59 protein-coding genes, 1 tRNA gene and 2 pseudogenes (1 of these 62 only partly in view) are annotated in these 56,763 nt (G+C 51.7%); 50 read left to right on the forward strand and 12 right to left on the reverse strand.

The window, feature by feature from the left end; translation table 11 throughout:
* Positions 1-473: 473 nt before the first annotated feature.
* Entirely contained in the window at positions 474-686 is a 213-nt protein-coding gene (locus NSB03_RS06055; RefSeq protein ID WP_024987785.1) for a hypothetical protein, read from the forward strand.
* A gap of 428 nt (positions 687-1,114) precedes the next feature.
* Here NSB03_RS06055 and NSB03_RS06060 read toward each other — a convergent pair whose 3' ends face one another.
* Together NSB03_RS06060 and NSB03_RS06065 are read right to left on the reverse strand one after the other, a co-directional pair.
* A complete protein-coding gene (locus NSB03_RS06060; protein WP_024987786.1) occupies positions 1,115-1,654 on the reverse strand; it encodes a hypothetical protein in 540 nt (179 codons plus the stop codon).
* A 39-nt stretch (positions 1,655-1,693) separates the two neighbouring features.
* A complete protein-coding gene (locus NSB03_RS06065) occupies positions 1,694-2,116 on the reverse strand; it encodes a hypothetical protein (RefSeq protein WP_024987787.1) in 423 nt (140 codons plus the stop codon).
* A gap of 114 nt (positions 2,117-2,230) precedes the next feature.
* Between NSB03_RS06065 and NSB03_RS06070 the strand changes: the two genes are divergently transcribed.
* From NSB03_RS06070 to NSB03_RS06155, 18 genes are all read left to right on the forward strand, one after another.
* Positions 2,231-2,437: a hypothetical protein gene (locus NSB03_RS06070; protein ID WP_024987788.1), complete on the forward strand. Its 207-nt coding sequence runs from the start codon at positions 2,231-2,233 to the stop codon at positions 2,435-2,437.
* A gap of 7 nt (positions 2,438-2,444) precedes the next feature.
* Positions 2,445-2,527: transfer RNA gene (locus NSB03_RS06075), tRNA-OTHER, on the forward strand.
* A gap of 28 nt (positions 2,528-2,555) precedes the next feature.
* Positions 2,556-2,756, forward strand: coding sequence for a hypothetical protein (locus NSB03_RS06080; protein ID WP_024987789.1), 201 nt, complete (start codon positions 2,556-2,558; stop codon positions 2,754-2,756).
* Positions 2,746-2,967 (forward strand): hypothetical protein, encoded by a 222-nt coding sequence (locus NSB03_RS06085; RefSeq protein WP_024987790.1) that lies wholly within the window; start codon positions 2,746-2,748, stop codon positions 2,965-2,967. The genes NSB03_RS06080 and NSB03_RS06085 overlap by 11 nt, the downstream gene beginning before the upstream one ends.
* Before the next feature lie 14 nt (positions 2,968-2,981).
* Positions 2,982-5,021: a transposase family protein gene (locus NSB03_RS06090; RefSeq protein ID WP_257466281.1), complete on the forward strand. Its 2,040-nt coding sequence runs from the start codon at positions 2,982-2,984 to the stop codon at positions 5,019-5,021.
* A gap of 36 nt (positions 5,022-5,057) precedes the next feature.
* A complete protein-coding gene (locus NSB03_RS06095; RefSeq protein ID WP_257466282.1) occupies positions 5,058-5,927 on the forward strand; it encodes an AAA family ATPase in 870 nt (289 codons plus the stop codon).
* Positions 5,924-6,322 carry a hypothetical protein gene (locus NSB03_RS06100; protein WP_257466283.1) on the forward strand — a complete coding sequence of 133 codons (399 nt, stop codon included), beginning with the start codon at positions 5,924-5,926 and terminating at the stop codon, positions 6,320-6,322. Before NSB03_RS06095 ends, NSB03_RS06100 begins: the two co-directional genes overlap by 4 nt.
* 2 nt (positions 6,323-6,324) lie before the next feature.
* Positions 6,325-7,002 carry a hypothetical protein gene (locus tag NSB03_RS06105; protein ID WP_004325648.1) on the forward strand — a complete coding sequence of 226 codons (678 nt, stop codon included), beginning with the start codon at positions 6,325-6,327 and terminating at the stop codon, positions 7,000-7,002.
* Positions 6,999-7,235, forward strand: a complete 237-nt coding sequence (locus tag NSB03_RS06110) for a hypothetical protein (protein ID WP_024987791.1) — start codon at positions 6,999-7,001, stop codon at positions 7,233-7,235. The genes NSB03_RS06105 and NSB03_RS06110 overlap by 4 nt, the downstream gene beginning before the upstream one ends.
* Before the next feature lie 5 nt (positions 7,236-7,240).
* Entirely contained in the window at positions 7,241-7,519 is a 279-nt protein-coding gene (locus tag NSB03_RS06115) for a hypothetical protein (protein ID WP_024987792.1), read from the forward strand.
* A 30-nt stretch (positions 7,520-7,549) separates the two neighbouring features.
* Positions 7,550-7,843, forward strand: coding sequence for a hypothetical protein (locus NSB03_RS06120; protein ID WP_024987793.1), 294 nt, complete (start codon positions 7,550-7,552; stop codon positions 7,841-7,843).
* A gap of 261 nt (positions 7,844-8,104) precedes the next feature.
* Complete coding sequence (locus tag NSB03_RS06125) at positions 8,105-8,314, forward strand: hypothetical protein (protein ID WP_225695912.1); 210 nt, start codon at positions 8,105-8,107, stop codon at positions 8,312-8,314.
* Positions 8,315-8,366: 52 nt separating this feature from the next.
* On the forward strand, positions 8,367-8,534 hold the full coding sequence (locus NSB03_RS06130; protein WP_159102144.1) for a hypothetical protein: 168 nt from the start codon (positions 8,367-8,369) through the stop codon (positions 8,532-8,534).
* Positions 8,500-8,697, forward strand: a complete 198-nt coding sequence (locus NSB03_RS06135) for a hypothetical protein (RefSeq protein WP_249932084.1) — start codon at positions 8,500-8,502, stop codon at positions 8,695-8,697. The genes NSB03_RS06130 and NSB03_RS06135 overlap by 35 nt, the downstream gene beginning before the upstream one ends.
* 144 nt (positions 8,698-8,841) lie before the next feature.
* Entirely contained in the window at positions 8,842-9,285 is a 444-nt protein-coding gene (locus NSB03_RS06140) for a hypothetical protein (protein WP_024987795.1), read from the forward strand.
* A 21-nt stretch (positions 9,286-9,306) separates the two neighbouring features.
* Positions 9,307-9,957, forward strand: coding sequence for a DUF3164 family protein (locus NSB03_RS06145; RefSeq protein ID WP_024987796.1), 651 nt, complete (start codon positions 9,307-9,309; stop codon positions 9,955-9,957).
* Positions 9,958-9,959: 2 nt separating this feature from the next.
* Positions 9,960-10,175 (forward strand): hypothetical protein, encoded by a 216-nt coding sequence (locus tag NSB03_RS06150; protein ID WP_008652655.1) that lies wholly within the window; start codon positions 9,960-9,962, stop codon positions 10,173-10,175.
* Between the two features lie 107 nt (positions 10,176-10,282).
* The gene (locus NSB03_RS06155) at positions 10,283-10,552 is read left to right on the forward strand and encodes a hypothetical protein (RefSeq protein ID WP_007750722.1); all 270 of its coding nucleotides are present in this window, start codon (positions 10,283-10,285) and stop codon (positions 10,550-10,552) included.
* Here NSB03_RS06155 and NSB03_RS06160 read toward each other — a convergent pair.
* Positions 10,539-11,012, reverse strand: a complete 474-nt coding sequence (locus NSB03_RS06160) for a hypothetical protein (protein WP_024987797.1) — start codon at positions 11,010-11,012, stop codon at positions 10,539-10,541. The two genes, NSB03_RS06155 and NSB03_RS06160, sit on opposite strands and share 14 nt — an antisense overlap.
* 4 nt (positions 11,013-11,016) lie before the next feature.
* Positions 11,017-11,649: a hypothetical protein gene (locus tag NSB03_RS06165; protein WP_257466284.1), complete on the reverse strand. Its 633-nt coding sequence runs from the start codon at positions 11,647-11,649 to the stop codon at positions 11,017-11,019.
* Positions 11,650-11,716: 67 nt separating this feature from the next.
* Between NSB03_RS06165 and NSB03_RS06170 the strand changes: the two genes are divergently transcribed.
* Positions 11,717-11,950 carry a hypothetical protein gene (locus NSB03_RS06170; protein WP_008762172.1) on the forward strand — a complete coding sequence of 78 codons (234 nt, stop codon included), beginning with the start codon at positions 11,717-11,719 and terminating at the stop codon, positions 11,948-11,950.
* Here the strand turns inward: NSB03_RS06170 and NSB03_RS06175 are convergent.
* The 5 genes from NSB03_RS06175 to NSB03_RS06195 are packed head-to-tail and all read right to left on the reverse strand — an operon-like array spanning position 11,933 to position 17,206.
* The gene (locus NSB03_RS06175) at positions 11,933-13,366 is read right to left on the reverse strand and encodes a phage minor head protein (RefSeq protein WP_128824388.1); all 1,434 of its coding nucleotides are present in this window, start codon (positions 13,364-13,366) and stop codon (positions 11,933-11,935) included. The genes NSB03_RS06170 and NSB03_RS06175 overlap by 18 nt on opposite strands.
* Positions 13,366-14,742, reverse strand: a complete 1,377-nt coding sequence (locus tag NSB03_RS06180; RefSeq protein ID WP_257466285.1) for a phage portal protein family protein — start codon at positions 14,740-14,742, stop codon at positions 13,366-13,368. The genes NSB03_RS06175 and NSB03_RS06180 overlap by 1 nt, the downstream gene beginning before the upstream one ends.
* A gap of 1 nt (position 14,743) precedes the next feature.
* Positions 14,744-15,169 carry a phage protein Gp36 family protein gene (locus tag NSB03_RS06185; RefSeq protein WP_024987799.1) on the reverse strand — a complete coding sequence of 142 codons (426 nt, stop codon included), beginning with the start codon at positions 15,167-15,169 and terminating at the stop codon, positions 14,744-14,746.
* A 19-nt stretch (positions 15,170-15,188) separates the two neighbouring features.
* Positions 15,189-16,757 carry a hypothetical protein gene (locus tag NSB03_RS06190; protein WP_195382225.1) on the reverse strand — a complete coding sequence of 523 codons (1,569 nt, stop codon included), beginning with the start codon at positions 16,755-16,757 and terminating at the stop codon, positions 15,189-15,191.
* Positions 16,758-16,759: 2 nt separating this feature from the next.
* On the reverse strand, positions 16,760-17,206 hold the full coding sequence (locus NSB03_RS06195) for a helix-turn-helix domain-containing protein (protein WP_008762178.1): 447 nt from the start codon (positions 17,204-17,206) through the stop codon (positions 16,760-16,762).
* Between the two features lie 198 nt (positions 17,207-17,404).
* Between NSB03_RS06195 and NSB03_RS06200 the strand changes: the two genes are divergently transcribed.
* The 18 genes from NSB03_RS06200 to NSB03_RS06280 all read left to right on the forward strand — a co-directional run bounded on the left by NSB03_RS06200 (position 17,405) and on the right by NSB03_RS06280 (position 41,968).
* Positions 17,405-18,439: a head maturation protease, ClpP-related gene (locus NSB03_RS06200; protein ID WP_024987800.1), complete on the forward strand. Its 1,035-nt coding sequence runs from the start codon at positions 17,405-17,407 to the stop codon at positions 18,437-18,439.
* Positions 18,440-18,453: 14 nt separating this feature from the next.
* Positions 18,454-19,677: a BACON domain-containing protein gene (locus NSB03_RS06205; protein ID WP_024987801.1), complete on the forward strand. Its 1,224-nt coding sequence runs from the start codon at positions 18,454-18,456 to the stop codon at positions 19,675-19,677.
* Entirely contained in the window at positions 19,677-20,144 is a 468-nt protein-coding gene (locus NSB03_RS06210; RefSeq protein ID WP_024987802.1) for an N-acetylmuramoyl-L-alanine amidase, read from the forward strand. Before NSB03_RS06205 ends, NSB03_RS06210 begins: the two co-directional genes overlap by 1 nt.
* A 10-nt stretch (positions 20,145-20,154) precedes the next feature.
* A complete protein-coding gene (locus tag NSB03_RS06215) occupies positions 20,155-20,601 on the forward strand; it encodes a hypothetical protein (protein WP_024987803.1) in 447 nt (148 codons plus the stop codon).
* Positions 20,573-20,908 carry a hypothetical protein gene (locus NSB03_RS06220; RefSeq protein ID WP_257466286.1) on the forward strand — a complete coding sequence of 112 codons (336 nt, stop codon included), beginning with the start codon at positions 20,573-20,575 and terminating at the stop codon, positions 20,906-20,908. Before NSB03_RS06215 ends, NSB03_RS06220 begins: the two co-directional genes overlap by 29 nt.
* Positions 20,898-21,395: a hypothetical protein gene (locus NSB03_RS06225; RefSeq protein WP_024987805.1), complete on the forward strand. Its 498-nt coding sequence runs from the start codon at positions 20,898-20,900 to the stop codon at positions 21,393-21,395. The genes NSB03_RS06220 and NSB03_RS06225 overlap by 11 nt, the downstream gene beginning before the upstream one ends.
* Positions 21,396-21,398: 3 nt before the next feature.
* A complete protein-coding gene (locus tag NSB03_RS06230; protein WP_024987806.1) occupies positions 21,399-21,890 on the forward strand; it encodes a hypothetical protein in 492 nt (163 codons plus the stop codon).
* Positions 21,891-21,928: 38 nt separating this feature from the next.
* On the forward strand, positions 21,929-22,153 hold the full coding sequence (locus NSB03_RS20745; protein WP_024987807.1) for a hypothetical protein: 225 nt from the start codon (positions 21,929-21,931) through the stop codon (positions 22,151-22,153).
* Positions 22,154-22,156: 3 nt separating this feature from the next.
* Positions 22,157-26,284, forward strand: a complete 4,128-nt coding sequence (locus NSB03_RS06235; RefSeq protein ID WP_257466287.1) for a coiled-coil domain-containing protein — start codon at positions 22,157-22,159, stop codon at positions 26,282-26,284.
* Positions 26,285-26,286: 2 nt separating this feature from the next.
* Positions 26,287-26,751 (forward strand): hypothetical protein, encoded by a 465-nt coding sequence (locus NSB03_RS06240; protein ID WP_024987808.1) that lies wholly within the window; start codon positions 26,287-26,289, stop codon positions 26,749-26,751.
* 13 nt (positions 26,752-26,764) lie between these two features.
* Positions 26,765-30,502, forward strand: a complete 3,738-nt coding sequence (locus NSB03_RS06245; RefSeq protein WP_257466288.1) for a hypothetical protein — start codon at positions 26,765-26,767, stop codon at positions 30,500-30,502.
* 12 nt (positions 30,503-30,514) lie between these two features.
* Positions 30,515-30,820, forward strand: coding sequence for a hypothetical protein (locus tag NSB03_RS06250; RefSeq protein WP_024987809.1), 306 nt, complete (start codon positions 30,515-30,517; stop codon positions 30,818-30,820).
* Positions 30,821-30,833: 13 nt separating this feature from the next.
* The gene (locus NSB03_RS06255; RefSeq protein WP_257466289.1) at positions 30,834-37,580 is read left to right on the forward strand and encodes a LamG-like jellyroll fold domain-containing protein; all 6,747 of its coding nucleotides are present in this window, start codon (positions 30,834-30,836) and stop codon (positions 37,578-37,580) included.
* A 516-nt stretch (positions 37,581-38,096) separates the two neighbouring features.
* Positions 38,097-39,401 (forward strand): DUF8468 domain-containing protein, encoded by a 1,305-nt coding sequence (locus tag NSB03_RS06260; RefSeq protein WP_024988610.1) that lies wholly within the window; start codon positions 38,097-38,099, stop codon positions 39,399-39,401.
* Positions 39,398-39,880 carry a hypothetical protein gene (locus NSB03_RS06265; protein WP_024988609.1) on the forward strand — a complete coding sequence of 161 codons (483 nt, stop codon included), beginning with the start codon at positions 39,398-39,400 and terminating at the stop codon, positions 39,878-39,880. Before NSB03_RS06260 ends, NSB03_RS06265 begins: the two co-directional genes overlap by 4 nt.
* Positions 39,881-40,058: 178 nt before the next feature.
* On the forward strand, positions 40,059-40,301 hold the full coding sequence (locus NSB03_RS06270) for a hypothetical protein (protein WP_007219546.1): 243 nt from the start codon (positions 40,059-40,061) through the stop codon (positions 40,299-40,301).
* A 72-nt stretch (positions 40,302-40,373) separates the two neighbouring features.
* Positions 40,374-41,018, forward strand: coding sequence for a thymidylate synthase (locus NSB03_RS06275; RefSeq protein ID WP_024988608.1), 645 nt, complete (start codon positions 40,374-40,376; stop codon positions 41,016-41,018).
* Positions 41,019-41,113: 95 nt separating this feature from the next.
* Entirely contained in the window at positions 41,114-41,968 is an 855-nt protein-coding gene (locus tag NSB03_RS06280; protein ID WP_024988607.1) for a DNA adenine methylase, read from the forward strand.
* A 212-nt stretch (positions 41,969-42,180) separates the two neighbouring features.
* On the opposite strand, the pseudogene NSB03_RS06285 reads toward NSB03_RS06280, so the two are convergent.
* Positions 42,181-42,819: pseudogene (locus NSB03_RS06285) on the reverse strand (tyrosine-type recombinase/integrase); the annotation flags it as partial.
* A 157-nt stretch (positions 42,820-42,976) separates the two neighbouring features.
* Between NSB03_RS06285 and NSB03_RS06290 the strand changes: the two are divergent.
* From NSB03_RS06290 to NSB03_RS06300, 3 genes and pseudogenes are all read left to right on the forward strand, one after another.
* Positions 42,977-44,926: pseudogene (locus NSB03_RS06290) on the forward strand (helicase-like domain-containing protein); the annotation flags it as partial.
* Positions 44,927-45,818: 892 nt separating this feature from the next.
* A complete protein-coding gene (locus NSB03_RS06295) occupies positions 45,819-46,226 on the forward strand; it encodes a hypothetical protein (RefSeq protein ID WP_135038525.1) in 408 nt (135 codons plus the stop codon).
* A 37-nt stretch (positions 46,227-46,263) separates the two neighbouring features.
* A complete protein-coding gene (locus tag NSB03_RS06300; RefSeq protein WP_128824351.1) occupies positions 46,264-46,770 on the forward strand; it encodes an SLOG family protein in 507 nt (168 codons plus the stop codon).
* Between the two features lie 95 nt (positions 46,771-46,865).
* Here the strand turns inward: NSB03_RS06300 and NSB03_RS06305 are convergent, their stop codons facing one another.
* Positions 46,866-47,147, reverse strand: coding sequence for a hypothetical protein (locus NSB03_RS06305; RefSeq protein ID WP_128824352.1), 282 nt, complete (start codon positions 47,145-47,147; stop codon positions 46,866-46,868).
* Between the two features lie 56 nt (positions 47,148-47,203).
* Between NSB03_RS06305 and NSB03_RS06310 the strand changes: the two genes are divergently transcribed.
* The 9 genes from NSB03_RS06310 (at position 47,204) to NSB03_RS06350 (ending at position 55,132) form a co-directional block, all read left to right on the forward strand.
* The gene (locus tag NSB03_RS06310; protein WP_024987464.1) at positions 47,204-47,617 is read left to right on the forward strand and encodes a single-stranded DNA-binding protein; all 414 of its coding nucleotides are present in this window, start codon (positions 47,204-47,206) and stop codon (positions 47,615-47,617) included.
* A gap of 110 nt (positions 47,618-47,727) precedes the next feature.
* Complete coding sequence (locus NSB03_RS06315; protein ID WP_024987465.1) at positions 47,728-48,186, forward strand: hypothetical protein; 459 nt, start codon at positions 47,728-47,730, stop codon at positions 48,184-48,186.
* 459 nt (positions 48,187-48,645) lie between these two features.
* A complete protein-coding gene (locus NSB03_RS06320) occupies positions 48,646-48,897 on the forward strand; it encodes a hypothetical protein (RefSeq protein WP_024987466.1) in 252 nt (83 codons plus the stop codon).
* A gap of 41 nt (positions 48,898-48,938) precedes the next feature.
* Positions 48,939-50,699, forward strand: a complete 1,761-nt coding sequence (locus NSB03_RS06325; RefSeq protein ID WP_024987467.1) for a ParB/RepB/Spo0J family partition protein — start codon at positions 48,939-48,941, stop codon at positions 50,697-50,699.
* A 486-nt stretch (positions 50,700-51,185) separates the two neighbouring features.
* The gene (locus NSB03_RS06330; RefSeq protein ID WP_024987468.1) at positions 51,186-51,698 is read left to right on the forward strand and encodes a DUF4313 domain-containing protein; all 513 of its coding nucleotides are present in this window, start codon (positions 51,186-51,188) and stop codon (positions 51,696-51,698) included.
* Between the two features lie 594 nt (positions 51,699-52,292).
* On the forward strand, positions 52,293-52,571 hold the full coding sequence (locus tag NSB03_RS06335) for a hypothetical protein (RefSeq protein WP_024987469.1): 279 nt from the start codon (positions 52,293-52,295) through the stop codon (positions 52,569-52,571).
* An 8-nt stretch (positions 52,572-52,579) separates the two neighbouring features.
* Positions 52,580-52,852 (forward strand): hypothetical protein, encoded by a 273-nt coding sequence (locus NSB03_RS06340; RefSeq protein WP_024987470.1) that lies wholly within the window; start codon positions 52,580-52,582, stop codon positions 52,850-52,852.
* 39 nt (positions 52,853-52,891) lie between these two features.
* Positions 52,892-53,266, forward strand: coding sequence for a hypothetical protein (locus NSB03_RS06345; protein WP_024987471.1), 375 nt, complete (start codon positions 52,892-52,894; stop codon positions 53,264-53,266).
* A gap of 213 nt (positions 53,267-53,479) precedes the next feature.
* On the forward strand, positions 53,480-55,132 hold the full coding sequence (locus NSB03_RS06350) for an RNA/DNA-binding domain-containing protein (protein WP_024987472.1): 1,653 nt from the start codon (positions 53,480-53,482) through the stop codon (positions 55,130-55,132).
* A gap of 192 nt (positions 55,133-55,324) precedes the next feature.
* Here NSB03_RS06350 and NSB03_RS06355 read toward each other — a convergent pair whose 3' ends face one another.
* Positions 55,325-56,763 carry the 3' portion of a type IV secretory system conjugative DNA transfer family protein gene (locus NSB03_RS06355; RefSeq protein ID WP_135038523.1) on the reverse strand. 748 nt of this gene lie beyond the right edge of the window, so the window shows 1,439 of its 2,187 coding nt (coding positions 749-2,187); its start codon lies beyond the right edge, outside the window; it ends in the stop codon at positions 55,325-55,327.

Genomic DNA, 56,763 nt, shown 5'->3' on the forward strand with positions numbered 1-56,763 from the left:
TGGCCAAGGTTATGATGGCTTTGTCCTGTAGAGATATTGTGCTATCGTGTTCTAAAGTATGCCTGATAGCAGTCAGTAAGGGGGGAAAAACGAAGCGTGTCAATATGTGATCGGCTTGAAAATGCTTGATTGTTTTGGTTGTCAAGGTTTTATGGCAGAGTAGGGGAGAGTAAACAGGAAAAACGAAGCGTTTACATCGTTTTACATTAGGCTTACATTTGAACCCCGTTTGAACGCCGTTCAAATGAAATGCTTTACATTGAAGGTGGGATAGGGGAGATTTCGGGAGTGTTATCACCGATTGTTCTTCATGGTTCGCTTCTGGTCAGCTCTCATGTTCAAAGATAGTCAAACGAACTGGTTTGTGCAAGTGGAGTAGGGGAGTGCATGACATATTTCCCCTTTTATTTTATCTAAATTATTCTATATACGATATATTTAGTATATTTGCAATAAAATAAATGCTATATATTATGACTAAAGTTATTCATGTGCATCTGATTTATGAGAAGCAGAACCTCTATTTCGGTAGTATTTCTGCCATATTTGATACTTTGACCGAGAGCCAGGTCGGCATCACCAAAAGCAGCCTGTTACATGCCGGTTTGACCGATGGAGCCGTAAAATACACGAAACGTGCGATGATTATCCAGTCACACCTGATAAAGACTACCAGAAAGGGCTGAGACAGCCTTAAAACGTCTATAAAGCCGCTTTTTGCGGCTTTATTTGTTGTATTCGTGTCGATCCACATTCAAATAGTATACCATAAGAAGTTACTTTTTATTTGAACGGTTGGAACGGTTGGAAAAATGGAGAGGTTATTCACTTGCTTATTCATTAGGTTATTCATTTTAGCCATTACAAAAACGAAACGTTTCGATAGCTTATTCGTTTGCTTATTCATTTTTTGCTGTTTTTTTTGTGAATGGTATGTATAAACGCTATTTTTATACCGTGTTTTTTGCTTGTTTCAGATTATTGAGGGGAGTGAATGTAATTTTGATAATATATATTTACTCCCCTATATTTTGATTTATTGCTTTAAAAATCAGTATTTTACTACTTTTTACTCCCTTTGCCCCACAAAACACATCTTAGCTGGTATCTGAGGCTATAATTCAAAAAGCGTATCATCTATTTCATATTTCTGGGGAACCTCTTTTTTTATGTTATAGAGATTAAGATTTTGGGGATGTTGACTATACTCTTCAAAAAAAGATTTATATTCATCTATATTTTCTAAAAGACGTAAATCCCCAATGAACATATCATGTTTAGCATATTGGGTAATATCTAAATAAAATGGAGAATTCAAGTATTGCATAACTTTTTTGTGGTTATTTTTTAGTAATGGCATATTCCTTTTTATATTATAAGGATATGGTTCTTTTAAGAGGTTGATGTAACTAACTACAACCATCCTCAATGCTGACGCTACATCTTCAATTATCTCTTGGCGTTCTTCAAGATGTTTCATTAGGTAGCTTGATTCCCTTACTTCTGTGCTCTCAAAATTTGTATCACAAAATGTTTTATTATATTCTGTATCGAAGTACTCTTTTTCTTTTTGGGACAATGTATGGAATTTTTTTTCAAAGATAGATTTAAGAGTATTTTTGAGGAATTGATTGTCAAAATGAAAGTTTGCCATATTATTGAATGATTTATTTAAGTAAAGTCTTTATATATTTTATCCTACATTTGCAATACCAGAAACTGGTACATCCGATGCACTTTTTCCTTTTTCTTTTTCAAACTGTTTAATTCGTTCACGTAACATTCCTATTTCTTCTGCTTGCTCTTGAATTGTACAAAGAAGTTTTTCGATAATATCAGTATGGGGTGTGGCTATGTTTGCTTCTTTATTATCTGTATTATTACATATATTTCCTTTTCCTGTTATGAGCCATTTAATATTTATCTGTGCAGAAATTTCTGCATTTGCTACTTTATTGAAAAAGTCATAACTTGGAGCAGACTTTCCGCTTATTATATCGTAAAGAGTCTGTGCCCTCTTGTATCCCAATGATTTTGCAAAAGAATTGGGAGTTTCTTGTAGAAATTCTATCATTTCCGTTACTCTTGCAGAAATTTCTGTATTTTTTTTCTCCATAATTATTTTTATTGCAGAATATTCTGTATATTTGCCACGTGTTCAAAGTGTGAACACCGCCCCAAAGCTACAAAAAAGGCTTGAGGTGACAATGAGAAATATAAAAAGAAGAAAATGAAAGCATTGAAAGTAACCGTTGACTGGGCAGAAATGGATTTGTTTGCTGCCACCCTTAAAGAATTGAATGATGACGAAAATATTTTCGCCTACCAGATTGATGCGTTGACCGGCATCGTGGTCTGTGAGAACGAATGTGGCCTGGCTTACTGCCGTTCTTGTTTTGATTACCGGGTTACTCCGACAATAGAAGAACTCCGATAGATTTCCGGGGCAGTTAGTTCAGTTGGTAGAACACGCTAAGCTCCCGCAAGGGAGAGGCCATGGTCCGTGGTTCGAGTCCGCGACTGCCCGCTACAATAATTTAACTTATCAGCGAATTATGAAAGAGAGAATAGTGGTAGAATACAGTGAGGTGGGTAAAATAGCCGGTTTGCTGGGTTGTTCCCGGGAAATGGTCTCCCACTCCCTTGCATTCCGCAAGAACAGCAAGTTGGCCCGTTCCATTCGCAAGCTCGCCATCGAGCGCGGTGGAACCAAGGTAGGTGGTAACCCTCAAAATAAGGAAAGCGATGAAAAATGAGTTGATGGCATTGTTCGGTGACCAGCTACGCTGGTTTATGCGCCTGAACTGTAAGCAGCGCCTTTGCGTGCTTTACTTCTGTCTGAGTTTCGGGATCCTGCTTTCCCTGGTCTTTGACCACCCGCTGCTGGAGCTTCTCGTGGTGCTGAACTTCGGGGCTTCGGCACAGCTGATGAAGAGGCAAGTCCCTTTGACTGATTTGGAGGACTAATAACAGAACGGGAGATGGAATACTTTGATAATATATTGTGTGTAACTTACACGGAGTTACTGGATATAATGCCCAAAGGTACTTTGAACAGCCAGTTGTCCCGGGATAAACTTGACGTCGTTTCCCGTGGCGGTGGTGAAGGTGGCCACGCCTTGTATGCCTATTCCTCCCTTCCCGAGAAATACAAGAAACGTTGGGTTGAGCGTCATGGTGAACCCGAGAAACAAATGAGACAGGAAATGATCCGTAACATAGTGAAGAAAGACGAGAAGGCCGAGAACTTTTTCGAGGATTACCGTTACGACAAGAACGGTGAGATGGTCGCTCTTCCCTTGGATGTGAAGAAAGAATACACCTGGAATGCCTCGGTGCTGAACGCGCTGATGGAAGAGTTCAAACGCTTGAGTTCATCCAATAACAAGCTGACCGGTTTCCGCCGTAACCTTTGGGAGCTTCTGCTTGTCACGAGTGAGGAATGGCGTCCGGTGTACGGGCACAGCCTTCCGGGCAGTGTGGGGCGTTTGAAAGCCCTGATAAACAAGTTCCGTCCCGACAACTACGGTGTGCTTGTGAGCGGTAAATACGGCAACAGCAACACGCTGAAGATCGAGGAGGACGGCGGGCGTTACCTTGTTGCATTGAAACGCAGCCGCGTTCCGGTTTATACTGACATGGAGATCTTCGAGGAGTACAACCGTGTCGCTCCGGAATGTGGCTGGAAGCCCCTGAAGAGTCCCCGCAGCCTCCGCGAATGGTTCAACAGCCCGCGTGTCGAACCTCTGTGGTACGATGCCGTTTATGGGGAAATGAAGGCACACCAGCGTTATGACCGCAAGCACCGGACCATCCTTCCGAGCCGTCGTGACAGCCTCTGGTATGGCGACGGCACGAAGCTGAACCTCTACTATCGTGACGAGAACGGAAACAAGTGCACTACAAGCGTGTACGAGGTGGTGGATGCCTATAGTGAAGTCCTGCTCGGTTATTACATCAGCGACAACGAAGACTATATCGCCCAGTACCATGCTTTCCGCATGGCTATCCAAACGAGCGGGCACAAACCCTACGAGATCGTGTGCGACAACCAGGGCGGTCATAAGAAGAACGCGGCGCTGGGCCTTTTCTCGAAGATTAGCCGTATCCACCGTCCGACAGCTCCGTATAATGGCGAATCTAAGACGATTGAGAACATTTTCTACCGCTTCCAGAGCCAGGTATTGAAGAAACGTTTCGGTTTCACCGGGCAGAATATTACGGCAAAGAGAGATACAAGCCGTCCGAATTTGGAATTCATCAACGCGAACATCGACTCCCTTCCTACATTGGAGGAACTGAAGGAACAGTATGCCGCCTCCCGTGAGCAGTGGAACTCAATGAAGCACCCGGCCACCGGCATCCCCCGTATTGAGATGTACAATACCAGCGTAAACGAGGCCACCGATCCGGTCAGCGTTCCTGATATGGTGGAGATGTTCTGGTACACGACCGATAAACCGTCGCTGTTCACCGCCAGCGGTATCGAGATCACAGTACAGGGAAAGAAATACCCTTACGAGGTTTTCTCCGCTCCCGGTGAGCCTGACCTGGAATGGCGCCGGCGTAATACCTACAAGAAGTTCTATGTCCAGTACGATCCCTATGACATGAGCAGCGTACGGTTGCTTTACAAGGACAAGGGCGGTGCGATGCGTTTCGAGTGTGTGGCCTCGTTCCCGCTGATGATCCACCGTGCCCAGCAGGAGCAGACGGAAGCCGAAAAACGTTTCATCCGCACCCAGCAGGAGGCCGTCGTCAATGAACGTATAAACCGTCAGGTCGTCGCCAAAGATATCGAGTATGAGCATGGTGTCGCACCGGAACAGAACGGTCTGCGCACCCCTGACCTGAAAGGTCTCGGAAAGGAGGCGCAACGCCAGATTGACCGTCGCACGAGAAAATACAGCCAGCCGGCCCGTCCTTCCATAGGCCGTGACATGAAAGTCATCAGCAACGTGACATGGGACAGTTTTGAGAAGAAGGAAGTGAGCATCCGCAAGGTGGTCGGGAAATTATAAGGGACAGATTTATAATAAGATAAAAAAATATTGATTATGGAAATTACAATGAAAGAGAAGAATGCCATCAGTGAGAGCCTTCGGGCTTACGTGGCGAAGTATCCGAGCCAGACGAAGGCTGCGGGTAGTCTGAAGGGAGTCAGTGTGGGTACTGTGAGCAATATCCTGAACGGGCGTTATGAGAATATCAGTGACGAGATGTTCCGTAATGTCGCCTCGCAGGTCGGTGGTGTAAGCGCTACCGGCTGGCAGATCGTGGAGACCGGCGCTTACCAGGAGATCACAGCTGTGCTCTCCGATGCGCAGCGCTGGCGCAATGTCACATGGGTGACTGGTGAGGCCGGTTGTGGCAAGAGTACCACCGCCCGTGTTTACCTTCATGAGCATAAGGAGGTTTTCTATATTCTCTGCTCCGAGGACATGAAGAAAGGTGACTTTGTCCGCGAGATCGCCCGCATGGTCGGGATCCGGACTGAAGGGTATAATATCCGTGAGGTGTGGGGACTTATTCTGGATGATATCATCCAGATGGACGCGCCCCTGCTGGTATTTGATGAGGCGGACAAGCTGACCGAACCGGTGTTCCACTACTTTATCAGCCTGTACAACAAGTTGGAGGAGAAATGCGGTGTCGTGTTTTTGAGTACCGATTATATTGCCAAACGCATCAGCAACGGTCTGCGGTACCAGAAGCCCGGCTACAAGGAGTTCTACAGCCGTATCGGACGGAAATTTTATGAGCTGGAGCCTACGGACGTGAACGACGTGTTTGCGATCTGTTCCGCCAACGGTGTGACTGACAAGAAAGATATCGACAGCGTGATAAAGGAGGCCTCGACTTGTGACTTTGATTTGCGGCGTGTGAGGAAGTCCATTCACAAGGTGAAACGTATGGTGGGGGAATGACCTCCGTTCAAATACCGTTCAAACGTAATTTTAAGGATATGGAAAACAAATTTGAATACTTAAAGATCGACGGTCGCGAGCAGCTTCCCGTTCCCTGGAGCGATTACCCGGTCTTGAGGGAATACGAGACGGTGACCGTTTACCGAAATGGTCGCGACTACCTGGACGCCCTTGTGGGACAGCAGGATGGCTGGTGGGTTGCCGGCGTTCACATGGAGGTGGGCGGTTCCGGAGGCGGTTTCAACCCGGGACGTAAATGGGGGCAGTTTGCCACCCGTGAGAATGCCCTTCTGTGGGCACTCGGCAGGATGCTTTGCCACGAGAAACTGCGGGGTGCCACACGGCAGGCCGTACTTGACCGAATTGACAATATCCGACAACTAACACTGTTCTGACTATGGAAGAAGAGAAAAAGGATAATAAAAAAGCGGGCATGAGACGTGCCTTGAATGTCAGGGACATCCTGAACAAGAAGTATGACGTATTCCCTTTTGAAGGGAAATGGAAGGATGCCTTCGACACTCCGGAAGTCCGGGGCTGCTGGTTCGTGTGGGGCAACAGTGGTAATGGCAAGACCTCTTTTGTGATGCAGCTCTGCAAGGAACTTTGCAAGTATGACCGTGTGGCGTTCAACTCCCTGGAGGAAGGAACTTCTCTGACAGTCCAAAATAACCTGCGGCGCTTTGGTATGGCCGAGGTAAGCCGCCATTTGGCGTTTATCAAAGAGGACATCCCCACCTTGAAGATCAGGCTCCGGCGTCATAAGAGTTTCAACATCGTGATCATTGACAGCTTCCAATACACACAGATGACGTATCGTGACTATATCCAGCTGAAGGAGGAGTTTCCGGACAAGCTGTTTGTTTTCATCAGCCATGCCCGCGGCAAGAATCCTAAAGGTGATGCGGCCACGAGCGTGATGTATGATGCCGACCTGAAGATATGGGTGGAGGGCTACGTCGCCTTCAGTAAGGGACGTTATCAGGGGGCCACTGGTGAATACACAATCTGGGAGAAGGGCGCCTATGACTATTGGAATGTGGCGGGACCGAAACAGAAAGGAGGCCAGGCATGAGTAGGATAAAGAAGCAGCTGGAGATTTGTCCTCCCGCCTATATGTGTAAGGGACCTAATCGTGAGAACTTTGTCAGTACCAGTCACAAGTGTGGTTACTGTAAGGGTAACGGCTGGTTCTGGGGAACGGAGGAAGGTAGCCGCGAGGATGTGCGGAAACCCTGTCCGGTCTGTGAAGGCAGCGGTGAACTGGATGCGATTATAACAGTGGATTGGAAACCAACAAATAAATAATCATCATGGGAAAGAAGAAAACAATAGAAAATTGTGTGGGTACCGTTACTGTTTCCACCAGGATCCAGAACGGTGCCGTAACGACCACTTACCAGTTCAAAGCGGGTTTTGCCGCTCATGGTTGGACTGATAAAAGGGCTAAGGACATTGTCCGGCAAATGAAGTCCGGTGTGGAAAATATGATTTTCGCGGATAAAGAACATTTTGGTATCACTGATACGTCCAGAGTGACATTTTACGGTGGTGTCAAAGTTCTTGAGTGCGATTATATTCTTGAAAAATAGCATATTATCAACCATTAAAATTTAACTAAAATGATTACAGAAAAACAGAAAGAGGCAGTAAAGGAACTTTGCCAATACGTGGATAACTTTTGTAAGGAAAACGATCTTAGCGCTTTTATGAGCGTTGCGGCAAGTAAGGATCATCCGACCGGGCTTGAGCAGATTGCCGGTTCAATCGTGACCGGTAAAGGTGATCATGTTATAGGTTCCATATCCGGAATTGTTAAGACTGACAAACGTGTCTGCATGTTGCTGTCCATGGCGCTGATGCAGGCCCAAGTGAGAAAGGCGGATATCAATATTATCCCGTATTGGGGAAATTAGAATATGAACTGATGAATGACTATAAATGAACACGAGTGAGAACCTGCACCAGCTCGGCCTTCCGATAGAGAGACTGAGTAGCGTTCTTATTAACTGGACGTGTTTTGAACCGCGTCGTCAGATGCTTATCAGTGCTTCCACGAAGACTGAAGGCTGGGCGATTGTTGAGACGCGGGATTCGCAACTGGTCGCCGCTATCCTGAGGGATGTCCCGGAGGCACGTTTGAGAGAACTTGAGAAACCTGTAGTTACAATAGCGTTATGAGTAATATATTCAAAAAATTCGAAGGTCTGAAAGTTCGTGTTCAGATCACGAACAGTATCGGGCTTCCGGTTGACCGTCAAGGTTATGTGGAGGTTGAGGAGAACTGGGCTTATCTTTACGAGAAAGGCCAGAAGGGAAACAGATATATTTTAGCAATCAACACCAACAGAAACAGCGTGGTGTCGGTTGAAGTGATTAATTTGTAAGAATAAAGTATGGAATATAAAACACTATAAAATAACAATTAAAGAGGTTGGATTGGAAAAGCCAATTGAAACTGAATATCATGGAATTATCGACTATAAAGGGCTTATTGCTCACTATGGATTGAATAATTCTGATGTAGAATGGTATGGTCGAATGAATCAAATCAAGTATAATAATGAATCAAATGGATATAAAGTTAAGCAAGATGCAGCTTATTGATTTAAAGAATATCTGCAAAAAAGGATGGGGTGGTTATGATAAGCCCTATGAGGAATTAGACGAGATGGTAAAGAACGGTTTATTGACAAAATCGGCAGGTCCATTCGGTGATGTCGTTTATCGTCCAACTGCCGAAGGACGTAGATACATTAACTCAATATAGAATAATAATGAGCGTATTTGAATTTTTCCACCGGTATAAGTGTACAAAAGATGAAAAGGAACACCTTCTTAATCACTTATGCGCCATTAGGATAAAGAGGATCATAAAAGAAATGGATATTCTCCATGAAAGAACAACATAACCATGCAGATAGATATCAACAGCCGCAAGCAGTTAAATAAACCCGAGAATTATGCGGTGTTTTATAGTCTTTTGAACCGCCTTCCGACATCTGACCGCGATGCTTTGAAGGAAAGCGTAGTTTCCCAGTACACGGACGGACGTACCACGAGTCTGCGCGACATGACACTGAAGGAATACAGTGCGGCCATAGCCGGGATGCGTAAGCTGGTGCCGCCCACTCACCAGGAAGAACTCCGGAAGATTCTCCGTCAGAAGCGCTCCGCGGTACTGCACCAGATGCAACTGCTGGGCATTGATACGGCCGACTGGGACAAGGTGAACGCTTTCTGCCTGGACAGCCGTATCGCCGGCATGGAGTTCCGAGAACTTGACTGTGAGGCGTTGGACACGTTACAGATGAAGCTGCGCGCCATTCGTCGCAAACGTGAGAATAAACAACAGTAACAACCATTTAATTTTTTAGTTATGGACTTGAAAGAACAATTAAAAATCCTGTCCGCCCAGGACAGGAAGGAGCTTTTGAAACAGCTCCAGCAGGAAGAGAAGGAAAACAAGCGCAACCGTCGCGATGCCTACGAGGGGCTCCGTGCGCAGTTCATGCTTGAAGTGAAGAACAGACTGTTTCCGGTTGTGGATGACGTGAAGGCCTTCCGTGACTGGGTAGAGAAGGAAGCCGCCTCTTTCCGCGACCTGATGCGTGACTATGGGCAGCTCCGCAAGGATGACCAGGCGAGTTTCACCATCGTGGACGGTGACATGAAGCTGGAAGTGAGGAGTAACAAGGTGAAGAGTTTCGACGAGCGCGCCAACCTCGCCGCCGAGCGTCTGGTGGATTACCTGAAGCGTTACGCCATGAGCCGGGAGCTCGGTACCGACGATCCGATGTACCAGCTCGGTATGACCATGATCGAGCGTAACCGTCAGGGTGATCTGGACTACAAGTCGGTGAGCAAGCTGTATGAGCTGGAGGACCGTTTCGACAGTGAATACACGGAGATCATGGACCTCTTCCGTGAGAGCAATGTGGTGTACAAGACCGCGGTGAACTACTATTTTCATAAACGTGACGAGAACGGTGTCTGGCGCCGTATCGAACCTTCATTCTGCCGGTTGTAGTTATGGAAAAGACGAAGAACATCGCGCCGCACGTCATGGCCTGCAAGCGTTGTGAAGGCAAGGGACGTATCTTTTACCTGGACCAGGGAGGAGCTCCTTTATCCGCAAAATGTCCGGTCTGTAATGGCAGCGGGCGGGTGAAGGTACAGAGCAAGGTGATCACCCGTATCGAGCCGTTTGTCCCGGGTGAGGACGACACCGAACTGATGACCATGTGATTTTGTTCACACTCTAAACAGAAAAACGCCGCATTCATACACGATGCGGCGTTTTTTTATTAACATCCCCGGTTAAATGCCTATATTTGCAGCATATACCTGAACTTATGGCCAAAGGACGAGACAAGAACCTGATAGAACTCCGTGATGAAGCCCTGTGCCGCCGTTACTATTACTGGACGGAGGTGCAGCGCCTGCGTTTTGATGACGCCCTGAAAGTGTTGTCCCGCCAAGAGTTTTTCATTTCCGAAGAACGGATCATGTCCATTATCCGGCGCAAGTGCCGGGAGCTGAAGGACCTGGAGGTGAAGCCCGTCCCGAAAGTGAAGAAGCCCCGCCTGACAGCCGTCCAGCTCTCGCTCTTTACGGGAGAATAAACCTTGCCGCGCCTTCCTGCATGGCCGACTCGTCATGCAGCGTGAAGGAGTAAACCGTCTCGTACACCTTGATATTTCCAGGCATGGAATAGTCCCGGTTTTTCACCCTGACCAGCGGGCTGGCTTCTTCCGAACATTGGAAACCCTGGAGTATCCTGTACAGTTCCTTCGCCTTCAGCAGACGTTCCTTTGCTTTTTGATAGGTTCCGGAGGTGTAGTGGGTGTCATCGTAACAGTCGACGGCCAGGCGTATGGTAATGAGTGACTCGCTTTTCTGTACCCCGTATCCGAGATCGTTCCAGTCCGATTCGGTATTTCCGATCAGCACACAAGGGAATGTGACCGGGTATTGGTCCTCTTCCGCCCCCGCTTCAAGTTGCCCGTAATCCTCGTCTATGCAGGAGAGTTCCGGCATCATTCCGGCGATACGTTCCATGATCGCGATGAATATTTCTTCCATATCCTTATAAATTTAAAATGTTTCTGATTTCATTTTCTGTTTTTTCCGTTATCCTGTCGGACAGTTCTTTGCTTTCTCCGATGAACTGCCGTTGCGGTATTCGGATCCGGAGTTTTTTCTTTTTGGTGAGCGCCAGTCTTTTCCATTTCAGCGCTTCCGGGTTCTCCGGCGGTTCGTTACTTGCGGCAGAACCCTTCTTTTTGCCTTTTTTTTTGCCCGTAGCGGCTTTTTTAGCCTTGTCTGAAGCCTGGTAATACTTCGCCCACGCAAAGCGCCGCATTCGTGGCGTAACGGTCGGATGCACTTCTCCTCCCCAGTTGTTGACGGGAGCGTATATGAGGTCGTTGGCCACTCTCACCCGGTAGTCCCCCGGCATGTACTTGACGGAGCTGAAGAGGTGGTTTCTCCCGGATAGCAGCGTCCCGTACTGCCCTGCCGCATCGGTCCGTCCCGAGGACAGCCTTTTCGCTTTCGGCCACGGGTGTAATCCTCTGTTTACGAAACCTTCCCGGCGGAAATTATCCTGGAAATGGTCTTTTGCCATTCGTCCGGCGATGACCGGCATCTTCCGTTTCATCAGGTCATCCAGTTCCTTGCGCTTGGCTTTTATCAGCTTTGAATATTCTTTTATGTCCATAAATGACTGATTTAAAAAATAATTTTATACTTTTGCGGACAAGGCGTTTTATGTGCCTTTTTGCGTTATGGAAATACCTAAACAAGTGTCGGAATTAGCAAACAGTAACGGTTACAACTCCGTTGTCTTATCAGCCAGTTCCCCTGAGGGAAGCATCTATTCCGTGGGGTGTGTTGATGGGAATGGTTTTGAGTTGCCTGTCGGTCTTCCCGCCTTTATTCTGTTCGACGGCCGTTCTTGCCGTCTGATGGATGGTGAGGAGGGGCTGGCACTTTCTTCCCGTTTATTTGGTGATGAATAGTCCCATGATTTTGGGATTTACCAGTTTGTTGTCTATTCTTATCACTCCCACACGGTTGGCTTTCATGCTCTGTATGTAATTGCTTGCATCATCCTTTCCGGTTTGCGGGTCGAAGAACCTTGCCTTCCCTTCAGTCACCTCCGCACAGAATACGTGTGCGGAACCGCCCTTCCAGGCACAATATATCTCGTATATTCCGTCCTCTTTGAATTTTTCCCTGAAGTATTCCTTCAGCCGATTTGCATTCATTACTTGGTATCCCTTTCTGACCTGCCATTTATAGGTATAGTCATAATCCGGTTTTGTTCCGTCCCGGTTCAGGAAACGTTCTTCCCATGTAATACCTTGTTTTGCCATTTCGTTGTATGCGCTTTGTCGGATGTTTGGTTTTGCCTCGGTGTCGAAGCCTAACCTTCTGAGCATGTGTGTCACGGTGCAGGTCTGGCAATTTACGCGGTATCCTTCCTCTTTCCCGAATTTCGGATTTTCCTTTCCCTTGTTCGCCTGTTCGTATGTCATCGGTTTGCCTTTGGTGATACCGAGGGCCTTTTCTATCCTGAGATTGTTGTGGGCGATGTCGGTTTTTTCCTCCAGCGTCAGGTTGTCCGGCATTTCGGCTATCATCTCGTTGATGCGCTTGGTAAGTGCGTCCACGGCTTTTCTGGCTCCCGGGTGCGCCTCAGTAATGTAGGGATGTTTGTCTGAAAACAATTTGCCGTCTTTTCCCGGATTGTTTTCCAGACCGTTATGTGCCTTGTTTCGTCCGTTCTCGTCCGGTACCGCTGTCGGCGCTTCATCCGTTGACGAGAGCGTACACTTGCAGTTCCACCGGTCCCCCGGCCTGTGCTCGTTCCAGAACGGATCATCGACGGGGCGTATGGTTCCCCAGAAAATTTTGTGGTCCGCTCCCGGGTGTACTGATGTTGACGGCATCCATTTGAGGTTCGGCAGGATATCCTTCTCCCGCTCGAACTGTCTCCAGTCGGCCGCCTGATGCGCCCGTATGACTGCCGTGTCGTATTCGGTACGCAACCAGTCTACCATCTGGTGGTCCGCTATGGGCATGACGAGTTTCAGCCACTGTTCAAACGGCCTTAAATTGCCGTTTTCGTCCAGCAGTAGCGCCGCCATGTCGTTTTGTGCCCGGTGTACCTTGAACGCGGCAAATACGACATTGTTCGTCCGTATTTCGCGGTAGAAGTCATAATCCGGATCATCGGGCTTTCGTGCCCCGAACCCCTTGTCGGTGGCTTTGTTCATTGTTTTCCACGTGGCCTCGAACAGGTTCTCCTCGATGTCGGTCATGGGATGGAAGTCCTTGCTGTATATGTTCTTCAGGGCTTTCCCCAGTACCTCTTCATCAAAAGAAAACACGTTTTCCACCTGCTTGTTTTCAAACCGGTAGAGGTCGTTCATCACCACTCTAAAGCTGCCCCGTCTTTCCCCGGGGCTTTCCCGAAAAAACGTTTCAGCCAGTTATACGCGTTTTTAAGTGCGTTTTTCTTCTCTTTGGGAGTCTCTTTTCCGGTCTCCGGTATTTCCTCCTCTTCATCCTCCCGCTCCCCGTCGGTTGCCGCTTTTTCTTTCGCCGCTTGTATTTCTTTCGCTCCGACTTCCTGCCGTTTTTTCAGTTCGTTGTAGTCTGCCGGCTTCTCGATCCCGAATTCCTCGTACAGATAATCGTCTCCTACCGGCAGGCTGAAGTTCGTACGCAATTGGGTAAGGATGCTCATTTTCTTCTCCGGTTCGATGACTTTCTTTTCCGGGTAGCAGAACTCGCCGCCGGTGGTGTCTATCCCGAGCATGGCGAATATGTCGGTCATGTTGTAGTTGAGTACGTCCAGGATGTCCTGCCGGTCCGCAAGCGTGACTTTCTCCTCCACGTCCTTGTGGACGGTCCCGAGTGCCTGTGTTCCCTTGTCCGAAGCCTCAGTGGTGAGCGTGTTCCCGAGGAACAGTTTCGATATCTCGCTGTTGCACCGTTCGCAGAGCTTGTCGTAGAGGTCTGAGCTTCCGGTCTTGTTCGCCGCTTCCCTGAGTTCCATCATAGTTTCCTGGGCGTGCACGAATACCGACATGCTTCCGGTACTTTCCGCATCCGCCAGCGCCCTCTGCCTTGCCTCGTCGTCATCCGTGGGGTATGTGTATTCCCGGATAGGTGCGCCGAACACTTCCGCGAACTGTGCCCAGTCCGCCACGTCGTTCCGCTTGTATATCACCCATACGGCCGCCTTTGCGAGCATTCCGAGCTCTTCAGGTTCCCCGATGAAGAGCAGGTCGGGGTATTCGTCCCAGGATGTTCCGGTGGTGTCCGTCTGGTGGCGCAGTATGAGCCTGCGTACCGGATCCACATGCTTGCGCGGTATCCGGTCGTAGTTTACCCATTCCCCTTTGCGGTAGAACTGCACGAGCGTGAACCCCCAGAATTTCGCGTCTAAGATGTCACCTATGAGACGCCGGAACCATGGTGAACGTATCTGTTCGTTTACCGCCTTGTCGGGCTTTCCGTTACGCCGGAACTCGATGACGGAGGAGAGCACGGCGTTTTTCCGTTTCTCGATGACGCTTGTCAGGTGCGTGTCCATGAGAATGTCGTCATACAGGTCGTACAATTTGAACCTTCTGGAGTAATCCACGTTCTCGAAGGCGCGTATGGCCAGCATATAATCCGCTATGTCTATGCCGAAGCGCTTAGGTTGTGTCAGTATGATGGTTGCGGGACCTTTCTGCCCGGGCCTCGGCAGGTTTCCGCTTTTGGTTATCTTTCCGGCCCTTTTCTGTCTTTTACTCATGTTACCAGTGGTTTACACGTTTACGGTTGCTTTTGATGAGGAAATTTGATTTTGCCGCCCTTGTCTCTTCGGGAAGCAGGGGCAGCCCGTCCACGGATAATTCCTCGGCCGCTACCGCCCTGAGCCATTCGACGGCCCTTTCGTAACGTTCCTTGCGCAGGGTTGAAAGGTTCCTCGGGTTGTGGATGCTGAAAATATGGTACACTGCGATGTCTATGGCCATCATCAGCACGAGCTGGCTCCGTCTGTTTCCGGTCTCGGTGAATATCCTGTCACAGTCATAGCGTTTGGAGAGGTAGCACCGCATCTCTTCGATGGCCCGGTCCTCACATATCTCCACGACGGCATTGTCCTCCCTTGTCAGCGCGTCCAGTATTTCGCGGTGGATGCTCGCGTCGTAATCTGTAAGTTCTATAAATTTGCTCATTTGGGTAAAGTATTAAAGTTTACAGTCTGTACTTGTTGTGCGCCCGCATCTTCCTTGTGGAGATGACGGCCGGTTTTTCCGCCTGGTGCGCCTTGCGGTCTATGATGCGGTTTCCTCCCTCCACGCAGTCGGGCCCGTCCGCCGGATATGTCAGCATCAGGTTGAAGAGGCTGAACTGGTCGGTAAGCAGCTTCATGTGCGGGTTGTCCTTTTCCGCCTCGTTGAAAATGAGGTTTCCCTCACTGTTGAGCGGTTCCAGGTTCGTCTCGATACGTGTGGCCTTGTCCGTTTTCTTCTCCTCGTCCCCCTGGATATAGAGGGCTATCTTCCTTTGCCGCCGTATGCGCCTGATTATGGGTTGGAACACCTGCTGGAAAAAAGGGTCCTGCAACTTGTTGTTCTCCATGTAGCAGTACACGTTCGTTTTCCCGTTCACGAATTCCAGCAGTTTGATGTACCATTCGATGAACGTGGCGTTCGTCTCCCTTCCGAGGAACCCCTTGATGACATAGAGTTTCCCGGCCAGTTTTCCGAGCAGGAACGCTGCCTTTGTGGAACTCTTCTTCGTCTTGTTCTCCCCGGGTGCGGGGTCACCGTAGATGACTAGGAACTTGAATTTCGATAGCGCCGGCACTTTCCCGTAGATGATGTCCTTGAATATCTCTCCCTCCGCTACGGGGTTGTTGAAGAATTCCTTCTGGCGTGCCGCCGCGCTGACCATTGAGAGGAAGAGGTCTATGTCCTCTTCCGAGTTTTTTTGCGGCCATACGGAGAGTCCGTTTTTGTCACGTATGTTGATGATGTCCATGTGTCCGATGCCCTTTCCCTTCAGTTCGGTTGCCTTTTCAATGGCCCTTTTTATGCAGCAGTCCGCGGCGATGATGTTCCCGTTGAAGAGTATGCGGTAGTTTCCTGATACGGACATGGTCGGTATCAGGGCTTCCTCCAGCCATTTCCATTTGGTTTTGATACGTTCCGGATTCCGGCATTCCTCGTCGGTGTCGATATCGTCCACCAGGATGAAGTCCGGCCGGAAATTCTTGTTACGGGTACCGCGCGGTGACTGTCCGGCTCCGATGGCGCGGAAGGAACATCCCGCCATGATGGTGAATTCCCCCGTTTCCCAATACCCGGGTTTCTTCTGCATCCCGTAGTCCTGGATGATTCTTTGGTTCTCTTCGAAGTTGGCCATGAACGGCAGTAGGAGCCTTTGGGCGTTGTCCTGCGAATTGGATATCAGCAGTACGTTGCGCACCTTTCTGGTAATTGCCAGTTTTGATATTTCCATCATGGACCGTGCGGACTTCGCCAGCTCCCGCGACCACGCGCGCACCTCATACCACCGGTTGTTCTTTATCAACCTTCCGGTAGCTTTCTTGTGGAAGTCCGCCGCCTCGCATGAATAGTACATGGCGAAGTAATACCGGAACCACTCCTCGTCATCCTTTTCGAGCCTTTCCCTGCGTGCACGTATTTCCGCTTCCGTGTCCGAAGGGTTGATGTCCGAATTTTCGCGTATGGATGCGATCAGCTCCTCCCATTCGACAAGTGCCGTGCGGTCCTGCGGTGTAAGTCTTTTCTTTGCCATGGTTATGAAACTTTTGATTTAACGAACGCGTCAAGCAGTGGTGTCACTTCCTTCGCCTGCGTGGGGTCGGATGCGCGCAGCCATTTGAGCAGGTCTGAGAATACCGATATGATGTCCGAGAGCCCGACTTCCGTCTCCATCTTCTTGATGGCGTTGGACAGTTTGGATATGGTGTCCGCCTCTGCGGTGTTCGGGAACCGTTCCCCTGCCGGTCTTGCCATGATGGCGTTGTTTAGTTCTGCCAGCTGCCTGTACAGGCTTTTCAGTTGCTCCTCGCGTGTGATGGTGATGGATGTCTTGAGCATCTCCCATCCGTTCTTGCCTATCCAGTTGTTCACCGTGATGCGTGACACCCCCACACGCTCGGCTATTTCCTGTTGCGTGAGGTTCTCTTTCAGGTAGAGCGTCTTCGCCCATTCCCTTTTTTGTTGCATGCTTAGTTCGGTCATATTGCCTCCTTTTTTACGTGCAAAATTGATAAGGAAAAGGGGCGGAAAAAAACGCGTGCCGCATGATGACACTTTAAAACTTCATGACAGCGTTTTAAAGTCCGCATGATAAATACGCGGTTTGAAAAACGGCTTTAATCCCCCTAATTTCGCACCGTAAACTTCGCGGGGAATACCCGCCCAAAAGACTATATAAGCATGAAAAAGTTTTTCAACATCATACCCGGGAAAGACGCCTGTTGTATCCTTCTTTACGGTGACATCGGTGATTATGACGACAATGTGCGCAGCGGGGATATCGCTCGCGAGCTCCTGGAGGCCGAGGCCTTGTCCGGCAGGATTGACGTTCGTATCAACAGCAACGGCGGCGAGGTGTATGCGGGCATCGCCATTTTCAACGCCCTGAAAAACAGCAAGGCTGACATCACCATTTACGTGGACGGCATCGCCGCCAGCATGGCCTCCGTCATTGCCCTTTGCGGCAAGCCGGTGCAGATGAGCCGTTATGCCCGTCTGATGCTTCACAGTGTCCAGGGAGGCTGTTATGGCAACAAGGAGGAGATGCGCGGGTGCATCCGCGAGATTGAATCGCTGGAGGACACCCTTTGCGAGATGTATGCCGCCCGCATGGGAAAGGACAAGGAGGAAATCCGCTCGTTGTATTTCGACGGGAAGGACCACTGGCTGCGTGCCGATGAAGCTTTGGCGCTGGGTCTTATCGATGGTATCTATGATGCCGACCCCCTTCCGGAGGACAGTACCCCCGAACAGGTATTTCAAATATTCAATAACCGGCTGCACAAGCCACAAAACAAGAGTAACATGAATTTAGACGAACTGAAGAAACGTCCGCGGTTCAAGAACTGCGTGACAGATGACGATTTTCTCCGTGAAGTCGGGCTTCTGGAAACGGAGGCCGGGAAAGTTCCGGGCCTTGATGCCGAAGTCACCCGCCTGAAGGGTGAGCTGAAGGAGTTCCGGGACAAGGCGGATGCGGATGAAGCCGCCGCCCGTAAGAAACTGCTTGATGACGCGGAGAATGACGGGCGTATTGACGCCACCACCCGCCCCATCTATGAGAACCTTTTGTCCAAGGACCGCGAGAATGGGGAAAAGGCGCTGGAGAAACTCTCCCCGAAACGTAAAGTCATGACCGACCTGCGTGTGGACCCGACAAATGAAAGTCCCTGGAACAAGCGCATGACCGAGATTAAGGACAAGTTGAAACATTAATAAAAATATTTGCTATGGCAATAGTAGTAAGAAACACCAACTACAACGGTGAGGTACTGGAGAAGATCCTGGTACTCGCCTGTACCGGGAACGACCTTGTGGAAAAAGGCCTGATCATGGTGATCCCCGGTGTCGAGAAGAAAATCAGCCTGCCGCGTATCAAGACCGGCAAGATGCTCCAGAAACGCAAGGAGAACCCGATGCTGGAAGATTCGAAGGGTAATTTCAATTACTCGGAGAAATCTTTGGATCCGGAGGACTTCATGGCGTTCACCACTTTCAACCCCCGCGCTTTCGAGCATGTCTGGCGTAAGTGGCAACCGAAGGGCAACCTTGTGTTTGCCGAACTTCCTCCCGAAGCTCAGAACACGTTGCTTGATGAACTCAGCAAGAGCGTGAAATTCGAGTTGGGCTGGCATTACCTGAACGGTGAGTTCGGTTCTGACGACGACCACCTTTTCAACGGCATCCTGACGCAGGCTGCCAAGGACCCGGACGTGATCGTGGTGTCACCGTCCTCTGACAGGTCCATGATCGGCAAGTTGAAGGCTGTCCGCAAGGCCATCCCGAAAGCCCTGCGCGAGAACCCGAACCTGCGTATCCTGATGAGCATCGACGACTTTGACAAGTACGATGACGAGCTGACCGAACGCGAGTACAAGAACACGAGCGAGACGGACATCAACAAGAAGCGCTACAAGGGTATCACCATCGAGACGCTGAACTCCTGGCCTGACGATCTTATCGTGGCCACGCTCTGCTCGATGAGTGCCGACGGCAATCTTTTCGCCGGTGTGAACCTTCAGGACGACGAGGAGGTGATTCAGATTGACAAGTGGATGAACTCCAGCGAGCTGTACTTCTTCAAGTTGCTTATGAAGGCCGATACGGAAATCGCCTTCGGTGAGGAGTTCGTGGTGCTCGACACCCGTACCGACCCGGCGTTCAAGGCGGTGGAACGTAACATTTCAGCCGACCCTTCCGCCCTTTCTTTCAAGGCCGCGGGTGAGAGTAAGTATGTGACGGTTACCGCGTCCGGTGATTATAGTGTGACATCCGTCCCCGCCGGTTTTACGGCGGTCGGTACCGATGACGGGCTGAAAGTTACCGCCGGTGTGAACAGTAGCGGCAAAGCAGTATCCGGCACGCTTGTGGTAAGCCTGGACGCTGATCCGGAAAAGAAGGTTGAAATAGCGTTGTCCCAGGCGGCCGCTGATGACGAGGAAGGCGGTGCGTGATGGGTAGGCTGAAGTATTTGGTCATTCATTGCACGGCCACGCCTGAAGGGCGCGAAGTCAGTGGCGCGGAGATTCGCGCCTGGCACACGAACCCGGTATCAAAGGGCGGCCGCGGCTGGAAACAGGTCGGATATACTGACCTGTTCCATCTGAATGGCGGCGTGGAACGCCTGGTGGATAACAACGAGGACGCGAACGTGGACCCTTGGGAAATCACCAACGGTGTGGCCGGCTATAATTCCGTCAGCCGTCATATCGTGTATGCCGGTGGGTGCGGAAAGGACGGAAAGACCCCGAAGGACACGCGTACGGTGTGCCAGAAGCGTGCGCTTGAGAAGTACGTGAGAGACTTCCACCGCCGTTTCCCTGACGTGCGTATCGTGGGGCATAACGAACTGGCGGCCAAAGCCTGCCCCAGTTTTGACGTGCAGAAATGGCTTGTTTCAATAGGTATCAGACAATCATAAAAAAGTGATCATGGACACGAGCGTACTCTTGAACTGGATATTTGGCGGCGGCCTTCTGGCCGCTCTGACGGCCCTTGTAACGTTGGGCCCCACGGTCAGGAAGGCGAAGGCGGAAGCGGAAAAGGCGAAAGCCGACGCAGAGACCGTGCGGATAGACAACACGGAGCACGCCACGCGTATCCTGATCGAGAATATTGTAGAACCCTTAAAAAAAGAACTTAGTGCGACACGAAGAGAGATGGCGCGTTTGCGCAAGGCTATTGACGGGGCAAATGATTGCCTTCACCGTGCTGACTGCCCTGTCCTTCATGAGCTGCGCGAGCTCCCGAAAACAGACCCGGAGCTTGACGACGGTGAAAACCGCGTCAGGCGCGGACAGCGCAAGGTCCGGGCGTCGGGGGCTGGTGATGGCGGGCCTCCCGGCATCGGTGCTGACGTTGAAAATTCCGGTTCCTGACCTGCTGGCGCTTCCTGCCGGTGCCTCCTATCATGGTAAAAACGGGCAGGCGGGCGTGGATGTGACGTCCAGAGGCGACACGTTGGTAGTGACCTCCACCTGTGACAGTCTCCAGCGTCTGGTCCTCTGGTATGAGGAGGAACTGACACGTATCCGGGGCGATACCGTGAGTGTTTCAGAAGTTTCCGAAACGGAGTTCAAACAGCGTTTTAATCCCGTTAAAATCGCCCTCATTGCCTTTATCGCCGGTGTGGCATCCGGCATATTATCAACCTTTTTAAAAAAGAGACGACTGTATGAAAAATAATAAGAATTTCATTTATGGCATCGCCGTCGTTACGTTCGGCGCCATGACTATCGGCTGGATCGAGAAGGGCAGCTGGGACTGGGGCGGCACGAAGCCCGAGAGTGTCGATATTGAAGCCGAGCAGGTTCCCGACGCTCCCGTGCTGACGCTCTTGCAGAAGAACGGCCAGGTATCTCCTACGTTCAACCTTATCCAGCTGGACTATAAAAATATCAAGGCCGTTTTGGGCGGCACGCTTGTAGGGCCGGCGGATGCTCCGACCGGGTGGAAGGCCCCGATTGAACTGGTAAACCTTTCCGGTCCTTGGACCATCAAGTTCGTATCCGGGCAGACGATGTCCATCCCGAACGGTACTATCCTTGCGAACCTCGGCGGGAAACTGACGCTGACGGAGGTTTCCAAGCTGGAATGCCAGCTGAAGGTGAACAAGCCCGAGGACGGCTCTTCCCCTTACGAAATCAATGACACCGCGGCAGTGGAGGGCTAACGCATGGACGAGCGTGAAGCGAGAAAGGTGCAGAGGGAGGCGTCCGAGGCATTGCTTGACCTGGGTGTCTCCCTTCCGCTGAAGGAATGGCGCCTGCCTTTCATGAAACGCCCCGTCCGGTGGAGGGTGACCATGCGGCGCCCGCGTCTTGCCGGCCAGATATGCATCGTGAGGCTCTACCTCTCGATGGGCGTTTCCCCCGAGGAGGTTTCCGCCTTTTCCGGGCGTGAGCGTCTGGAGTTCCTGGCACAGAACGGCGTCAAGGTTTCCCGGATGGTTGCCCATACCCTTTGCCGCGGCCCGGTGAGCCGGCGTCTTCTTGTCCGGCCCGTGGCGTGGTTCCTGCGTGAGGCTGTGGAGTACCGTTTCCTGATGGGCGCCCTGGAGAAGTTCATCAGCCTGATGGGCAGCGAGTCTTTTACGAGTATTATCAGCTCGATCGATCGGGCGAACCCGATGAAACTGAGACTGAGCCAAAGAAGGAAGGGGAGTTAAGGACCGAGTTTGAAGGTTCCCATAGCCCCTTCGGTTTTATCTGGAACATCGCGAGCGCCACGGGTTGGACGGTGGAGTACATCCTGGAGAAGGTGAACTACCAGACGCTCATCCTGATGCTGTCTGACGCCCCGCGTTATGTCCGCCGGTCAGTAGCTGACTCCAAAGTTCCGCAAGGCGGTGACGGTGGGATTGATCCTGAATCCGCCGCCCGTGAAGCCGGTGACATAGTGAATTTTTTTCAAAGCAATTTAGAACTGTAAACGATGAAGCCCGTAGAAATCGAATTCCTGATGAAGGACAACCTGAGCAAGGGTCTTGACAAGGCCGGCCTGGCGGTTGATATCCTTGCCGAGAAGTCGGAGAAGGCCGCCGCTGCCATCAATGCCCGCATCTTGGAGCAGAGGAAGGTCATCGACCGGGTGAATTCCGACCTGCACCGGATGGAAACGCAGCTCCAGAACATGAAGCCCGGCCCGGCGCAGGCGGAACTTGCCGCCGATGTGACAGCCTGCCGCAAGGTCCTGGAAGAAGAGCGTGCGGCCCTTGAAGGGCTTGAAAAGGAACACCGCGAGGCGGAGAAAAGCGTCCGTAACCTCCGTAAGGAATACGAACGTATCTCCTTAGAGGAAGAACGCGCCGCGGCCGGTAGCAAGAGCCTGACCGACAAGATCCGGGAACAGAAGGAAGTCATCGGGCAGATTGAAAGCGACATCAAGTCGCTGGAGAAAGCCTATCAGGGTGCCGCTCCGGGAAAGGCGAAGGTGGCCGCCCTGGATGAACTGAACGCCGCGAAGAAGGCGCTTGAGGAGGAAAAGGGCGCCCTTGCCGGGCTCCAGGCAGAACAGGAGAAGACGCGTGCGAGCAGCAAACGTCTTTCCATGCAGCTTCGTGAGCTCCAGGACAGCATGGCCCGCATGCGCCTGGAAGGGAAACAGGACACTGAGGAGTACCGGAAGATGGCGCAGCAGGCCGCGCTCCTTTCCGACACGCTCGCCGACCTGAACACCCAGACGAAAATCCTCTCGAACGATGATGCGAACCTCCAGGGCTTCATGTCCGGCGTGAGCGGCCTTGCCGGGCTGTTCACCACCGCCACCGGCGCGCTGTCGCTTTTCGCCTCGGAGAACGAGAACCTGGCAAGGATACAGACCCGTGTCCAGAGCGTGATGGCCATCACGATGGGGCTCCAGCAAGTATTCAATACCCTGAACAAGGATTCCGCCTTCCGCCTGGTGACGGTCGTGAAGATGAAGAACCTGCTGACGGCCGCCAATACCCGGCTGGCTGTCGCTCTGGGTATTTCCACCGGTGCCGCGCAGGTCCTGATGGCCACGCTTACGCTGGGGCTTTCGGCCGTTATCACGGGACTTGTCGTTGCCTGGGACCGATATTCCACTGCGCAGGAGAAAGCGGCGGAGAAAGCCCGGGAAATGGTAAAAATCGAATCCGACGGCCGTGCACAGATGATCAAGACCCGTTTCGAGATTGAAAGCACGTTGGCAAGCCTGAAAAAGTTCACAGGCACGAAGGACGAGGAAAAGTCGAAGGTGGAGGAACTGAACCGCAAGTACGGCGAGAGTTTCGGGTATTACGACACGGTCGCCCAGTGGTATGACATCCTTCAGAAAAAGGGTGAGAAATACATCCAGATGCTTTTCCTCCAGGCCAAGGTGCAGAGCCTGGTGAACAAGGCCACCGAGGCGGACGAGAAGGTGAACGAGATCAAGGCCAGCAAGCCGGAAGACGTGGACGGCTCCATGGGCTGGTTCGCGCGCATGGGGCTTTACATGGCCCAGAGCGAGTCGTACGGGCAGGTGGACGCGCAGTCCATGATATCGGAGTATAACGAAAAGGCCAAGGAAAAGGCCGTACGTGAGGCCGAGGAAGTCCGCGACGGCTATCTGGCTGAAGCCCGGAAGCTCCAGGAGGAATATTTGGATATCGGCAAGGAGTTCGACCTGGGTGACCATGCAAAACCCGACCCGAATGCCGCCAAAAAGGAGCAACAGTCGGAAGAGCAGCGTGCCTCGGAACTTCTGAAGCTCCAGATGAAGAACCGCCAGGCAGAAATCGACCTTCTGAAGGAGAGCGGCGAGAAACGCCGCCGCCAGATCCGCCTGAACTATGACAAGGAGATCGCCGAACTTGCCGCCCAGGAGAAGAAGTGGAAGGACGCACAGAAGGGTAGCCTGACCGGCGAGCAGGAATCCTCCCTGAAGGAGGCGCGTGAGAAGGCCGCGGCGGCACGTGACGGCGACCTGGCAAAGGTGACCCGAGAGGAAAATGACGCCGCCCGCCAGTCGATGCTCGACTACCTGAAGGAATACGGGACATACCAGCAGAAGAAGCTGGCTATTGCTCAGGAATACGCGGAGAAAATCCGCAAGGCGCAGGAAGCGGGCAACTATGGCGAAGTATTACGCCTCGGCCGTCAGCAGAAGGAAGAGACTGCCGCTGCCGAGATTGCCAGCCTGAAGGCGGATATCGACTGGGACGGCCTTTTCGGCAACTTCGGCGGGCTGCTTGAAGAGCAGCTGCGTCCCACGCTGGAAAAGTTGAGGAAATATGCCGCCTCCGACGAGTATAAGAACGCCGGCGCCGAGGACAAACAGGTGATCAGCGAACTGATCGCGAAGCTGGAGGACCGGAGCGCGGGCGGTATCAACCGGAACATGTTCAAGGATGTCTCCCGTGACCTTGCCGCCTACCAGACGATGCTGCGTGACCTGACGGATGCCAAGGAAAGGGAGAAGGCCGCCGCTGATGAACTGGCGGCCGCCCAGGAGAGACTGAAGAAAGCCACGGAAAGCAGTGACCCTGTCGCCATAAAGGAGGCGGAGGAACTGGTCGCCACCGCCGGGGAGGCTTTCGACGCCGCCTCGGCGAGCGTGGCCGCCCTGACGGAGGCTAACGACAAGGCGGCACAGGACCTGCGCACGTCCAGCACGAATGCCGTTTCATCTCTTACCGGCCTTGCCGAGGGTCTCCAGAGTCTAAAATCCGGTTCACTTGCGGGCGTGGCCCAAGGACTGGGCAAATTGGGTGAGGCGACGAAGAACATGGACGGTGTGATGGGCAGCGTGGGCAGTACCCTTGCCGAGACGTTTTCAAACGGCGGCATCATCGGGCAGATCATCGCGGCGGTGCTTTCCATCCTTGACGTGCTGAAGGATGGCATCGGCTATATCGTCAGTTCCCTTATCGATTCCATTCTCGACGCTGTGAACGGCATCCTGAAGAATATCCTTTCCGGTGAACTGTTCACGCAGATCGGCAGCTCCCTGTTCTACGGGGTGAGGGATATCCTGGACACGGTGACCTTCGGCCTGTTCTCCTCGCACGGCAACGCCAAGGAGGTGAACGCGCTGGTGGACCGCCTGACCGAATCGAACAAGTACCTGACCACCGCCATCGAGAAGCTGACCGACGAGATGGTCAGCTCCGGCGGCGCACGCTCCACCGAATACTACCGGAGCGCCTATGACAAACAGAAGCAGAAAATCGAGAACGACCGCCAGATGCTGGAGGCGAAGATGGGCTATCATTCCGCCCACCACTCGAACAATTACTATATCGGCGAGGCCATGGGCAGCGGTGACTGGGACACGGTTTCCGCCTACCTGGGCAAATCGGTGCGTGATACCGGTTCCCTCTGGAGGCTTTCCCCCGAGGAGCTTGCCCGGCTCCAGGAACTTCCCGACATCTGGGAGAAGCTCCATTCGGGCAAGTACGACCAAAGCGAGTGGCTTGACGAGTACGTCTCTGACGCGAACACGCTGCTGGAACTCCAGCAGCAATGGCAGGAAGCCATCACGGACACCTCTTTCGACGGTATCCGCAGCGGTATGAAGGACCTTTTGAAGGATTTCGATACGGACTCCAAGGACGTGATCGCGAGCGTGGACGAGTTCATGGAGAACGCCATCCTGAAGTCCATCGTGAACGGCACCTATTCGGACGAGTTGAAGAAATGGCAGGAGACGTTCGCGGAGTTCATGAGCAACGGCATCCTGTCAAAGGAGGAAGCCGACACCCTGCGCGGCCATTACAGTGATATTTTCGAGCTTGCCCGTGCCAAGAAGGAGGAGATGTTTGACACTGCCGGCATTACGGAGGAGGAGAAGTCCACGATGCAGACCGGCCGCGCCGGCGGCTTCGCAGCCATGTCACAGGACCAGGGCACGAAGCTGGAGGGCATGTTCACCTCGGGGCTGAACCACTGGGTGAGCATTGACGAGAAGACCGAGGACGTGGCGGGCCGCATGGCCAGCGCCGAGGGCCACCTGGCAAAGATCGCGGAGAATACCGGTAAAAGCGCCGGTTTCCTCAACGAGATAAAGGAAGATATAAAACGAATCATACGTGACGGACTAAGAATGAAATCATCATGAGCATGGAACCAATCATGGGCGGTCTGTTCCTTGTGAACGGCACCGATATCTGGACGGAATACGGCGTATTCCTGACCGAAGAGAAGCGCGGCGGGCGTGACAACCTGAAGGCCATCCTTGCCGCGAGCAAGACGAAAGCGCACACCGCCGTGGACATACGCGAGGAGAACGGTGAAAAATATTCCGACTGCCTGGCAGTGGCCAACGAGGCGCGGGACATTACGCTGACCTTTGCACTTTACGCCCCGGACAAAGGGGGATGGCTGAAGAAATACATGTCCTTCATCTCCTTCCTGAAAACCGGTGATAAAGGGTGGCTTTCGCTGTATCTCCCGCAGCTGGATCTGACACTACGCGTGCATTACCTGGAGTGTCCCGGTTTCACCCCGCTGACCTACCTTTGGCGGGAAGGCGTGCAGGCCGGCCGCTTCAAGGTGAAATTCCGTGAACCCGAACCTATCATTTAAACACCATTCGAACATGCTTTTAACGGTATATGACAGTAACAGGCAGGCGAAGGCGGTCCTTTCCCCGGACGACAGCTCAACGCAGGTGAAGGCGATCCAGTCGGACAACGTGCTGACGCTCTCCTTCACCCTGTACGAGTATGTGGCGCTGGAGGTGAACGACTACGTGGATTTCGAGGGCGAGCGTTATTGGCTTCAGGAACGGTACCTGCCGGACGAACGCAACACGCAGGAGTGGAAATACGACGTGAAGTTTTACGGCATCGAGAGCCTGATGAGACGTTTCCTCGTCCTGAACGTGGTGGACGGCGACCCGGAACCGGTGTTCACGCTGACCGCTCCGCCGCGGGAGCACATGGCGCTGATCGTGAAATCTATCAATGACGGTATGGGCGGTGTCACCGACTGGAAGGTGGGCCGCGTGGAAGGCACCGAGAACGTGGTCATCGACTACGAGGGGAAGTACTGCCCCGACGCGCTGAAGGAACTCGCCGGCAAAGTACCGGGCGCCGAGTGGTGGGTGGAAGGACAGACTGTGAATCTCTGCCGTTGCGAACATGGTGAGGAGGTCTCCCTGGCATATGGGAAAGGCCTGACGGAACTCTCCCGCGACAAGGCCGACGGCGCGAAGTTCTACACCCGCCTGTTCCCGATCGGCAGTTCCCGGAACATCGATCCGGAAAAATACGGCCATAGCCGGCTACAGCTTCCGGACGGTGCCAAATATGTGGATGTGAACACGGAAAAGTACGGCATCCACCATCACTACGAGAAGAACGCTTTCGCCGATATCTATCCTCGTCGCGTGGGTACCGTGACCTCTGTGCGCAGTGCGCAGGTGACGGATGAGGACGGCCACCCGTTCGTGATCTGGTATTTCCGGGATGACACGCTGAACTTCGATCCCAACACCTACGAACTTGCCGGCAAGGTGAAACGCGTCTCCTTCCAGGAAGGGGGCGAACTTGCCGGCCTTGGCGAGGAAGAGGACGGCACCTACTATTTCGAGGTGAACTTCGACAGTGACACCCGCGAGTTCGAGATCATCACCATCTGGCCGTATGACGACGACACGCAGCTTCCCGGTGGAAACCTCATACCGAAAACCGGTGACAGGTATATCCTCTGGAATATCCGCATGCCTGACGAATACTACGCGCTTGCCGAGGAGGAATACCTGACGGCGGTGAACAAATACAACGCGGAGAACGCCATCGACGTTTCCGTGTACAAGGGCCCGACGGACCACGTGTATGTCGAGCGTAACAGGATAGACCTTTATCCCGGCCGCCGTGTCCGTCTGGAGAGCGCGGAATATTTCCCGGAAACGGGTTTCCGTTCCAGCCGTATCACAAAAATCACGCGTAAGGTGGCGCTTCCCTCGCAGGTGGACCTCGAAATCGGTGACGCGCTTTCCACCGGCGTGATGGAAAGCCTGAAGGGCAGTATCGAGGAGGTGAGGAATTATACCAAAACGGCCGGTTCGAACCTTCCCGACATCATCCGGAGCTGGGACAATACGCTTCCCACCGACAACAACCTTTTCTCGGCCCGGCGTAGCCAGGCCGAACACCTGAGCAAGAAGAAGGCTGACCGTGCGAAAAAGAAAATCACCTTTGAGGAAGGTATCGGTATCGGTCAGGAGGAGAACGGCGGCATCGACGGCAAGGGCAACGCCGAACTGCTGACGCTTGTCGTGCGTGAGTTTCTGCGCAGCCCCCAGTTCGTGGACGGTCTTTTCGGTGAGGGCTGGCGTCTGTGGATGGAGGACGCACTATCACACCTTACCATCGACAAGCTGACGGTGCGCCAGGTCATGGTGGTACTGGAACTGCTTATCGAGAAGGTGCGCAGTGTTGGCGGGCAGCTTTGTGTCAGTGCCGCCAACGGTAAGATAAAGACCGCCCTTTTGGAGGACGGGTACTGGAAAATCACTTTCGAGCAGGACAACAGTTTCCAGGCCCATGACCTGATGCGTTGCGCCACGTTTACCGGCGGCAGCCTGAAAGGTTACTGGGTGGAGGTTGCGGCGACAGAGGGTAACTCCATCCTCGTGGGTGAGGATGAATTTTCAGGCTCCTTTCCTGAACTTGGTGACGAGTGCGTGCTGATGGGCAATACGGATAACCCTTTGCGGCAGAACCTGATCCTGATATCCGCCACCGGGGACGGTCAGCCCCGTCTGGATGTGATGGACGGTGTGAAGGCTAAAAACTTCACCGGCTGCCTTCGCGCACGCCTGGGTAACCTGGACGGTATCAGCGATGACTGGTTCCCCGCCGATAACCAGCCGCACGGCAACGGACTTTACAGTGACAACGCCTACCTGCGCGGTACGTTCCTTCTGGTGACGGGTGAGGATATCAAGACAAAGTTTGAGATTGTCGAGGGACGTATCACCAGCGTGGTGACCGCCCTTCGGAACGACTTCGCCACGGAGAAAGGCTACCTGAACAATCCATCGTTCGATGCCGGTCTGGAGAAATGGAACACGGAAAACGAGACGGTGTTCTTCCTTGTGGGCAACCGGTGGATTTGGGCGAACGGTAATGTCCTGACGAAGAAGGGTGACAGCGCGAGCGTGACCGAGGATGACGGCCGTACGGTTGTCCGCATCCGTAACAAGTACATCCTCCAGAAACGTGAGAATCTGAAAAGTATCCCCTCCATGCCTGAGAACGACAGCGGGGAGAAAGAAGCCGTCCCGGTGTTCCTGACCTTCTTTTACCGTTGTGCCAAGGCCGGCACGTTGCGCGTGACATTCGAGAACGTGGACAAGACGGGTTTCGCCAACTTCAACTCGATGGAGGTGGAAGAGGAACTGACCGTGACTGATGGTTACGTACAATATACCTGTAACGGCCTTTGGAACGGTACGGGAGACTTCAAACTGTCTTTTACCGGTGATATCTACCTGTACATGCTTATTCTCTCGACTGACCGCGTTGAATCCCTGGCGCACCGTTATAAAACTCTTTTCGAGCAGTCGGAGCGTCTGGTAAAAATTTCGGCGGCTGTCTTTGATAAGGATGAGAATATGTTGGAAGAGACAGGGCTGATGGTTACTTCCAAATATTCCGGGTTGTACGCCATTGACGGTGACGGAAATTTAAAATCCCTTGTAGGTGTTGTCGGTGACGGTATAAAAATCAAAGGTGACTACATTACTCTTGAGGGGCTTGTTACGGCTAACAACAATTTTAAGATCCTGCAAGATGGTAGTATTGAGACTCGCAATGCAAAAATATACGGGACCGTTTATGCCCAAGATGGTAAAATTGGCGGTTTTACGATAGAGTCCGGCCGTTTGTTCTGGAAAGCAAGCGATTACTTTGGCAACGATTCCCGCAGTTTGAAACTTGGAGTGTCCCAGACCAATACGGAGGGGATTGTGGATGTCGCTTTCAATGCCGCCACTCAGGGGCGGTTCGGAGTGAAGGTTGTCGGTTCCAATATGGGCGGCGCCGCCATTTATGCTTCCAGCAAGTCATCCGTGCAAAGTTATCCTGTAAGTTCCAATTCTTATGCCGGCTTTTTTGACGGGGGCGTACATGTGAACGGTGCGGTATATTGTGGCGACATCCTTTCAAATAATTATGGTACGGAATGGACTTTGGGCAGTGACGGGACCTATACTTACCGGAAGGGTGTTTCCGGAACTTTCAAATGGTCTGTGAAGAATGATTCTCTAATTAAAAATTATACCCTTGAAGTTGTCAATGGTATCGTTGTCAAAATGTCGGGTATTTAATATCATGTAATTATGAAGGTAAATTTTAATACTGATTTTAAGGATTTTAATGGTGAACCCCTGCTGGTTGATGGCAACCCTCAGGTAATCGGTCATATCGTGGCCCAGTGCCTTTTCAACGGGACAGGTATTCGTCCGAGTGGCAATATGCAGACCGACAACGGCAAGAAGATGCGTGCGTATCACATTTGTATGCGGATAATGGATACTGGCGGTGAGATTGAAATCACGTTGGAAGATGCTGTGTTGATAAAGGAAGCTGTTTCCGGACTGACTCCCGGCTGTTACTCACAGGTTGTACAACTGATAGAAGGATAAGGAGGAATAATTTATGGCACTGACAGAATCGGAAAAGAACGAATTGAAGAAGGACATCCTGAACTCCATCAAGGCGGAGAGCCAGAGTGTCGATGAACTGGTCGAGGTCACCTCGCTGGACAACATCAAGAGCCTTCCGGCGATGCGGGGGCAGGATGTCGTGCTTGCGCCGGTTGCGTTGCTGCGGAAGCCGGCGGAGGATGCTGCGGCCACGGCGAACGCTGCCGCCACGAAGGCCAATGATGCCGCGACCGGCGCCACCAATGCGGCCCAGACCGCGACGAACGCCGCCGGTACCGCAAACAGGTCCGCTGAAACCGCCAATGCCGCTGCCGGTACGGCCACCGCCGCCGCCAAGAAGGCGGAGGATGCCGCCGCAGCCGTGGACGGCAGCCTGGTTGGTAGCATGACGGCCGTTCCTGACGAGAAGAACGACACGGTGAAGCTGACCATCCTGGACCGTAACGGGCAGGCAATCACCTCCACCGATATCCCCGGCGGTACGGGCAGCGGCGGCAACACGTACAACGTGACGGAGGAGGTTCCCTTGGAGAACGGTTACTATACCCTGGAGACGGCCATCACCGCCGTAAACGTGAAATACCGGCACAAGGGCCGTTGCATCACCTACGAGGCCGCGCAGGGCAGATGGGAGACGAAACAATTTGTAGGTACAAGCCTGACGGCATGGGAACAGCCCGCAAGCTGGGAGGACTTCGGCGGTGCCGGAACGATGAAGAGCCTGACGGTGAACGGCGAGAAGCAGATCCCTGACGCGGAGGGCAACGTGAGCCTGACCATCGAGAAGGTGGAGGTGGACGAGAGCCTGAACGCCGAAAGCACGAACCCGGTCGAGAACCGCGCCGTGGCGGCGAAACTGGGCGAGGTGGAAGCCAGTACCATCTTCGACAGTTCCGCCGAGCTGAGTGATGACGAGACCACCGTCCACGTGAGCCTGAAGAACAAAAGCGGTGTCGAGGTGACCGGTTTCGACATCCCCGCCGGCGGTGGCGGTAGCGGTGGGGAGGGCGGCACCACGAAAATCATTCTGGGCGCGGACGTGGACAAGCCCACCGTCAAAGAGGGTGACACTGTAAGGCTTACCTATACCTATGACCACCAGTACGGCAGCGGTGACGAGAAGGGCGAGAGTACCGGTCAGAAAGCGAAAATTACCGTCCAGGTGAAGCGTGGTGCCACCACCACCTATTCGGAGACTTCCCAGGACGTGAGCAAGGGCACGTACACGCTCGATCTTACGAAATACCTCCTTGCCGGCACGAGCGATATCTATGTGATAGCCGAGACCACCGACCCAGTGACCGGGAAGGCGCAGAAGAGACAGGCCTATGTGAGCGTGCGGAGCGTGACCCTGTCCCTTTCCAGCAGCTACAATATCGCCTCCGGGCTGGGTTCCGGCGGCTATGGCGCGCAGGAGACCGTGAACATCCCCTACGCCGTAAGCGGTACGGGAACGAAAGTGGTGACGCTGTACGTTGACGGCAAGCAGCAGAACGCCCACACGGTCACCCGCAGCGGTACCACGAACAGCAGTTTCCCCCTTTCCATGTCCTCCCTGGCGGTGGGGCGGCATACCGTCCAGATGGTTGCCGAGATGGATGCCGGTGACGGCCTGACGCTCAAAAGCGAGAGCATTTATATCGATATCCTGAAGAGCGGCAGCAGCATCCCCTACGTGGGTCTGATGGTCACCCACCGGGACGGCCGTATCTTCACGGGCGCCGACCATCTCTCCCCGGTCATCGAGGTGGGGCGGTACGAGAACTGCGAGTTCAAGTTTGCCGCCTACGACCCGGGTACCACCCCGGTGAGTGTGGACATTTACCGGAACGACGCGCTCCTCCAAAGAGTGAGCGTCCCCCGTACGGCCCAGACCTACCGAAACCGCTTCACTGAGGAAGGCCGCCAGAAGATGCAGCTGAAGGTCGGGGCTACCGCCTACACCTTCCACATTGACGTGGCTGATAGCGGCATCGATATCAGCGAGACAACCTACGGCCTCCAGGTGAAGCTGAGCCCCTCCGGACGCAGCAATGGGGAGAGTGACCCGGCACAGTGGGAGTACAACGGTGTGAAGACCACCTTCGAGGGCTTCGACTGGAGCTCTAATGGCTGGACGGGTGAGAGCCTTAAACTGACCGGTGGCGCGAAGGCCGTTATCGGCTACCGCCTTTTCAAGGATGACGCCGGCGCCACCGGCGCGACCATCGAGATGGAGTTCCGCGTATCGGGGGTGACGGACCGCCAGGCCGAGGTGATCAGCTGCATGGACAAAGGGAAAGGCCTTAGCGTCACAAGCGAGGAGGCGAGCATCAAGACCGGCACCATCCTGCACTATACGAACGAGGACGGCGAGGACGCGAGCCGTGAAATCAAGATCGGCACGAAGTTCGCCCCCGAGAAGTGGCTAAAGGTCGCCTTCGTCATCGGCAAACGCGGTGACGGCCGCCTGATGGAACTTTACGTGAACGGCAACCGTGCCGGTGCTGACATCTACGACAACAGCTACTACTTCCGCCAGGACACCCCGGCGGGCATCACCATTGACAGCTCTTCCGCCGACGTGGAGCTGAAGAACATCCGCATCTACAACCGCGCCCTGAGTGACGACGAGCTCCTGGACAACCGCATGGTGGACGCCGACAGCAGCGACGACATGATGCGCTTGTACGAGGAGAACGACATCCTGGGCGGCAGCGGTGACGTTGACATCGACAAACTGCGCGCCAAGGGGAAGGGCGTGATGCGTATCGTGCGCAAGGGCGGCCTTGACGAGGTGAACGAGACGAACAACAAGAAGACCGACTTCATCGCCGACGTCTATTTCTGGTCCCCTTTCGGCAAGGAGTACGATTTTGTCCTCCGTGACTGCTACATCCGCATCCAGGGTACCAGTTCCACGAAATACCCGAGCAAGAACATCCGCATCTACCACACTAAGGGCGGCGCGAACCTCAGTTTCGAGATCAACGGTGTCCCGGACCCGCTTGGCGGCAACAGGTACATGATGCGTCCCGGCAGCATCCCGATGGACCTGTTCTGCATGAAGTCCGACTACTCCGACTCGTCCATGTCGCTGAATACCGGCGTGGCGAAACTGTACAACGACGTGATGCTTGAACTGGGCCTGCTGACCCCTCCGCAGCGTTACCAGTTAGAGCAGGCGGGCGGCGACCTGAACGCCGTCAACATCCGGCAGAGCATCGACGGTTTCCCCATCGACGTGTTCAGCGCCGAGACTGCCGACGGAGAGAGCACTTACTACGGGCAGTATAACTTCAACAACGAGAAGAGCAGGAGCGGCCGTCTGTTCGGCATGGAGGGGCTCGAAGGTTATACTCCCGCCTGCCCGATGACGCTGGAGACGCTGAACAACGGCGAGAAGGTCTGCCTTTTCCAGAGCTCCAGCGACGCTGACCTTGCCGCCGGTTTCGACGCGGGCCTTGAAACGAACTACCCGGATGATGTGAAATGGGCCGGCCTGAACACGGCCCAACAGTCCGCGCTGAAACGCCTTTTCGGCTGGATCCGTTCATGTGTCCCAGCAAACGCCACCGCGGATGACCTGGGCACCTTTGTGAGCGAAAAGTTCAAGACGGAGGCCGGGCAGTATTTTGACATGGCCCACCTGCTGACCTACTATGTGCACACCGACTACTTCGCGAGCGTGGACCAGCGTGCGAAGAACATCCTCCTGCGTACCTGGGACGGCCTGGTCTGGTACACCACCTACTACGACGGCGACACGCAGCTTGCCAAAAGGAACGACTGTTTCCTTGCCTACGACTACACGCTCGACCGTGACACGTGGGACGCGGAAGCCGGGAAATACGCCTTCGAGGGTCGCGAGAGCTGGCTTTGGAACCTTGTGCTGGCCAACCTTCAGGACGAACTGAAAACCTGCGCCGCCGCTTACCGCGCGAAAATGACGGTCGAGCGCGTGCTTTCCATGCTTGACGTCGAACAGGCGGGCAACTGGAGCGACCGCGCGTACAACAAGAGCGGTTATTTGAAGTATATTCGCCCGAACATGGAGGAAGTTTACGGCAAGAAATGGCCGTTCATCTACGCCCTTCAGGGCAGCAACGCCGCGCACCGCAGTTACTTCGTGAAGAACCGTTTCGCCCTTCTGGACGCCAAATACGGCACGAGCAATTTCACAAGTGACAACATCGACCTTTACATGGCCCGTACCGCCTCCGATGCCGCCGATGTGGTGAAGATCACGGCGGGGGAGGTTTACGCCTTCGGTTACGGCACGAACAACAGTCCGAACATATCCAATACCGGCATCGTGGAGGGTGGCAAGGTTGCCACCCTGCAAATCACTGGCGCCTATACGGTAAACGACCCCCTGCGTATCTACGGGGCAAGCCGCATGAGGGTGCTTGACATGACCGGCGCCTCGGACCGCCTGAAGAACGGGCTGGACCTTGGCAAGTGCACCGTACTGCGCGAGCTGAACCTGCAAAGCCCCTCCACCGGTTCGACGGGCTGGTGGCTGAACCTCGGCAGCTGCCGCCAGTTGCGCAAGGTGAACGTGCGCAACCAGGCCCAGGCCAAGACCGGCAGCAACACCAGCACCGAGCTCGACTTCAGCAACCAGACGAAACTGGAAGAGCTTGACGCGCGTGGCACGCAGGTTCAGAGCGTGACCTTCGCCAAGGGTGCCCCCCTGACGAGAGCCTGGCTCCCCGGCACACTGACCGTATTGAAACTGGAATACCTGGGCAAACTGACCACGGGCGGCCTCACACTGGAGAGCTATGGCAAGGTGAAGACGCTTATCGTGGACGGCTGTCCGGGACTGAACTGGGAAACCCTTCTGAACCGCTGTTCCGGCGTGGAGCGTATCCGTGTGACCGGTATCGACCGTGAGGACGACGGCACGTGGCTGAACCGTTTCGTGAAGATGGGCGGCGTGGACGCTGAAGGCAACGCTACTGACACATGCGCGCTGGTTGGTACGGTATATCTTACCAATTACATCGAGGACGAAAAGTATGCGGCCCTGAAAGCCCATTTTCCCGAGCTGAATATCCTCCAGCCCGAATACACGATGATCGAGTCCGATGACGATGTGGCCGATGATGCCAATATCAGTAACCCGGACAACAGGACAGGTTACAAGTACGGTACGCCTTACAGGACGAGCGGGCATATCGCCGCCATTCTAAAACAGCGTCACCGTGTACTTGCGAAAATGACGCGGAAGCCCACGACCCGCAACGTGACCATCGCGAATGTCGATACGACGGTGAACAACCCGGACGGTGAGATGACCTATTACCCGCTGGACGACAGCAACTCCAACTATTACGCCGACGGCAGCACGGCCAAACTTGACGGCAGCGAGGGTGACTGGATGATGTTCGAGCCTTTTTTCTGGAGCAAGGGCGTCAACGATCACCTGAACGGCAAGCATTACTCCTGCTACAGCAGCAAAGGCAAGGATGACATGCCCTCCGTCCCGGATGCCGATGTCCTCACGCTGGATGACATCAAAGGGGCGGGCGGCTACCTGAACGGCCGTAAGATCATGAGCGGCAAGGACACGCTTGCGAACAGCTACAGCACCGACACCACGTATTCCGTCTGCAAGGTAAACGTCAGCGGTCACAAGCGCGTGCGTTTCCCGAGCGTTCCCGGTACTAACCTTGTGGGCAGCGTATTCACTGACAATACCGGTGCCGTTGTCAGTTCCATTGTAGTTCCGACCCTCTCCAACAAGTTCGAGGCGGGCATGTACCTGATCGCCGACGTTCCTGCCGGTGCCACTGCGCTGCATTTCTCCATACTGAACACCGCGGAGTTCGACAAGGTAGTCCTTTCCAACTCCGACCGGATCGAGGACATGGAACCCGACTGGGTTGCCAACGACGAGCATCTTTGTGCGGTTGTCGGCAGCAGCGTCGTCGGCAGCAAGCTGCGCGCCTGTATCACCGGCGGCAGCACTACCGCGAGCATGAGCTGGGCCGACTTCCATTATTACTCTGTCCAGCGCGGGATGCAGCAGATTGACGCGCTGATGCACTCTCGTATCGCCAACCTGTTTTATGCGAAGTATGGCCGTCGTGACAGCCAGGAACAATGTGGTGGTGGCCAGCATACGAACAACCGCGTCACCGGCGGCACCGCTTCGCGCGGCATGACCGATACCATCGGTTACGAAGAGGCACACGGTATCAATCCCAACGTTACGAACTCGCTTATCGACGGTGTCGTGCACCAGTATGCCTGGTACCGCGGTGAGGACGATTACGGCGGTGCCACTGTCACGCAGGTGAACAATATCTGTTGCCTTGGCTATGAGGATATCTACGGGCATAAATATGACATGATGGACGGTGTGGACCTTCCCAATGATAGCGGCAACGCCGGCAAATGGCGCATCTGGATGCCTGACGGCACGACCCGCATGGTGAAAGGTTGTACAAGTTCGGGCGTATGGATAACGGCCATAGTGCATGGCAAGTACATGGATGTGATTCCTGTGGGTTCCGTTTCGGGTTCTTCCTCGACACACTACTGTGATATCTACTACATATCCACCGCAGCCTGCCGTGTGGTTTATCGTGGCAACTGCTACGCGAACCCGAATGGCGGTGTCTCGATGTCGTATGCGAGTTCCGATTTCTCGAGTACGTACCCGTACATCGGTTCTCGTCTGGCCTTCCGCGGCCGGATCGTCAAGGCGGCAAGCGCCGTTGCGTTCAAGTCGATAAGCGAAGTAGCATGATCGGCCGCGCAAAGCGTCAAAGCGGGAGCGAAGCGACAAAACGTCCGGTGTTCCCCTTGCTCGGGGAACACCGTTCTTTACGGGCGTAAGCCCGTCGAAAAATTTTTGTTTTCTGGTTTTGTACCAGTTTGTTAAATAATAATTTATGAAAAATCGTACTTTTGCATTCAAATTGAAAGGTGGCGCTTCCCCATAAGCCGTGTGGTTTATCGTGGCAACAACAACGCGAACCCGAATGGCGGTGTCTCGATGTCGAATGCGAATAACGATTTCTCGAATACGAACCCGAACATCGGTTCTCGTCTGAACAACAATCGAAAAGAATTTTTAATCGGCGTACAACACCGGGGACTTGTCCCCACCGTGGTGCCGAGGGAAGCAAGCCTCAGTAACAGCAGCCTTTTTGGGCTGGAAAACTGAAAAATAAAGTGTCGGGTAGGGTTTGGTAGGCCGGAAACGGTTCGAAGAAGCCGGGCCCGGGGGATTGAAGGCCCCGAAATGGAAAACAAAAGAAGTATGCACAGAGCAGGTTTTATAATTGAGGAGATTGTGGAGTCCTCCAATATGACGGAGTCTTTCCGTCAGGTCCTTCGCGGCAGAAGGCGTAAACGCAGCCGCCAGGGACGCTACCTGCTTGCGCATAAACCCGAGGTGTTGAAGGAATTGACCGCGCGTATCTCGGACGGTACTTTCCGTGTGAAGGACTACCGTGAGCGCGAGATTTTCGAGGGCGGCAAGCTGCGCCGTATCCAGGTCATCCCTATGTATGACCGTATTGCCGTACACGCCATCATGGCGGTGGTGGACTGCCATTTGCGGAAACGTTTCATCCGTACCACCTCTGCCAGTATCAAGAAACGGGGGATGCACGACCTTCTGGCGTATATCCGCCGTGACATGAGTGAGGACCCTGAAGGGACGCGGTACTGTTACAAGTTCGATATCACCAAATTTTACGAAAGCGTGAAGCAGGATTTCGTGATGTATTGCGTGAACCGGGTGTTCAAGGACAAGAAACTCATCGCCATGCTTGACAATTTTGTCCGGCTGATGCCTGACGGGTTGAGTATCGGCCTGCGTAGCTCGCAGGGCTTGGGTAATTTGCTTTTGTCTGTGTTTTTGGACCATTATTTGAAGGACAGGTATGCCGTGCGTCATTTCTACCGCTATTGTGATGACGGCGTCGTACTGGGTAAAACGAAAGCGGAATTGTGGAAGATTCGTGATGCCGTCCATGGGCATATTCAGCGTGTCGGTCTCCGGGTGAAGGGGAACGACCGTGTGTTTCCCCTGGGCGAGGGCATTGACTTTCTGGGATATGTGACTTTCAGCGCGGACCACGTCCGCCTTCGCAAGCGCATCAAGCAGAAATTCGCCCGAAAGATGCACGAGGTAAAATCGAGAAGAAGGAGGCGTGAGCTGATAGCGTCGTTCTACGGGATGGCCAAGCACGCCGACTGTCATACGTTGTTTAAAAAATTAACAGGCAAAGACATGAGATCATTTAAAGACTTGAATGTCGCTTATAAGCCCGAAGACGGCAAAAAGCGATTTCCCGGGGTGGTGGTAAGCATTCGGGAACTGGTAAACTTACCGATTGTAGTGAAGGACTTCGAGACGGGCATCAAGACCGAGCAAGGAGAAGACCGCTGTATCGTGGCCATCGAGATGAACGGCGAGCCGAAGAAGTTCTTCACCAACAGCGAGGAGATGAAGAACATCCTCTCGCAAGTGAAAGAAATGCCCGACGGTTTCCCGTTCGAGACCACCATCAAAACGGAAACCTTCGGGAAAGGTCGAACCAAATACGTATTTACATGAAACGAGTTGAAGGAACAGCCGGGGTGAAGCTGCTGGAATGCGTAAACCCGGTGAAGAACACGTGGCGCGTCCGTTGGGACGTGCGGGAAAGGGAGGACGGATCTGCCGACTATATGGAGGAGAACTTTTTAGGGAAGCCCTCCGGTGAGATAATAAGAACCGTTATCTTAGGCTGGTATAACGAACAGATTGACGGGGAGATACTTTCCGGCTTCATTTATGAAGGTATGCCAGTGTGGCTGTCAGGCGAGAACCAGTTCAACTACAAGGCGGCCCACGACCTTGCCGTGCAGACCGGCGGCGCGACGCTTCCGGTGACGTTCAAGTTCGGGACGGATGAAGATCCCCGGTACCGGACATTCGGGAAACTGGAGGAACTGACGGATTTCTATACGAAAGCCATGAAGCATATCCAGGATACACTGGCTGACGGCTGGAAGAAGAAAGACGCTTTTGAACCGGAGAAGTACCGGGAATAAATCCTTCGGGGGAGGATAAGAAAAAAGCCCCCGGCCTGTTAAAAATCATCTCACCTACTTTTAACAACAAGTACGCCGAAACGCACGACCGGGGGCGAATACCCCTGTCGCGTTTCGGCCTTTTTTATTATTGTTGCAAAGCAAGTGAGATGGCGCAAAGATACAAAAAATATATTTTATGAAAGTGATTGAGATACTAAACTTTAATCGGGAGCTGTTGAAAAGGCTTCAGGCAGCCGGTATCCGTTTGGAAGATGCCCGGTATATCGACCTGTATGCGGATTATACCCGCCTGCTGGATCAGGGTGAAAAAGTTTCGTATGCCGTGGCTGTACTGTCCGAGAAGTATTCGGTAAGTGAGCGCAAGGTTTATGACTTGGTAAAACGATTCCAAAGTGACTGCAAGACGCTTGCAGTGTGAACGTGCTGTTTTATGCCGTAGGGAGTGCCGTTTCCCCTTATCTTTAGGGTGTTTCAATTTTAGAAGGAGGAAATGGCTATGAACAAGTATTATCGTATCCTGGACAAGATTCTTGCCACGGGAAAAACACAGACCAACAAGAAGGGAAACATACAATACCTTCTGAACGAGCAACTGTCGCTGACACCGGCGGACCTGCTTGACATATTCGAGGGGCATAATATCGCCCGCAAGAAACTTCGCAGCGAGCTCCAGCTGTTCATGCAGGGAGAACGTAACGTGGAAAAATACCGGGAGGCCGGCATCAACTGGTGGGATTATTGCGGTTCCATCCTGGTGAACAGTTACCCCACATATTTTGAGAAGCTGCCCCCGTTGATAGCGAAAATCAACCGGGAGAAGCGCAACAGCAAGAACTACGTGCTTTTCTTAGGTGAGACCGGTGCCGAGAGCAACCAGGCGCCCTGCCTGAGTCTGGTACAGTTCCAGCTGGATGGCGGTGAACTGGTGCTGTCCGCCTACCAGCGTAGCAGTGACGCCAACCTCGGGCTGCCTTCTGATATTTACCACCTGTACCTGATGGCGCGGCAGATAGAACTTCCCCTGAAGTCGATCACCCTCTACCTGGGCAATGTGCATATCTATGAGAACAATATCCCGGGCACCCGTGCGCTGATCGCCGGTGACGAGACGGTCCGCTTCGGGCTGAACGTGTGATTTGCTGTACATGCCTTGCAGCGGGAACCGTTCATGCTTCCCGCTGTTTTTCGTTTATTCTGGGGACCTTTGCGGCCGTTTTAAAGCAGAATGAAATGAAAAAGATGTATTTGTCCGCCCCGCTTCCTTTCGTGGGGCAGAAACGCATGTTTGCGAAGGAATTTATCAAGGTGCTGGGGCAGTTCCCAGACAGCACCGTGTTTGTGGACCTGTTTGGCGGCTCGGGCCTGCTGTCACATATTACTAAATGTATCAGGCCTGATGCCGTCGTTGTGTATAATGACTTCGACAACTATCGCCAGCGGCTTGCGAATATCCCGGCCACCAATGTGCTGTTATCCGATTTGCGCCGGATAGCTGAAGGGACACCCAGGGACAAACGTATAACCGGGGAGGCCCGTGAAAAGGTGTTCGCCCGTCTTGAAAGGGAGGAGAAGGAACGTGGCTATGTGGACTATATTACGCTGTCCTCGGCCCTGCTGTTTGCCATGAAGTACGTGCTCTCTCTGGAAGATATGAGGAAGGAGACACTTTACAATAATATCCGGCAGACAGACTATCCCGAAGCAAAGGATTATCTGGAAGGGCTGACTATAACCAGCGAAGACTACAAGGAAGTTTTCAAACGTTACAAGGATATTCCGGGTGTGGTGTTTCTGGTTGATCCGCCGTACCTTTCTACTGAAGTGGGGACTTACAAAATGTACTGGCGTCTGCCCGACTATCTGGATGTGCTGACTGTTCTGAAAGGACATCCGTTCGTGTACTTCACCTCGAACAAATCCTCCATCCTGGAATTGTGTGACTGGATAGATCGAAACCCGCTTATCGGTAGCCCGTTCAAGAACTGCCGGAAAGTGGAGTTCAATGCGCACATAAATTATAATTCCAAATACACGGACATGATGCTGTACACGAAGCCGGATGAAGTGTCAGGTATAGTAGCTTAACACTGCACAAAGATAGTGAATTATTTTGAATCTACAATGGCTTTTAAATGATATTTTAAGGTCGTTTAAAGAGGGTTCAAGTGAAAGTAAAACGGTGGGCTTTGGTCGTGCTAAATAGGATCGCGCTCACCATTTTTTTGTACGCGTCGTTTTTGTACTTTTTGAAACGCATCGTTTTTGTTAAGCGGCACGTCTGGTTTTTCCGGATTTATCAGTTCTTGCTCCGTAAGGTATTGAATGTTTTTCCGCATATTGGGTATGGACGGCAGGTATGCGATTATACGTTCAACGGATTTGCCATAGTGAGGCAAACAGGCTTTCAGCCCATATTCCACCGAATATTTGAGCGAATGGCCCATTTTCGGTTTTCTGTCTTTGGAAAACACTTCCAATACCGCATCTTCTGTTATTGATTCGAATGAGTACACTCCCATTTCCTGTAGCCGGAAGAAGAACGAAGATAGCGCATACTTCACATTTATTGAAAATTTGCAACGTCTGTCTACCATGTTGAAAGCCATGTCCGTTACATCCTTGTATTCTGCGCCGAGCAACTCATAGTGGTGAGGCTTGCTGTAGTGTTTGCAACCATCGGGTAATAATCCATTCTCAATATATTGGCAGATTACACGCAACAGGCGTACCTTGTTCCTGTAGGTATACTTGTTGGACCACAATTCTTTTAATGTCGGTTCAACGTCGGAGAAACTCTGCCATTTATAATGGTTAGCATTTTCCGATAGCCACTCAGCCATTTTCTTCACATAGCCTATGTACATGGCTGAATAACCGGTTTCTTGTAAATAAGAAACAAGCCCCTCGACTTTTTCATTCAGATTAAATATTTCCATAATCGCATCTTGTTTAAAAGTTATTCTACAATTATGACGGAATATAATCAGAACTGTTTACGGATCAAAACAAATGATTACTAAATAATTGAGTAATTTAATAGGAAACTCATAAAAGTTCTGATAATGGCTCAAATCCGGAATTTTGGATTTGAGCCACTGCTATAAAAATCTCATGTTCCAGACACGCCACACGAGGGTAGCCGGTATCGGCAATACGCAAGGCTCGCAAAGGGCGATGAACCTGCTGTTTGCCATTCGCGACATCCAGTACCGCACGGGCAGGGATTTGGGGGCTACGTTCCTGTCGGGTACGGTGGTCGTGAACGCGCTGACCGAGTTATACGTGATGTTCAAGTACCTGCGTCCGCAGGAACTCCGAAGCCAGCGCATCAGCTGCTTCGACGCATGGGCGGCGATATTCACCCAAAAGACAGCCGACTATGAACTGAGCGTAACGGGAAAGGTGAAACGCAAAGAACGTTTCCGCACCTACATCAAAGTGCCGGAATTGGCGACATTCCTGCGTGAGATTACCGATTACCGCACCGCCGACATGATAAACCTTGACGTGCCGGATAAAAACGTGCGCTTCCTTTCCAGCCCTCCGACCATTGAACAGGAAGAAATGATAGGGCGGCTTGTGGCCTTTGCAAATAGCGGAAATTGGGAAGATTTGGGGCTGGATATACCAGAGCCGGAGAACCTCAAGAAAGCGAAAATGCTTGTGGCTACCAACGTGGCACGCAAGATGTCCCTTGATATGCGATTGTTGGGCGAAAAATTCGGTGACAGCGAGGACAACAAGGCTTCTATCTGCGCACGGACGATTTACGACTATTACGTGCGTTCCAACGCCAACCGGGGTACGCAGTTTGTCTTCTCCGATCTTTCGACTTATAAGCCGGGCGAGTGGAACATTTACAGCGACATCAAGGACAAGCTGGTGCGCCTCGGCATTCCCGCCGATGAAATACGCTTCATTCAGTCCGTCCATTCCGAACCGGCGAGAAAGCGGCTGTTTGACGACATGAACGCTGGCAGGGTACGTGTGCTATTCGGTTCCACCTCAATGTTGGGAACAGGCGTAAACGCCCAGGAACGGGCGGTGGTGATACACCACCTCGATATACCTTGGGTTCCGGCGTACATGGAACAGCGCAACGGGCGGGCGGTACGAAAGGGTAACACCGTGAAATTCTGGGGCAACAACACCGTGGACGTGGTTATCTACGGCACGGAAAAAACACTTGATGGCTACAAGTTCAACCTGTTAAATAACAAGCAGATGTTCATTAACCAAATCAATAATGGTACGATTGCGGTGCGCCGTATAGACGAGGGTAGCATGGACGAACACAACGGCATGAACTTCGCTGAATTTGTCGCTATCCTCTCCGGCAATACCGACCTTTTGGAAAAGGCGAAGCTCGACAACAAGATTATGCAGCTCGAAAAGGAACAGGGCATTTTCAAGAAAGAGCGCATCCGTGCGGAGCGCAAGATGAATGCCGTGCAGGATGAAATGAAAAAAGCGGACGGCATGGTGGCACACATGAAGCGGGACATGGAGTACGTCGCTTCGTACACGGAAGAGCGTAGGACGCTGTTACTGAATCTGCCGCAGGCCACAGCCGAGGAGACCGGACGGGAGCTGCACCGCATCGCCAAGACCTACCGCAGCGGAGCATACGGCACGATAGGCACGTATGCCGGGATGAACCTGCTCGTGCATAGCGAGTACGGATTTGACGGGGTATTCGACCGCAATACGTTCCTCGTGGAGGGGATAAGCGGACTGAAATACCGGTGCGGAGTGTCCGGTGCGTTGCCGCTGGGATTTGCGGAATCGGCACAATATCCGCAGAACACGCTCGACAGGCTTCCGTCCATGATTGACGAGCAACGGCGGAAGATGGAGAAAATGCAGAAAGAAATACCCTCCTTGCAGGGTATCATCGCCCGCAAGTGGGACAAGTCGGACGAACTGGCAAGGCTCAAACAGGAGTGCAAGGAGTTGCAGCAGCGGATTGACGAGAGCCTGAAAGAGGCGGAACAGGAACAGGTACCGGTTTCCGAACTTAAAATCACCGACAAAGCGGCTTAACCATAATTCATATTTTAACCGTTCCCTCTGCATGGTCGTGATGACCGGGCAGGGGGATTTTTCGTGAGACAAACGCCAAAGGGCTGTTTGTCCTCGTGATACCCTTTTACACTCAAGGCCAAAATTATCCTTTCTCCTCCTGGCAAAGCAGGAATTTCGGTATTTACCCGAAAAATGTCAAGGTAGCCCCTTCCTTTTATATATCCCTCCGGATGGCTTTCCCACCCGGAATCAGCGGAATGTCTGTGCCGCAGCCCGCTCTGCATTACAAGACACGGGGGAGGCAAGGGCGGACAAACGCCGCCCTGCACGTGCCGTTTCAAGCCGGAGCTTCGGCACGCCGAAACAACACGGCATTTCACGGCATGTTCCGGATCGGCATGATGTTTCTCCGTCCTTTGCTGATCTCCCTATCGTGTCTTTTCATTCCGGGCCGGCTGTGGCAGGGGCAAACGGTGACACATCCGGTTCCATGACGGGCAGAGATCCTGCACGCCGGAATTCTTGCCTGTCACAGAATCGGAAGAGTCCCCTTTGTGTTTGCCCCGGCAGACCCTTGTCCGACCCGCCCGGCCGTACCTTAATCCTCCCTCTTTTACATACCTTTTATACACATCCTGTCTTTCCCCTTATATCGTCTCCCGAATTCTTCTTTCTGCTGGCCATGCCGTCCGGATTTGTCGGACGCAAAGGTCTGTCATCGTGTCTTAATTGTCCGGACTGAAATGTATTTCTTGAAAATTCTTCCTCTTACAGAGCGTAATTTTCAAGAAAGACCGTGCATATAAGACCTTCCGATGACGGTATCTCGGCATCCGCAAAATCCCGGAACGGCAGTACAAGAGCCGAGAACAGGGAAAATAAAGAAACAGAACTTAAAACCGATATGGTAATGGCAAAGAAAAAGGAAAGGAAAAAGACCTACAAGTTTATCGAGAAGCTGATAGACAAGGTGACGACCAGCAAGAGCAATAACACGGAGTTTGTCTGTTACGGACATCTGGTGGAGTTGTTGAGCTGTACGGAAGATTACGTTTCGGTCACGATATACAATACCTATGACCGTTACGAGGGAGAAATGGCGTACTTCGATTTCGACTACCTCACCAAAGAACTCCATTTTATCAGCTCCGAGGGCAAGGCATTGACAGAGAAGATTATCGCCATGTTCAGGATGTTCTATTCTCCCCGGCGCATCCGTGTCTCTTACGATGAACTCGAATACGAGGACGAGGATACCACGTATGAGTATGACGAAACGGACGAATACGCCCCGCCTGTCAAGCATCTGAACAAATAACAGAATTATTAACAGCAAAATCAAGATAGACAGCATTATGACTACAAATTTATTGAAATCAAATTCACAGGGCGTGCCGTCGGCGGCCTTTACAGGACACAGGCACATCCCTCACGTCAAATACCCGCAAATCAAAGGTCGGTTGAAAGTGGCTATATACAATGCCTATCTGCAAGGTGTCCGCAACTTCCGGTGTGGCATGGCGGTAGGCTTTGATATGCTTGCGGCAGAAGCCGTACTGGAACTAAAAGAGCAGTTGCATGACATTTCACTGTCGGCAATCCTACCTTATAGAAACCAAAGTGAACGCTTCGCCCCATCCGCACGGGAGAAATACAATGCCATTTTGGAAAAGGCAGACGATGTAACGGTACTCAGCGAGGATTATTACACGAGGTGTTTCCATGAGAGGAACGACTATATGATACGACACTCATCCCTGCTGATTGCCTATTTTGACGGAACCCCCAAAGGAGGGACATTCTACACGTACAACAAGGCCGCATCAAAAGGAGTACCTGTGAACAACCTCTATATTCCATGATACTACCTGTGGGTGAAAGGTAAAAATCCTTTCACTCACAAGGCACTGACTCTCCTTTTATAAACCGATTTTCTCCCTATTATAGCATCCCCATTTTATACCCGGCAGAGCCATCTTCCCTTTTCTATTATCTCCCTATTATCGCTTATCCGGCCCATTCCTGCCGTCGCCGGTTGGTTTTCCAGACGCAAATTTGGACTGCCGCGCTTGATTCCGTCGCTTTGAAGTGCATTTCCTGTAAAATTCTTCCTTTCTGCGAAAGAGTAATTTTCCGGAAAAAGCGTCGGAAACAGCTTGTTCGCCAGTCCCTGTAAAGCATCTGTAAATCCCAAGCGGTTCAGGCAGAAAGAAGAACCGAACAGAGGGATAAAAGACAAAAGACATTTTAGGTAATGGCAGGACCAACCACCTTGCCGCAAAACATTTTCAGTTTATGTTATACGTTCACACCATTGGCCGCATCGGCAAAGATTGCCAGGTCATCACAGGAGTACACGGCTCATTCATCGCTTTTGATATTGCCGTGGAGGATTATTCACACGGGAACAGCGTTACCACTTGGGTAAGGGTACGGAGCAAGAGGGAGAACCACATCCGCCTGTCCGAATACCTGACCAAGGGACGGCTACTGCTCATTGAGGGAACGCTCTCGGCCTCGTTGTGGAAAGACAAGGACGAAAACCACCAAATCCAGCTCTCCATTACGGCAGACACGCTGGAGTTCATCAACACCGGAAAACGGGAAGGCACGGCTTCCGACACGGGCAACACGACGGATGCGACAGGCGAGGTTCCCGCACCACCAGCCGACGCGCCGCAGGACGACAAGGACGACCTGCCGTTCTGATTGGGAGCGTAACGGAGTGTCTGGAAAAAGACAGGGAGTGAGGGGATTCCTCACTTCCCGCCTTTTATCCGACAATAGAAAAACAGATGTTTCACACGAAAGACAAGACGATGGACAAGAAAAATCACAATACGACCGGACGAACGGAAAGGCAGGTCGAAAAGTCCCTGATGGTTATCAATATCAGGCGGGAAATCATAGATGTCCTTCGGATAACGAACCGGCGTTTCATGTATGACCCGCAAACGGGAATTTTACTTTTAGGAGATGAAACATACGGCAAAAGCATCCGCAGCTCCCATGCGCAGGAGTTCCACGACTCCCAAGCGGGAGGCCGTTTTGATGACTATTTGCGCGGGTGGGTCGGCACATCAAGGCAATATCCCCGTGGGATTATTCATTTTGCCCCCGCTGTCAGCACGGAGCAGTTCGACAGGGGCTTCGACACGTTACAGATGTTCGCCCGGCTTGAAGGCATAAATGGCGATACCATTGTCAGGGGATTCTGCAGTCTGTCCGAAGTAAGGCTTAGCGAGATATTGCCTGCCACTCTCAAAGAAAATGCTTAATAGGCCGCAGGGATGTTATTTCTTCGGTGGTATCCAGTTATAAATCCACCCGTCGGTGGTTCCTTTTATACCTCTTCCTTTCCCTCTTCTCTTATACCTTGGCTGCGCCTCCTTATTCTTATATATAATCCTATCCGCCCTTTATAGCTTTGCCTTTATACCCTCTGCCCGTCGGCCATCCACCCTTTTCTATCCTCCCCATTATCGCTTATCCGGTCCATTCCTGCCGTCGCCGGTTGGTTTTCCAGACGCAAATTTGGACTGCCGCGCTTGATTCCGTCGCTTTGAAGTGCATTTCCTGTAAAATTCTTCCTTTCTGCGAAAGAGTAATTTTCCGGAAAAAGCGTCGGAAATAGCTTGTTCGTCAGTCCTGTAAAGCATCTGTAAATCCCAAGCGGTTCAGGCAGGAAAAAGAACCGAACAAAGGGAAAAGAAAAAACAACTCAAAATTAAAGAGATATGGATAAAATTAAATTGGTGGTTTTCAACGAATACGCATTGGGCTATATCATGCCCGAACAACCCGACAAAGTTTGCACGTTGGCTGATAGCGTACTGCGTGGCGCACCCTTTCGGGTAATGAACGAACCCTACTACATTGGGTCGAAAGATACCGTCAGACTGGCAGGAAAGCAGGACTTCGAGACCTTTCGGGTAGTATTCGATGGCTACGACAATCCGCAGGAGTACGAGTTTGACCCCAACCGATAGAAAGTGCAACATATTTATAAACCGTTAAAATTAAATGAATTATGGAGACAATGAACAACATTCAGTCAGTAGCAGAGAGAAACATCACTATGGTAGCATTGGCAAGCATTCAGCCGAGCGGTTACAATCCACGCAAGAACTTTGACGAGACGAGTCTCGCCGAACTTGCCGAGAGCATTCGTCAGCAAGGCGTGTTGCAGCCTATTGGGGTGCGCCCCATTGCGGACGACCGCATGGAAATCGTGTTCGGAGAACGCAGATACCGTGCTTCGCTCATGGCAGGATTGGAAGAGATACCGGCTATCGTCATGGAAATTTCGGACGAGACAGCCGAAGAAATGGCAGTAACGGAAAACTTACAACGCAAGGACGTTACGCCCATTGAGGAAGCGAACGCCTACCAAAAGCTCATAGAGAGCGGTCGCCATGATGTGCAGTCGTTGGCGGTGCAGTTCGGCAAGAACGAGAGCTATATCCGCACCCGTTTGAAATTCGTCTCCTTGATACCCGAAATCGCCCGACTTTTGGAACAGGACGAAATCACAATCAGCGTGGCGAGCGAGATTTGCCGTTATGGCGAAGACATCCAGCGTGAAGTGTACGACAAGCATTTGAAAGAGGGTACGATATACAATAGTTGGCGAGGGCTGAAAGCCTCCGATGTGGCAAAGAACATCGAACAGCATTATACGACTGACCTTGGGCGTTATTCATTCGACAAGACCCTTTGCCTGTCGTGTCCTCACAACACCAACAACATGATGTTGTTTTGCGAGGGCGGTTGCGGAAACTGCGCCAACCGTACTTGCCTTGCAGAAATGAACGCTTCGCACCTTACCGAGAAAGCCGTGCAGTTCATGGAACAATATCCCACCGTGTCCCTGTGCCACCAAGAGTACAACTACAACGAGACGGTTGTGGAACGTCTTACCGCTATGGGTTACGAGGTAGTCGAACTCAAGAATTATGCCACGGCATACCCCAAAACGCCCGTAGCACCCGAAAAGGAAGAATACGACACCACCGAGGAATACGAGGAAGCGCACGTGAAGTACGAGCAGGACTTCAGCGACTACGTGGAGCGGTGCAAGACAATCCACGAGCAGGCGGAAACAGGAAAGATAACGCTCTATATCCGTATTGAGCAGAAAGAGATTGTGCTCTGTTACTTGACGAATACCGCTTCCAATGCGAACGGAACGGACGGAGCGACTGAAAAACCGCTCTCTCCTGTGGAAAAGTTGGAGAAGCAGGACAAGCGCAACAAAGAGATAGCCCTTGAAAAGACCGTGGAGGACACCAAGAAACAGATTTTGGAAGTGGATATGTTGGAACGCAAGTTCGGACAGGACGAGGACAAGATGATTTATTTCTTCTTGCTTGCTTCACTCCGCAAGGAGCACTATGCCGAGGTCGGTCTTGAGGGAAAAGAACCTTATCACTACCTCACGGACGAGGAGAAAATGAACATCATCGCAAATCTCACCGCCAAGCAGAAAGCCGTTATCCGCAGGGATTTTCTGATTGCCAACTTCAAGGGCGCATACGGCAATAACGCCATTGCCACCCTCTTGCTTGACTTCGCCGAGAAGCATATGCCCGAAGAACTCGCCACTATCAAAAACGGACATAATGAGGTGTACGAGAAACGACACCAACGAATTGAGGAAAAGAAAGCCGTACTGCTCGTGCAGGAACAGGCGAAACAGGAAGCGGAAGACGTGCAACCCGAAACGGAAGCGCAACCCAAAGAACAGCCACAGCCCGAAACGGAGTTTCAGACGGAAGAAATCGCAGCATGACCCATGCGACTGCGCCAAAGGCGGGACGGAGAAATCCGTCCTGCTTTTTTTACGTACAAGCCTCCTTGCGAGAGCGACCGCAGGAGCAGCGGCCTTTTTTAGCTGCCACCGGCAGCCCCCATTTTTATCACTTCGTTTCCTTTTATACTGCAATGATTCCCTTTTGTACCGCTACAGCTTCGCCGTAGGCTCTCTGCCCGTCGGGACCCGCTTTTTCCGTTGCAAAGGTATTGCCCTGGAAGCACACCCAAGTACTGCTGACGCTATTTGAACATAATTTTCCGGCAGCTTTCCCGATTTCCAATCGTCCATATCTCGCAAACGCTCAATATCGCAACGATAAAATTCCGCCCAAATTCCTTGTTTGTTGTTTCCTTTTAGGCAATCTTTGGATGCACGTAAAAATCAGATCCCTACGGGAGAAGCCTGAAGGCTTCCGAAGAGAGGGAAAATAAAAAAAGTGTTCAACTACTAAACATGAAGAATATGGAAATTCAATTCGTTATCGTTCGTTCGGAAAACAGAGAGTATTTGTGTTACAAGGCAGAGGATGTGTATGTGGATGTCAGCAACCCTATGATGACCTTTACCGACGGTGAGGATGTCTTTGAAACCGTGGAGCCGGACTGCTCCCTCATGCGGAAAGAGTACGGGTTCAAAGGTGAGCGGTTCTACCTTGTGCCATGCTTCTACGGCAATGGCTGGCTGGCGCTCACACTGGCAAGCGTGGAAGATGAGCAGGAGTATATCGTGCTGTCTGTCAATCTGGAGGAAATGGACGCACTCGGTTTGCCCGACCGTACATTCATTGATGTGAACCATTATCCGGAAGCAATGGAGTTTTTGATTGCAAATGGTCTGGCAACTGATTCAGGGTATAGGCGCAGAAGCGGTTTTGTGGAATACCCGATGGCCACGCTCAATCTACCGCTTCTTTACCGGCATAACCCCCAGGTGTTCCAAAAAGCCAATATCGAGCAGTTTGAATATGAACCTTAAAGGGATAATACAAACAGACAGGGGGCAGATAAAAACGCCCTCTGTCTAAATAAATTAATGCAAGGTATTCCGACAAGCACGTATATACCCGTGCGCCTCCTTTATAACACTCCGGTTTCTCCCTCTTTTAGCCTCCGTTCCGACAACTTCTCTCCGTATTAAAGCCAATGGTTTTCCCTTTTGTAGCATAATAAAGTCGGCAGTAAAACAATTTTATTGCCGACTTTATATTATCCACCACGCCTTTTACGCGCGGTCATACCTTTATACCGCAACCGTTCAGACGCTCTATCGTCACTTATTTCCTTTTTTGAATCTCATCGTCTGCCTATTATAACTTTTCCTGGATTTGACACACCATGTCGTCCCCTGACTGCTTTTAGGATGCGAAGGTGGGCTGACGTGCTTGAACCCGACACTTTGAAGTGCATTTCCTGTAAAATTCTTCCTTGCCGGGCAAGCGTAATTTTCCGGAAAAAGTGTCGGTATGAGCTTACTCGTCAGCCCGTTTAAGCATCCGTAAAACCCGAACGGTCCCGACAAAGAGATGTCGAACAAAGGGGATTAAAAACAAATTATCAAAAATTCAAGACAATGGAAAAAGACATTAGAGAAAGTAGAGAATACCGCCTCGCCAAAGACTGGGAAATGGCGGTGAACAATTTCAGTTTCAATCCAAAACGGTTTGCAGCCGCTATTCCCGATATGCACCCTACACTGCAGCAGAGCCTTTATCGGCTTATCAAAGAGTGTATCGTGGTCATGGCTGACGATACACGCCGCTACGATGACCGCAATCGGGCGTCGCATGAGGAAGCGAAACGAATCATGGAGTACCTGAACGAAAACGGGCGTAACATCCCATTAAGATAAATACAGCTATGAGAACACAGGAAATTCAATTCGATGGCAACACATATGTATGCCGCGTCGTGAAATCAAACGAGGGCGAGGACCTTCTTATCGGTTCGACACAGTTGCTTGACACTTTGCAGCCCGGCAACTTCGAGGACAAGAACGAAGGCTTTGCCAGCAAAGAGGCAGAACAGCTTTACGATGAGATTTTCTTCTTCACAGACAAGGAAAATCTCAGGCTTCCAGATAACAAACTGATTGCCGAACTCAAGGAGAGCAATCTCGAATGGTTCGACTAAGAGAAATCACAATCAATAATCATCTAAGAATAAAAAGTTATGGAAAAAGAGTATGTAATGCAAATCGCACAGACTATTAGAGAACAGTTGCTCTCCTTAAATCCCGCACCCGTCATCATGTCATGGGGTATCGAAGAATTTGCCGCCACCACATACAGAGGGCTGCCGGCACTCCGCATCAAGGTGAACGGACGCCTGCACACCGGGTACATCATCGTGGCACTCAACGGCTCCGACTATAACGAGGTGTACCTTCAGAAAGATATGAAAGTGGAATGTATCAACGGGGAGGTGTGTTTCGACGAGCTGGGAGACGTCATCGACCGGGCTATCGAGAAAGGTACCGACCAAGCCGAGTACGACAGGTTCTGCGACCGGCAACGCGCCTTGTTGTTGAGTGGACAATACGCTTGACAACCCGCCGTCCACAGTTCTCACCGCCCGTACAACATAGTAAGGGCGGTGTTTTCGTTTGCGATTGGATATATCCAAGCCGCAATATCCAGTTATATACCACTGTCATAATTGAATATCTTATACATCCGTTTGTAATTTAGGCGAATATCATTCGTTTCTCCCTTATTTTTTTGTACTTTTGTAAAATATTTCAGTCAGAGACAACATTTTATGGAAATGACGATTGCAGAATTACAGAAATTACGCGAAAGCGAAGACCATATAGAATTTAAGGAGGCGAAACGAAACTATCCGTTTGCCGGAGGAAAACATATCGATCCGAAAGAAAGGCGGCGGTGTGTATTGGGATATATTGTGGCTTTGGCCAATGAGAAAGGCGGACGTCTGGTATTAGGTATGGCAGACCACATACCTCATGCAGTTGTCGGTTCGGATTTTGCACAAGGGAAAGAGGGAGAACTTGTAGATGAAATTTACAAACGTTTGGGTATAAGGATAGAAACGACGGAACTTTATGAGGATGCCAAGCGTGTGCTTGTCATTTCTGTTCCATCGCGTCCAGTTGGTCGGCTGTTGCGTTTCGAGGGTGTACCTCTGATGCGTACAGGAGAAAGCCTACGTGAAATGTCCGATGCAGAGATATTCAAAATACTATCTGAACAGGAACCGGATTTTTCAGCCAAAGTATGCGAAGGGCTTGTCATAGAGGATTTGGATAAAGAGGCAATAGCGGAAATGAAAAACCAATATGCCCGTAAGCAGGAGAATCCGCTTTTCCGAAACTATCCCGATGAACAGGTGTTGTCGGATTTGGATCTGTTAAAAGACGGAAAGCTGAATTATGCGGCACTTATCCTGCTTGGTAAGTCTGAAGCCATACGAAAGTATTTGCCACAGAATAATATTGTCGTTGAGTTTAGAATGTATCACTCTATGATACAATATACTGCACGCAAGGAGTTTCAGCTACCGTTATTCGTAGCGATAGATAAAGTCTGGGACTATATCAACCAGCCTGCAAGCAATCCGCTTCTGCATTACAATGATGGACCTTATATATTCGACATACCTTCGTTCAATAAAGAGGCAATCAGAGAAGCGATTCTGAATGCGTGCTGTCACCGTTCAATGTTGATTCAGAGCGATGTTGTCATCAAGCAATACCCCGACAGCATAACCATTACCAATGCCGGCGGTTTTCCTTCCGGAGTGGATATGAGCAACATATTGACGGTAAACAGTGTTCCGCGCAGCAAACTGATGAGCGAAATTTTGCAGAAGACAGGACTGGTGGAACGTTCCGGACAGGGAGTAGATAAGATGTTCTACAACTGCATTATGGAGGGTAAGGCACTGCCGGACTATTCGGACACAGACCCGTATCAAGTCAGCCTTACGTTCAAGGCGCCCATACTGGATGCAGCTTTTATTATTTTCATCCGAAATGAGCAAAACAGAAGAAACCCTGCCGAACAGTTGAATGTCTTTGAGTTGCTGACCTTGTACAAAGTCGCAATGAGGGATTACGAAGGACTGGAAGGGCATATCCTACGGAAATTATCTGAAGAGGGGCTTATCATAGACGAAAACGGTTTTTACCGTTTGTCTGATGATTACCGCAATGAGGCAGTTGAAAAACTGAAGGGGCTGAATATGAACCACCTTAAAATGGTTTCTGACAGTTTCCGTAAAAATGGTTTTATCAGCCGTACTATTCTTAATGACGTATTTACAGATATATTGTCAGACAGACAAGTTCGAGCGTTTATCTCAAAAATGGAAGAAGTGGGTATTATACAGAAAGAGAGTGCAGGCAAATATACCCGTTATGCAAAAACACAAGAATTTCCTTCATTCAATTAATGTCCGCAAGAGCCATCTTTTTGTCCGCAAGATTATAACTTGTTGATTATAAGATATTTTTCAAATGTCCGCAAGAACTATTTTTTTGTCCGCAAGACTTTTTATAATGGATTGAAGTTATAGAAACACCTGCAATACTCACAATGATATTGCAGGTGTTTCACATTTCTATTACCCTCAGGAATCCGACGGTTATTTCGCCCCACGCTTGTTTTGTACGTCCTTTATCATCTCCTTCACATCCTGACCCACCTGTACAAAATTCTTATAAAGTATGCGTTCCCGCTCGTCCCGTGACTTGAAGGTGTAGAATTTCGGTAGTGGCACATACGCCGCTTCCTCTCTCTTTATCTCCCTCATGTCGAAATCCGTCTTACAGAAGAACTTTGATGTCTTGAACTCGTCCGCTTCCTGGATATTCATCGAACCGCCCACACCGGTTTTCGTCTTCATGAAATCCCTTGCCGTCTGTCCGCATATCCACCCCGTCGGCATATCCGAAATCTTCGATGCCGGCACGAGGCTGTCCATGTTTTCGTTCAAGTTGATTGAGGTTTTGTCCCGGTCGATCGTCACACCCTTCTTGATTTGCACCACCTTTCCGAAGATGTCGCTTGACAGCCATTCGAGCGTCTCTTTCGCCCGCGCCGAACCACTCACCACGTTACCGACGGTCGTGATAATCTTCTGCATACCCACCTTGCCGTAATCGGCCTCCAGCTGCGGCAGCTCCTGAAAGCCAAGCGTAACGCTCACCTTATTGCTTCGCGCCGTACCGATCAACCGGTCTATCTTGTGAAAATACAGGGTCGGCAACTCATCCACGATGATGCTCACCGGGATATTCTTCCCTTGACCGGTATTCACACGGGTAACGAGACGGTTCAATATCAATGCGTTCAGCGCACCGATGATTGACTCCATTTCCGGGTCATTGGCTATCAGCAGGTAGCTCGGGTTCTTCGGGTCGCTCACTTTCAGGTCGAAGTCGTCCCCGTCCTTGTGGAACACCCAGTAGCTCTCCTTGGTTGCCAGTCGGGACGTATAGACGCGTAGCGTACCTATCATGCCTTCCAATTGCTCCATCGCGCGATTCTTCAAAGCAGTCTGGAACGGGCCGAGTAGCGGAGCCACCTCGTTGTCCGTCTCCAGCACCTCAAAGATAGTCTGGTAGCTTTCGTTCAAGAACGAGAGGATGTGCGGCATATCCGAATATTTCCCCAGCCAGTAGGCAGGTTCCACGATGTTGCCACCTTCACGGTCGCGCACGATGCCCGTTGGTTTCCAAAACTTCGTCTGCGAGTCCTGCCGTTTTTCCGCATACAGCATATTGCCGTCCTTGTCGTAGGGTTCCTTCTCGTAGTTCACGAAGAAGTAGATGCAGGCGGCGAGGAAGTTCACCGCCGAGGTCTGGAAGAACTGGTCCGAACCGCCGCCGCCTTCTTTCTTCCCTTTCTGCAGTGATTCCAACAGCGTTTCCGCTGTTTCGCTTGCCGCTGCGAGGTTGTTGATGTACTTCGCCTGAATCGGGTTCACACGGCGGCTGTACTCCACATCCACGAAATTGATGATGTTGAACTTGCAACCCTCGGGTATCTTGCCCAGCTTCTGGTTTTTCTTGTAGTGGTAGT

This window comes from Bacteroides acidifaciens (assembly GCF_024623065.1).
In the GTDB taxonomy this organism is placed as follows: Bacteria; Bacteroidota; Bacteroidia; order Bacteroidales; family Bacteroidaceae; genus Bacteroides; species Bacteroides acidifaciens.

Excerpts from the sequence above, each read along its gene's own strand:
- NSB03_RS06245 (WP_257466288.1), top strand. The coding sequence starts at position 26,765 with ATGCTTTTAACGGTATATGACAGTAACAGGCAGGCGAAGGCGGTCCTT.
- NSB03_RS06155 (WP_007750722.1), top strand. The coding sequence starts at position 10,283 with ATGGCCAAAGGACGAGACAAGAACCTGATAGAACTCCGTGATGAAGCC.
- NSB03_RS06195 (WP_008762178.1), bottom strand. The coding sequence starts at position 17,206 with ATGACCGAACTAAGCATGCAACAAAAAAGGGAATGGGCGAAGACGCTC.
- NSB03_RS06115 (WP_024987792.1), top strand. The coding sequence starts at position 7,241 with ATGGGAAAGAAGAAAACAATAGAAAATTGTGTGGGTACCGTTACTGTT.
- NSB03_RS06175 (WP_128824388.1), bottom strand. The coding sequence starts at position 13,366 with ATGAACGACCTCTACCGGTTTGAAAACAAGCAGGTGGAAAACGTGTTT.
- NSB03_RS06345 (WP_024987471.1), top strand. The coding sequence starts at position 52,892 with ATGGAAAAAGAGTATGTAATGCAAATCGCACAGACTATTAGAGAACAG.
- NSB03_RS06060 (WP_024987786.1), bottom strand. The coding sequence starts at position 1,654 with ATGGCAAACTTTCATTTTGACAATCAATTCCTCAAAAATACTCTTAAA.
- NSB03_RS06255 (WP_257466289.1), top strand. The coding sequence starts at position 30,834 with ATGGCACTGACAGAATCGGAAAAGAACGAATTGAAGAAGGACATCCTG.
- NSB03_RS06205 (WP_024987801.1), top strand. The coding sequence starts at position 18,454 with ATGGCAATAGTAGTAAGAAACACCAACTACAACGGTGAGGTACTGGAG.
- NSB03_RS06080 (WP_024987789.1), top strand. The coding sequence starts at position 2,556 with ATGAAAGAGAGAATAGTGGTAGAATACAGTGAGGTGGGTAAAATAGCC.
- NSB03_RS06250 (WP_024987809.1), top strand. The coding sequence starts at position 30,515 with ATGAAGGTAAATTTTAATACTGATTTTAAGGATTTTAATGGTGAACCC.
- NSB03_RS06335 (WP_024987469.1), top strand. The coding sequence starts at position 52,293 with ATGGAAAAAGACATTAGAGAAAGTAGAGAATACCGCCTCGCCAAAGAC.
- NSB03_RS06215 (WP_024987803.1), top strand. The coding sequence starts at position 20,155 with ATGGACACGAGCGTACTCTTGAACTGGATATTTGGCGGCGGCCTTCTG.
- NSB03_RS06260 (WP_024988610.1), top strand. The coding sequence starts at position 38,097 with ATGCACAGAGCAGGTTTTATAATTGAGGAGATTGTGGAGTCCTCCAAT.
- NSB03_RS06325 (WP_024987467.1), top strand. The coding sequence starts at position 48,939 with ATGGAGACAATGAACAACATTCAGTCAGTAGCAGAGAGAAACATCACT.
- NSB03_RS06070 (WP_024987788.1), top strand. The coding sequence starts at position 2,231 with ATGAAAGCATTGAAAGTAACCGTTGACTGGGCAGAAATGGATTTGTTT.
- NSB03_RS06085 (WP_024987790.1), top strand. The coding sequence starts at position 2,746 with ATGAAAAATGAGTTGATGGCATTGTTCGGTGACCAGCTACGCTGGTTT.
- NSB03_RS06310 (WP_024987464.1), top strand. The coding sequence starts at position 47,204 with ATGTTATACGTTCACACCATTGGCCGCATCGGCAAAGATTGCCAGGTC.
- NSB03_RS06320 (WP_024987466.1), top strand. The coding sequence starts at position 48,646 with ATGGATAAAATTAAATTGGTGGTTTTCAACGAATACGCATTGGGCTAT.
- NSB03_RS06135 (WP_249932084.1), top strand. The coding sequence starts at position 8,500 with ATGGATATAAAGTTAAGCAAGATGCAGCTTATTGATTTAAAGAATATC.
- NSB03_RS06185 (WP_024987799.1), bottom strand. The coding sequence starts at position 15,169 with ATGAGCAAATTTATAGAACTTACAGATTACGACGCGAGCATCCACCGC.
- NSB03_RS06330 (WP_024987468.1), top strand. The coding sequence starts at position 51,186 with ATGGAAATTCAATTCGTTATCGTTCGTTCGGAAAACAGAGAGTATTTG.
- NSB03_RS06235 (WP_257466287.1), top strand. The coding sequence starts at position 22,157 with ATGAAGCCCGTAGAAATCGAATTCCTGATGAAGGACAACCTGAGCAAG.
- NSB03_RS06200 (WP_024987800.1), top strand. The coding sequence starts at position 17,405 with ATGAAAAAGTTTTTCAACATCATACCCGGGAAAGACGCCTGTTGTATC.
- NSB03_RS06065 (WP_024987787.1), bottom strand. The coding sequence starts at position 2,116 with ATGGAGAAAAAAAATACAGAAATTTCTGCAAGAGTAACGGAAATGATA.
- NSB03_RS06265 (WP_024988609.1), top strand. The coding sequence starts at position 39,398 with ATGAAACGAGTTGAAGGAACAGCCGGGGTGAAGCTGCTGGAATGCGTA.
- NSB03_RS06145 (WP_024987796.1), top strand. The coding sequence starts at position 9,307 with ATGGACTTGAAAGAACAATTAAAAATCCTGTCCGCCCAGGACAGGAAG.
- NSB03_RS06275 (WP_024988608.1), top strand. The coding sequence starts at position 40,374 with ATGGCTATGAACAAGTATTATCGTATCCTGGACAAGATTCTTGCCACG.
- NSB03_RS06140 (WP_024987795.1), top strand. The coding sequence starts at position 8,842 with ATGCAGATAGATATCAACAGCCGCAAGCAGTTAAATAAACCCGAGAAT.
- NSB03_RS06095 (WP_257466282.1), top strand. The coding sequence starts at position 5,058 with ATGGAAATTACAATGAAAGAGAAGAATGCCATCAGTGAGAGCCTTCGG.
- NSB03_RS06100 (WP_257466283.1), top strand. The coding sequence starts at position 5,924 with ATGACCTCCGTTCAAATACCGTTCAAACGTAATTTTAAGGATATGGAA.
- NSB03_RS06125 (WP_225695912.1), top strand. The coding sequence starts at position 8,105 with ATGAGTAATATATTCAAAAAATTCGAAGGTCTGAAAGTTCGTGTTCAG.
- NSB03_RS06120 (WP_024987793.1), top strand. The coding sequence starts at position 7,550 with ATGATTACAGAAAAACAGAAAGAGGCAGTAAAGGAACTTTGCCAATAC.
- NSB03_RS06165 (WP_257466284.1), bottom strand. The coding sequence starts at position 11,649 with ATGGACATAAAAGAATATTCAAAGCTGATAAAAGCCAAGCGCAAGGAA.
- NSB03_RS06170 (WP_008762172.1), top strand. The coding sequence starts at position 11,717 with ATGGAAATACCTAAACAAGTGTCGGAATTAGCAAACAGTAACGGTTAC.
- NSB03_RS06190 (WP_195382225.1), bottom strand. The coding sequence starts at position 16,757 with ATGGCAAAGAAAAGACTTACACCGCAGGACCGCACGGCACTTGTCGAA.
- NSB03_RS06210 (WP_024987802.1), top strand. The coding sequence starts at position 19,677 with ATGGGTAGGCTGAAGTATTTGGTCATTCATTGCACGGCCACGCCTGAA.
- NSB03_RS06315 (WP_024987465.1), top strand. The coding sequence starts at position 47,728 with ATGGACAAGAAAAATCACAATACGACCGGACGAACGGAAAGGCAGGTC.
- NSB03_RS06110 (WP_024987791.1), top strand. The coding sequence starts at position 6,999 with ATGAGTAGGATAAAGAAGCAGCTGGAGATTTGTCCTCCCGCCTATATG.
- NSB03_RS06350 (WP_024987472.1), top strand. The coding sequence starts at position 53,480 with ATGGAAATGACGATTGCAGAATTACAGAAATTACGCGAAAGCGAAGAC.
- NSB03_RS06300 (WP_128824351.1), top strand. The coding sequence starts at position 46,264 with ATGACTACAAATTTATTGAAATCAAATTCACAGGGCGTGCCGTCGGCG.
- NSB03_RS06090 (WP_257466281.1), top strand. The coding sequence starts at position 2,982 with ATGGAATACTTTGATAATATATTGTGTGTAACTTACACGGAGTTACTG.
- NSB03_RS06230 (WP_024987806.1), top strand. The coding sequence starts at position 21,399 with ATGGACGAGCGTGAAGCGAGAAAGGTGCAGAGGGAGGCGTCCGAGGCA.
- NSB03_RS06340 (WP_024987470.1), top strand. The coding sequence starts at position 52,580 with ATGAGAACACAGGAAATTCAATTCGATGGCAACACATATGTATGCCGC.
- NSB03_RS06055 (WP_024987785.1), top strand. The coding sequence starts at position 474 with ATGACTAAAGTTATTCATGTGCATCTGATTTATGAGAAGCAGAACCTC.
- NSB03_RS06295 (WP_135038525.1), top strand. The coding sequence starts at position 45,819 with ATGGCAAAGAAAAAGGAAAGGAAAAAGACCTACAAGTTTATCGAGAAG.
- NSB03_RS06105 (WP_004325648.1), top strand. The coding sequence starts at position 6,325 with ATGGAAGAAGAGAAAAAGGATAATAAAAAAGCGGGCATGAGACGTGCC.
- NSB03_RS06240 (WP_024987808.1), top strand. The coding sequence starts at position 26,287 with ATGGAACCAATCATGGGCGGTCTGTTCCTTGTGAACGGCACCGATATC.
- NSB03_RS06280 (WP_024988607.1), top strand. The coding sequence starts at position 41,114 with ATGAAAAAGATGTATTTGTCCGCCCCGCTTCCTTTCGTGGGGCAGAAA.
- NSB03_RS06270 (WP_007219546.1), top strand. The coding sequence starts at position 40,059 with ATGAAAGTGATTGAGATACTAAACTTTAATCGGGAGCTGTTGAAAAGG.
- NSB03_RS06150 (WP_008652655.1), top strand. The coding sequence starts at position 9,960 with ATGGAAAAGACGAAGAACATCGCGCCGCACGTCATGGCCTGCAAGCGT.
- NSB03_RS06225 (WP_024987805.1), top strand. The coding sequence starts at position 20,898 with ATGAAAAATAATAAGAATTTCATTTATGGCATCGCCGTCGTTACGTTC.
- NSB03_RS06160 (WP_024987797.1), bottom strand. The coding sequence starts at position 11,012 with ATGGAAGAAATATTCATCGCGATCATGGAACGTATCGCCGGAATGATG.
- NSB03_RS06180 (WP_257466285.1), bottom strand. The coding sequence starts at position 14,742 with ATGAGTAAAAGACAGAAAAGGGCCGGAAAGATAACCAAAAGCGGAAAC.